Origin of the sequence: uncultured Erythrobacter sp. (assembly GCF_947499705.1) — a bacterium.
Lineage (GTDB): Bacteria > Pseudomonadota > Alphaproteobacteria > Sphingomonadales > Sphingomonadaceae > Erythrobacter.
In genome coordinates, this window is sequence record NZ_CANMPJ010000001.1 from 2092682 (window position 1) to 2150352 (window position 57671).

53 protein-coding genes (1 of these 53 cut by a window edge) are annotated in these 57671 nt (G+C 60.6%); 36 read left to right on the forward strand and 17 right to left on the reverse strand.

Annotated elements, in window-relative coordinates:
- Positions 1–48: 48 nt before the first annotated feature.
- The 4 genes from bchI to Q0837_RS10060 are packed head-to-tail and all read left to right on the forward strand — an operon-like array spanning position 49 to position 3825.
- The gene (bchI, locus tag Q0837_RS10045) at positions 49–1050 is read left to right on the forward strand and encodes a magnesium chelatase ATPase subunit I (RefSeq protein ID WP_298468352.1); all 1002 of its coding nucleotides are present in this window, start codon (positions 49–51) and stop codon (positions 1048–1050) included.
- Entirely contained in the window at positions 1047–2735 is a 1689-nt protein-coding gene (locus tag Q0837_RS10050; protein ID WP_298468355.1) for a magnesium chelatase subunit D, read from the forward strand. The genes bchI and Q0837_RS10050 overlap by 4 nt, the downstream gene beginning before the upstream one ends.
- A complete protein-coding gene (gene bchO / locus Q0837_RS10055) occupies positions 2732–3616 on the forward strand; it encodes an alpha/beta fold hydrolase BchO (protein ID WP_298468358.1) in 885 nt (294 codons plus the stop codon). The genes Q0837_RS10050 and bchO overlap by 4 nt, the downstream gene beginning before the upstream one ends.
- An 11-nt stretch (positions 3617–3627) precedes the next feature.
- Positions 3628–3825 carry a hypothetical protein gene (locus Q0837_RS10060; protein ID WP_298468361.1) on the forward strand — a complete coding sequence of 66 codons (198 nt, stop codon included), beginning with the start codon at positions 3628–3630 and terminating at the stop codon, positions 3823–3825.
- Here the strand turns inward: Q0837_RS10060 and Q0837_RS10065 are convergent.
- The gene (locus Q0837_RS10065; protein ID WP_298468364.1) at positions 3776–4603 is read right to left on the reverse strand and encodes a hydroxyneurosporene dehydrogenase; all 828 of its coding nucleotides are present in this window, start codon (positions 4601–4603) and stop codon (positions 3776–3778) included. The two genes, Q0837_RS10060 and Q0837_RS10065, sit on opposite strands and share 50 nt — an antisense overlap.
- Before the next feature lie 23 nt (positions 4604–4626).
- Positions 4627–6198 carry a 1-hydroxycarotenoid 3,4-desaturase CrtD gene (gene crtD / locus Q0837_RS10070; protein WP_298468367.1) on the reverse strand — a complete coding sequence of 524 codons (1572 nt, stop codon included), beginning with the start codon at positions 6196–6198 and terminating at the stop codon, positions 4627–4629.
- Between the two features lie 102 nt (positions 6199–6300).
- On the opposite strand from crtD, the gene Q0837_RS10075 reads away from it, so the two are divergent.
- The 9 genes from Q0837_RS10075 (at position 6301) to pufM (ending at position 14866) form a co-directional block, all read left to right on the forward strand.
- Entirely contained in the window at positions 6301–7422 is a 1122-nt protein-coding gene (locus tag Q0837_RS10075) for a methyltransferase (RefSeq protein ID WP_298468370.1), read from the forward strand.
- Between the two features lie 133 nt (positions 7423–7555).
- Positions 7556–8491, forward strand: coding sequence for a chlorophyll synthesis pathway protein BchC (bchC, locus tag Q0837_RS10080; protein WP_298468373.1), 936 nt, complete (start codon positions 7556–7558; stop codon positions 8489–8491).
- Positions 8488–9477, forward strand: coding sequence for a chlorophyllide a reductase iron protein subunit X (locus Q0837_RS10085; protein ID WP_298468376.1), 990 nt, complete (start codon positions 8488–8490; stop codon positions 9475–9477). The genes bchC and Q0837_RS10085 overlap by 4 nt, the downstream gene beginning before the upstream one ends.
- On the forward strand, positions 9477–11015 hold the full coding sequence (bchY, locus tag Q0837_RS10090) for a chlorophyllide a reductase subunit Y (RefSeq protein ID WP_298468379.1): 1539 nt from the start codon (positions 9477–9479) through the stop codon (positions 11013–11015). The genes Q0837_RS10085 and bchY overlap by 1 nt, the downstream gene beginning before the upstream one ends.
- Positions 11012–12457 carry a chlorophyllide a reductase subunit Z gene (bchZ, locus tag Q0837_RS10095; RefSeq protein WP_298468382.1) on the forward strand — a complete coding sequence of 482 codons (1446 nt, stop codon included), beginning with the start codon at positions 11012–11014 and terminating at the stop codon, positions 12455–12457. The genes bchY and bchZ overlap by 4 nt, the downstream gene beginning before the upstream one ends.
- A gap of 162 nt (positions 12458–12619) precedes the next feature.
- A complete protein-coding gene (pufB, locus tag Q0837_RS10100; RefSeq protein WP_298468385.1) occupies positions 12620–12775 on the forward strand; it encodes a light-harvesting antenna LH1, beta subunit in 156 nt (51 codons plus the stop codon).
- A gap of 79 nt (positions 12776–12854) precedes the next feature.
- Positions 12855–13001, forward strand: coding sequence for a light-harvesting antenna LH1, alpha subunit (gene pufA / locus Q0837_RS10105; protein WP_298468388.1), 147 nt, complete (start codon positions 12855–12857; stop codon positions 12999–13001).
- A gap of 99 nt (positions 13002–13100) precedes the next feature.
- Positions 13101–13925: a photosynthetic reaction center subunit L gene (pufL, locus tag Q0837_RS10110; protein WP_298468390.1), complete on the forward strand. Its 825-nt coding sequence runs from the start codon at positions 13101–13103 to the stop codon at positions 13923–13925.
- Positions 13926–13939: 14 nt separating this feature from the next.
- Positions 13940–14866, forward strand: coding sequence for a photosynthetic reaction center subunit M (gene pufM, locus Q0837_RS10115; protein ID WP_298468393.1), 927 nt, complete (start codon positions 13940–13942; stop codon positions 14864–14866).
- Positions 14867–15117: 251 nt separating this feature from the next.
- Here pufM and Q0837_RS10120 read toward each other — a convergent pair whose 3' ends face one another.
- Positions 15118–16155 carry a LacI family DNA-binding transcriptional regulator gene (locus Q0837_RS10120; protein ID WP_298468396.1) on the reverse strand — a complete coding sequence of 346 codons (1038 nt, stop codon included), beginning with the start codon at positions 16153–16155 and terminating at the stop codon, positions 15118–15120.
- A 9-nt stretch (positions 16156–16164) separates the two neighbouring features.
- On the reverse strand, positions 16165–17499 hold the full coding sequence (locus Q0837_RS10125) for an MFS transporter (protein ID WP_298468399.1): 1335 nt from the start codon (positions 17497–17499) through the stop codon (positions 16165–16167).
- 170 nt (positions 17500–17669) lie between these two features.
- Between Q0837_RS10125 and Q0837_RS10130 the strand changes: the two genes are divergently transcribed.
- From Q0837_RS10130 to Q0837_RS10140, 3 genes are all read left to right on the forward strand, one after another.
- Positions 17670–20123: a TonB-dependent receptor gene (locus Q0837_RS10130; RefSeq protein ID WP_298468401.1), complete on the forward strand. Its 2454-nt coding sequence runs from the start codon at positions 17670–17672 to the stop codon at positions 20121–20123.
- Between the two features lie 83 nt (positions 20124–20206).
- Complete coding sequence (locus tag Q0837_RS10135) at positions 20207–21322, forward strand: glycoside hydrolase family 68 protein (protein WP_298468403.1); 1116 nt, start codon at positions 20207–20209, stop codon at positions 21320–21322.
- Complete coding sequence (locus Q0837_RS10140) at positions 21319–22206, forward strand: ROK family protein (RefSeq protein WP_298468406.1); 888 nt, start codon at positions 21319–21321, stop codon at positions 22204–22206. Before Q0837_RS10135 ends, Q0837_RS10140 begins: the two co-directional genes overlap by 4 nt.
- 64 nt (positions 22207–22270) lie before the next feature.
- Here Q0837_RS10140 and Q0837_RS10145 read toward each other — a convergent pair whose 3' ends face one another.
- The 7 genes from Q0837_RS10145 to Q0837_RS10175 form a co-directional block, all read right to left on the reverse strand.
- Positions 22271–22528: a hypothetical protein gene (locus tag Q0837_RS10145; RefSeq protein ID WP_298468408.1), complete on the reverse strand. Its 258-nt coding sequence runs from the start codon at positions 22526–22528 to the stop codon at positions 22271–22273.
- Between the two features lie 33 nt (positions 22529–22561).
- Positions 22562–23044 carry a TspO/MBR family protein gene (locus Q0837_RS10150; protein WP_298468411.1) on the reverse strand — a complete coding sequence of 161 codons (483 nt, stop codon included), beginning with the start codon at positions 23042–23044 and terminating at the stop codon, positions 22562–22564.
- A 10-nt stretch (positions 23045–23054) separates the two neighbouring features.
- Positions 23055–24251: a geranylgeranyl diphosphate reductase gene (locus Q0837_RS10155; protein ID WP_298468414.1), complete on the reverse strand. Its 1197-nt coding sequence runs from the start codon at positions 24249–24251 to the stop codon at positions 23055–23057.
- The gene (locus Q0837_RS10160; RefSeq protein ID WP_298468417.1) at positions 24248–25585 is read right to left on the reverse strand and encodes a BCD family MFS transporter; all 1338 of its coding nucleotides are present in this window, start codon (positions 25583–25585) and stop codon (positions 24248–24250) included. The genes Q0837_RS10155 and Q0837_RS10160 overlap by 4 nt, the downstream gene beginning before the upstream one ends.
- Positions 25585–26487: a chlorophyll synthase ChlG gene (gene chlG / locus Q0837_RS10165; RefSeq protein WP_298468420.1), complete on the reverse strand. Its 903-nt coding sequence runs from the start codon at positions 26485–26487 to the stop codon at positions 25585–25587. The genes Q0837_RS10160 and chlG overlap by 1 nt, the downstream gene beginning before the upstream one ends.
- A 134-nt stretch (positions 26488–26621) precedes the next feature.
- A complete protein-coding gene (gene ppsR, locus Q0837_RS10170) occupies positions 26622–28043 on the reverse strand; it encodes a transcriptional regulator PpsR (RefSeq protein ID WP_298468423.1) in 1422 nt (473 codons plus the stop codon).
- 12 nt (positions 28044–28055) lie between these two features.
- A complete protein-coding gene (locus tag Q0837_RS10175) occupies positions 28056–28967 on the reverse strand; it encodes a B12-binding domain-containing protein (RefSeq protein WP_298468426.1) in 912 nt (303 codons plus the stop codon).
- A 284-nt stretch (positions 28968–29251) separates the two neighbouring features.
- On the opposite strand from Q0837_RS10175, the gene bchF reads away from it, so the two are divergent.
- Genes bchF through hemA form a run of 14 tightly spaced genes read left to right on the forward strand, consistent with a single transcriptional unit; the run spans position 29252 to position 44856 of the window.
- Positions 29252–29767: a 2-vinyl bacteriochlorophyllide hydratase gene (gene bchF / locus Q0837_RS10180; RefSeq protein ID WP_298468429.1), complete on the forward strand. Its 516-nt coding sequence runs from the start codon at positions 29252–29254 to the stop codon at positions 29765–29767.
- Complete coding sequence (locus tag Q0837_RS10185) at positions 29764–31059, forward strand: ferredoxin:protochlorophyllide reductase (ATP-dependent) subunit N (protein WP_298468432.1); 1296 nt, start codon at positions 29764–29766, stop codon at positions 31057–31059. Before bchF ends, Q0837_RS10185 begins: the two co-directional genes overlap by 4 nt.
- Before the next feature lie 3 nt (positions 31060–31062).
- Positions 31063–32619: a ferredoxin:protochlorophyllide reductase (ATP-dependent) subunit B gene (bchB, locus tag Q0837_RS10190; RefSeq protein ID WP_298468435.1), complete on the forward strand. Its 1557-nt coding sequence runs from the start codon at positions 31063–31065 to the stop codon at positions 32617–32619.
- Positions 32594–36190: a magnesium chelatase subunit H gene (locus Q0837_RS10195; protein WP_298468437.1), complete on the forward strand. Its 3597-nt coding sequence runs from the start codon at positions 32594–32596 to the stop codon at positions 36188–36190. The genes bchB and Q0837_RS10195 overlap by 26 nt, the downstream gene beginning before the upstream one ends.
- 23 nt (positions 36191–36213) lie before the next feature.
- A complete protein-coding gene (gene bchL / locus Q0837_RS10200; protein WP_298468440.1) occupies positions 36214–37110 on the forward strand; it encodes a ferredoxin:protochlorophyllide reductase (ATP-dependent) iron-sulfur ATP-binding protein in 897 nt (298 codons plus the stop codon).
- A complete protein-coding gene (bchM, locus tag Q0837_RS10205) occupies positions 37110–37814 on the forward strand; it encodes a magnesium protoporphyrin IX methyltransferase (protein WP_298469882.1) in 705 nt (234 codons plus the stop codon). Before bchL ends, bchM begins: the two co-directional genes overlap by 1 nt.
- Positions 37811–39247, forward strand: coding sequence for a BCD family MFS transporter (locus tag Q0837_RS10210; RefSeq protein WP_298468443.1), 1437 nt, complete (start codon positions 37811–37813; stop codon positions 39245–39247). The genes bchM and Q0837_RS10210 overlap by 4 nt, the downstream gene beginning before the upstream one ends.
- Before the next feature lie 59 nt (positions 39248–39306).
- On the forward strand, positions 39307–40137 hold the full coding sequence (puhA, locus tag Q0837_RS10215) for a photosynthetic reaction center subunit H (protein WP_298468446.1): 831 nt from the start codon (positions 39307–39309) through the stop codon (positions 40135–40137).
- Entirely contained in the window at positions 40128–40868 is a 741-nt protein-coding gene (gene puhB, locus Q0837_RS10220; RefSeq protein ID WP_298468449.1) for a photosynthetic complex putative assembly protein PuhB, read from the forward strand. The genes puhA and puhB overlap by 10 nt, the downstream gene beginning before the upstream one ends.
- A complete protein-coding gene (puhC, locus tag Q0837_RS10225) occupies positions 40865–41359 on the forward strand; it encodes a photosynthetic complex assembly protein PuhC (RefSeq protein WP_298468451.1) in 495 nt (164 codons plus the stop codon). Before puhB ends, puhC begins: the two co-directional genes overlap by 4 nt.
- Positions 41359–41685 carry a hypothetical protein gene (locus Q0837_RS10230; RefSeq protein WP_298468455.1) on the forward strand — a complete coding sequence of 109 codons (327 nt, stop codon included), beginning with the start codon at positions 41359–41361 and terminating at the stop codon, positions 41683–41685. Before puhC ends, Q0837_RS10230 begins: the two co-directional genes overlap by 1 nt.
- On the forward strand, positions 41682–42800 hold the full coding sequence (gene acsF / locus Q0837_RS10235) for a magnesium-protoporphyrin IX monomethyl ester (oxidative) cyclase (protein ID WP_298468457.1): 1119 nt from the start codon (positions 41682–41684) through the stop codon (positions 42798–42800). Before Q0837_RS10230 ends, acsF begins: the two co-directional genes overlap by 4 nt.
- Positions 42794–43594 carry a putative photosynthetic complex assembly protein PuhE gene (gene puhE, locus Q0837_RS10240; protein ID WP_298468459.1) on the forward strand — a complete coding sequence of 267 codons (801 nt, stop codon included), beginning with the start codon at positions 42794–42796 and terminating at the stop codon, positions 43592–43594. The genes acsF and puhE overlap by 7 nt, the downstream gene beginning before the upstream one ends.
- A 41-nt stretch (positions 43595–43635) precedes the next feature.
- Positions 43636–44856: a 5-aminolevulinate synthase gene (gene hemA / locus Q0837_RS10245; RefSeq protein ID WP_298468462.1), complete on the forward strand. Its 1221-nt coding sequence runs from the start codon at positions 43636–43638 to the stop codon at positions 44854–44856.
- 136 nt (positions 44857–44992) lie between these two features.
- Here the strand turns inward: hemA and Q0837_RS10250 are convergent, their stop codons facing one another.
- The gene (locus Q0837_RS10250; protein WP_298468465.1) at positions 44993–45589 is read right to left on the reverse strand and encodes a plastocyanin/azurin family copper-binding protein; all 597 of its coding nucleotides are present in this window, start codon (positions 45587–45589) and stop codon (positions 44993–44995) included.
- 245 nt (positions 45590–45834) lie between these two features.
- Here Q0837_RS10250 and Q0837_RS10255 point away from each other — a divergent pair, with 245 nt between their 5' ends.
- Positions 45835–46638, forward strand: coding sequence for a DUF1499 domain-containing protein (locus tag Q0837_RS10255; protein ID WP_298468468.1), 804 nt, complete (start codon positions 45835–45837; stop codon positions 46636–46638).
- 7 nt (positions 46639–46645) lie between these two features.
- On the opposite strand, the gene Q0837_RS10260 is transcribed toward Q0837_RS10255, so the two are convergent.
- The 5 genes from Q0837_RS10260 to Q0837_RS10280 are packed head-to-tail and all read right to left on the reverse strand — an operon-like array spanning position 46646 to position 52515.
- Positions 46646–47251: a CDP-alcohol phosphatidyltransferase family protein gene (locus Q0837_RS10260; RefSeq protein ID WP_298468471.1), complete on the reverse strand. Its 606-nt coding sequence runs from the start codon at positions 47249–47251 to the stop codon at positions 46646–46648.
- Positions 47252–47266: 15 nt separating this feature from the next.
- Entirely contained in the window at positions 47267–48541 is a 1275-nt protein-coding gene (locus Q0837_RS10265) for a nucleoside transporter C-terminal domain-containing protein (protein ID WP_298468474.1), read from the reverse strand.
- A gap of 8 nt (positions 48542–48549) precedes the next feature.
- Positions 48550–50700 carry an FAD-dependent oxidoreductase gene (locus tag Q0837_RS10270; RefSeq protein ID WP_298468477.1) on the reverse strand — a complete coding sequence of 717 codons (2151 nt, stop codon included), beginning with the start codon at positions 50698–50700 and terminating at the stop codon, positions 48550–48552.
- Between the two features lie 58 nt (positions 50701–50758).
- Positions 50759–51874, reverse strand: a complete 1116-nt coding sequence (locus Q0837_RS10275) for an FAD-dependent oxidoreductase (protein ID WP_298468480.1) — start codon at positions 51872–51874, stop codon at positions 50759–50761.
- A 2-nt stretch (positions 51875–51876) separates the two neighbouring features.
- A complete protein-coding gene (locus Q0837_RS10280; RefSeq protein WP_298468482.1) occupies positions 51877–52515 on the reverse strand; it encodes a bifunctional 4-hydroxy-2-oxoglutarate aldolase/2-dehydro-3-deoxy-phosphogluconate aldolase in 639 nt (212 codons plus the stop codon).
- 267 nt (positions 52516–52782) lie between these two features.
- Here Q0837_RS10280 and Q0837_RS10285 point away from each other — a divergent pair, with 267 nt between their 5' ends.
- From Q0837_RS10285 to Q0837_RS10305, 5 genes are all read left to right on the forward strand, one after another.
- Positions 52783–54552, forward strand: coding sequence for an ABC transporter ATP-binding protein (locus Q0837_RS10285; protein WP_298468485.1), 1770 nt, complete (start codon positions 52783–52785; stop codon positions 54550–54552).
- Between the two features lie 2 nt (positions 54553–54554).
- A complete protein-coding gene (locus Q0837_RS10290; RefSeq protein WP_298468488.1) occupies positions 54555–55595 on the forward strand; it encodes an HlyD family efflux transporter periplasmic adaptor subunit in 1041 nt (346 codons plus the stop codon).
- Positions 55592–57073, forward strand: coding sequence for a TolC family protein (locus tag Q0837_RS10295; RefSeq protein ID WP_298468494.1), 1482 nt, complete (start codon positions 55592–55594; stop codon positions 57071–57073). Before Q0837_RS10290 ends, Q0837_RS10295 begins: the two co-directional genes overlap by 4 nt.
- Before the next feature lie 75 nt (positions 57074–57148).
- On the forward strand, positions 57149–57427 hold the full coding sequence (locus Q0837_RS10300; protein WP_298468497.1) for a DUF4212 domain-containing protein: 279 nt from the start codon (positions 57149–57151) through the stop codon (positions 57425–57427).
- Between the two features lie 12 nt (positions 57428–57439).
- Positions 57440–57671, forward strand: partial view of a sodium:solute symporter family protein gene (locus Q0837_RS10305; RefSeq protein ID WP_298468500.1) — the beginning only. Its footprint extends 1544 nt past the window's final position; only the first 232 of its 1776 coding nucleotides appear in the window; the start codon lies at positions 57440–57442; its stop codon lies beyond the right edge, outside the window.

Here is a 57671-nt window from a genome sequence, read left to right on the forward strand (position 1 = left end):
CTGCACAGCACAATCAAGGTATCGCTGCCTGCGCTGGACAGGCTCTGAATGGCACGTTTTCCTTTTTCCGCCATCGTCGGTCAGGACGAGATGAAGCAGGCGCTGCTGATCGCCGCCGTCGATCCGAGCGTTGGCGGGGTCATGGTGTTCGGCGATCGCGGCACTGGCAAATCGACCGCAGCGCGCGCGCTGGCCGGACTGCTTCCGCCGATTTCGGCGATCAAGGACTGCCCCTATGGATGCTCGAAAGAGGATCAGGCGCGCTATCCTGACGTGTGTGGCAGTGGTCCGGTCCGAAAACGCCCGGTGCCCTTCATCGATCTGCCTTTAGGCGCAACCGAAGACCGCGTGGTGGGTTCGCTGGATCTGGAACGCGCTTTGCGCGCCGGAGAGAAAGCCTTCGAACCCGGCCTGCTCGCCAAAGCCAATCGAGGGTTTCTTTATATCGACGAAATCAACCTGCTTGAGGATCACCTGGTCGACCTGCTGCTCGATGTCGCAGCCTCGGGCGAAAATGTGGTCGAGCGTGAGGGTCTTTCGGTACGCCACCCGGCGCGGTTCGTCCTGATTGGCAGCGGCAATCCCGAAGAAGGTGAATTGCGCCCGCAATTGCTCGACCGCTTCGGCCTGTCGGTCGAAGTCCGCACGCCGACCGAAATCGAAACCCGCGTTGAGATCATGCGCTTGGTCGCTTCGAACGAGCGCGATCCTGAGGCATTCGCTGCTGAGTGGGCTGCCGAGGACGAGAGAATCCATAAACAGATCGCGCGCGGCAAGAACCGTTTGGCGAAGCTGGAAACCGGCGATGACATCCTCACCGACGCCGCCGAACTGTGCCTGGCTGTGGGCGCGGATGGGTTACGAGGCGAACTCACACTAATGCGCGCGGCGCGGGCTTTGGCGGCGCTCAAGGGAGCACGCTCGGTCAAGCGCGAACACCTTATGGCGGTGGCACCGTCGGCCCTGCGGCACCGGCTGCGGCGCGATGTGCTCGACGAAACCGGATCGACCGTGCGGATCACCCGCGCGTTGGATGAATTGTTCGGATGAGCGCTGAGGCGCCAGACCCAATCGACGACGCGCTGCTCGCGGCCCGGCTGCTCACCCTCTCACCCTCGACATTCGGCGGCATGGTCCTGCGCGGATCAAGCCCTGCGCGCGAGGCGCTAGTCCACGCCATCGACAAGGTCATCCCGACGCGAAAGCTCCCCGGTCATGTCGATGACGAGCGGCTACTCGGCGGTGTGGATATCGCGGCTAGCCTCGCTGCCGGACGTCCGGTGGAACAGACCGGATTGCTGACCGAAGCGGAAGGCAGCGCATTGCTAGTGCCAATGGCAGAACGGTTGGGCGAAGCGACCGCAGGGCGTTTGGCGCAGGCATTGGACGAGGCAAAGCTCGCGCTGGTGTTGCTTGATGACGGCGTTGAGGTCGAAGATGCACCGCCGCCTGCACTTACTCAACGCTGCGCCTTCCTGTGCGACCTGACCCATTCGCGTGAGTGGAAAAGAATCGAATTGCCACCCGCTGGCTCGGCAACGCTCACCGATGTTGCGCCGCTTGCCGACGAGGCGCTGACGGCACTGGCCGGGACCGCCGCCGCTCTCGGTGTGCATTCGCTGCGCCCGCTGCTGTTCGCCGGAGAGACCGCGCGTGCGCATGCGGCGCTCCATGGGCGAAAGGAAGCGATTGAGGCAGACCTGGCCGTAGCGGTGCGGTTGGTCATTGCCCCGCGTGCCACGCAATTACCTCCCCAAGAGGAAGAGCCGCCACAAGAGCAACCGCCCGACCCGCCGCCTGAAAGTGATGGCGAGAATTTGGAAAAGGACAGCGATCGCTCGGATCAAAAGCTCGACGATCTGCTAGTCGAAGCCGCTGCTGCCGCAATCCCGGCCGACTTGCTCGCGCAACTGGCCAAAGGCAAAGCGCCGCGCCACGCCGGTGGCAGCGGATCGGGTCAGAAGAAGAAGGCGGGCCTGCGCGGCAAGCCGCTCGGCGCTCGTCCCGGAATGCCGCGCGGCGGTGCTCGGCTGGCGCTGATCGACACCCTCCGTGCGGCCGTACCGTGGCAGACTGTACGCCGCCGTGAGCAACCTGATGCCTCACCCGGCACAATCCTGATGCGGAAAGACGACCTCCGCGTCCGCCGTTTTGAAGAGAAAGCCGCACGAGTCACTATCTTCGCGGTCGATGCTTCTGGCTCCGCCGCAGCCGCACGCCTTGCAGAAGCCAAGGGCGTGGTCGAGCTGATGCTGGCGCAGGCCTATGTCACCCGCAGCGAAGTCGCATTGATCGCGTTTCGGGGCGAAAGCGCCGAGGTGCTGCTACCGCCAACTCGCTCCCTCACCCGCGCCCGCCGCGCTCTGGCCGAGCTTCCCGGCGGAGGCGGTACGCCGCTCGCGCTCGGGCTTAATGCCGCGCGCGACTTAGCCGACGCAGTCACTGCCAAAGGACGCACGCCGAGCCTCGTGATCCTGACCGATGGACGCGGCAATATCGCCGCCGACGGTTCGCCCGGTCGCAAGCAAGCTGGTGAAGACGCAGAAGTCGCTGCCAAGGCGATTTACGCCAGCGGGATCGATGCGCTGGTGGTCGATATCTCCGCACGTCCGGGCCGCGATGCCCCCGAATTGGCGGATAAAATGGGCGCGCGTTTCCTCGCCCTGCCCCGCGCCGATGCGAAGGTGCTGCATGACGCAATCTCGGCGGTCCAGCCCAGCGCAGTGGCCGCATGAGCCGGGCGCTCGACTGGAACCGCGAAGGGCTGATCTGGCCGCATCGCGAAGCGAGTGAGTTTATCGATGTGGGCCGCACCACCTGGCACGTGCAGCGGATGGGTTCCGGCCGTCCGCTCCTGCTGCTTCATGGAACGGGAGCCTCGGTTCACTCTTGGCGCGGCCTGATGCCAATCCTTGCGCAAGACTTCGAAGTGATCGCGCCCGATCTGCCGCGTCACGCTTTCACCAAAGGCCACCTGCCGACCGACATGGCACTACCAACAATGGCGCGCGCCGTTGATGAATTGATCAAGGCGCTCGGGATCAGGCCGGCCATGGTGGTCGGCCATTCCGCCGGTGCGGCGCTGGCGCTGCAATTGGCACTCGATCATGGCTATTCCGGCCCGATTGTCGGCCTGAACTCCGCGCTGCGCCCTTTCCCCGGCCCGGCGGCGCAAGTCTTCCCGGCAGTTGCCAAACTGCTGTTCGTCAACCCGCTCGTGCCGCGCATATTCTCGGCCGCAGCGGGCTTTGGCAAAGAGGCTGAGCGCTTCATCTACCGCTCGACCCATTCGAAAATCGATGCCGAGGGACTGGCCTGCTACTCCGAGCTGCTCCGCAATCCGCGCCATACCAAGGGCGCGCTGGCGATGATGGCGAACTGGGACCTGCCGACCCTGCGCGACCGGATGGCCGAGATCGCCAACCCGGCGCTGCTGGTCCATTCGGACAAGGACAACGCCATCCCGCTCGAATGGGCGCGCGAAGCGCATGGCTGGCTGCCCAATGCGAGGCTCGAAGTGCTTGAGGGCCTAGGCCACCTGGCCCACGAAGAAGCGCCAGAACGCGCCGCGAAACTGGTTTTCGAGTTCGGAACAACGGGAAAAGAACGGGTCTGAGGAGCAACCAGATGGAGAACTATGCCGGCCTGATTGAGATGCTTTTCTTCTACGGCATCGCGATTTCGTTTGGCGTATGGCAATGGTGGAAGATGCGCCGCGAAGTGCGGGAAATGCGCGCCGAGCGCGAAGCCAGGGAACGAGCCGAAGCCGAAGCGGCTACGCCTTCCGACGCCCCTTCTCCCGCGGCATCCGATACGGCAGCATAAACTGCACCACGGGCGAGGCAAACCGCCGCATGTCGAGGCTCTCCTGCACCGCGCAAACATCCTCGCCATAGAGCTGCGATGACAGTTCGGAGCGCGCGTAGAACGGCGTATCCTCCCACGTCCTGCGAACCTCGGCTACACCGATCTGCGAACGCGTGCGGCGTTCAATCCGCCAGCCACTGCGCGGCAATTGCGCAATCGGCGGCAGGCTGACTTCGTCGGGAATTCCATCCGCCCCAAACCGGATCGCGCTGGCGAATAGCGAGCCGTCCCCCCGTTCCCCTTCATAACAAACAACCGCGCCGCGTTTCATGTGCGCGCGCGACCAGTGCCAAATCTTGAAGCCATCTTCGAGCGGTTCGGAGCCGCGATTGTGGTCGAAATACCCGCTGCCGCTCCACGATACGGCCGGATCATCCATCTCGACCTCGACACGGGCGCGCGGCGCCATGCAGTGCCAGATATGGTTTTCAGCTGGATCGAGCGCGAATGACGCGGGGTTGAGCGCCTCGGGGATCACACGGACCTTACCGCTCACGCGGCGGCGGAACGGGTTGAACAGCCGCTTGTCACGCTCCTCAATGGTGATCTCCAGCGCGTTCCCATTCCATTCGACATGGCTCGGCCCGATCCGGAGGTTGCTCTTGTCGCGCTCCACATCGCCGCTTGGCCGCTCGGTCATAACCCAGCGACCATTGGGACCATACATCGCCACGTTCAGGCACGAATGGTCCAGCGGATCGCCCCGCCCGCTGCGCTTGTAATAGGGTGAGAACACGCTCCCCAGAAAAGCGATGATGGTCAGCCCGTGCTGCCCGTCCTCGCTGATCGCATCGATATACCACCAGGTGTAGCCACCGGCAGGAACCTCTTCGTTGAAGCGAGGTCCTTTTCGATCGTCCGCACCGCCAGCAGCCCGGACAAGGCGGCCATCGGGACCCCGGCTGAGGGATGGGTGCTCCCCCCGGCGCAATAGAGTCGCGGGATTCGCGTTCGCGGCCCCTGCCGCAGGAAAGAGGCCGCCGAGCCGTGCGATGCCCTGCCGTAAAGGGCTCCACCGGTTGCCGGGAACAGTCCCTCCCACTCCTGCGGAGTTGCCAGTTGGTGCGGCATCTCCTCTTCGAGCGTCAGTCCGCAGCGTTCGAGCGTGTTCCTCATGGCCCGTGTGCATTGGTCTCTCTCCTCGGTGGAATAGGAATAGGTGTCGCCGTTCGCGGGTGCGTTGACGATGATCTGAATGCGCTCGCGCTGGCCTTCAGCGATCGAGGTCGCGTGCGCGGCGCTGGCGCTGCGGTCTTGAGCGCACAAATAGACCGAAGGATCGGACGGCGAGCGGCCACCAGCAATCTCATCGAATTCCCGCCGATAGTCGGGGGAAAAGAAAACGTTGTGATGCTGCAGGTCAAAGCCAGAAGACTTGGCATGGGCGAACCAGACGAGCGCAGAGAATGACCGCTTCTTCGGATCAAGCCGCTTGACCGAGCGTGCGCCCTGCTCACCCAGCTTGCCCTCGGCCAGAGCGGAGGGGTCAGCATTGCAGATAACCGCATCGGCTGAAATCTGATCGCCATTGGCCAGCCGAATACCGGTCGCCCCGCTTTTGTCGGCAAGTACCTGTGCCACCGCGACGCCAGTGCGGAACTTTACACCTTTGCTCTCAGCAAGTTTGCGCAGTCCTTCGGCCAGCGCGCTGATACCGCCATCGATCAGCCACACACCCTTTGCCTCGACATGCGCGATCAGCATCAATGTTGCAGGGGCAAGGAACGGCGATGATCCGCAATAGGTTGAATAGCGCCCAAACAATTGCTGAAGGCGCGGGTCGGCGAAATAGGTTCCTAATGCTTTCCACATGGATTGGTGCGGGCGCATTGTGGCGAAGGCATCAAAGCGGTGCAGCCCAATCCGCCACAGCAGCGGAAGTGGCGATGAAACGTTGTCGCCGCGCAGCATCGGTTTATCGAGCATGTCGAACATCTTGCGCGTGTCTTCTCGAAACGCACGGTAGCCCTTGGCCGCGTCAGCTCCGGCAAAGTCCCCCACCGCTTCTTCGCTGCGGACGGGATCAGCGAACAGATCGAGGTGTTCCTGATCGTCCCACGCGTGGCGCGCAATCACTTCCGCCCGGCGGACATTGACGAAATCGTCAAGCCGCGCGCCGCAAGTCTGGAAGACTTGATCGAACACATCGCGCATCGTGAATACGGTTGGCCCGGCTTCGATAGCCTTGCCGTCGACCGGGACGGTGCGTGCCTTGCCGCCGACCCAGTGCTCTTTTTCAACCACAGTGACGTCATAACCACGCGCGGCGAGCATGGCGGCACTGGCCAGCCCGCCCATTCCTGCGCCGATAATCGCGATTGTGCCGCTCACGATCCTCCCCTTGAGACTCGCTTGTTATGACAACATCATTGACCTTACTGTAACATCTGTCCAATCTTTTGGACATATGGTGTGTAAGGGAGCGGTAATCTGATGGCATCGCAGCCGCTCAAAGTCCGTTGGAAGGCCCGGCGCAACCGGATGTTCGCGAGCCGCGCCTTCCAGTATTGGACCGCACGCCTGCCCTTCAGCAGGCCGATCTCCCGCAATCGCGCGGGTACAATGTTCGATCACATTGTCGGCTTCAGCTATTCGCGGGTGCTGCTCGCGGTGGTCGAAAGCGACCTCCTCCAACTGCTCAAGGACGGGCCGATCAGCGCCGCTTTTGTCGCGGCGAGGACCGACCTCAGCGAAGATGCCGCTCTGTGCCTGCTCCGCGCAGCGCGCGCGCTCGACGTGGCTGAGGAAGTGCTTCCCGACCAATGGATGCTCGGTCAGCAGGGCGCAGTGCTGGCCGCCAATGCAGGGGCGCAGGCGATGATCCGCCACCACCGACTGTTATACCGCGACCTCGCTGAACCGCTCGAATTGCTGCGCAAGGACCGCAAGGAAGCGACCGAGTTGTCGACCTATTGGTCCTATGCAGGCGCACTCCAAGGCACGGCGGAGCGAGGGCAGGAAACGACCGAGTATTCAGAGTTGATGGCCGCGTCGCAGCACTTCGTTGCCGATGAAGTGCTGGCGTCTTTCAGCTTCCCGAAACGCGGATCGTTGCTTGATGTCGGCGGCGGTCACGGTGCCTTCTTGAAGCGGGTTGCCGAGGCCTACCCGGACCTGCGGCTTGGCCTGTTCGACCTGCCGGAAGTGGTTGAAACCGGGAAAACCAGCCTCGCAAGCGCCGTCGGCGAGGAGCGCCTCGGCTGCCATCCGGGCAACTTCTTCGAAGACTCAATCCCGACCGGCTACGATCTCGTCTCACTGGTGCGCATCCTGCACGATCACGACGATGGCCCTGCACAGCAACTGCTTACAAACATCCGCGCCAGCCTGACGCCGGACAGCCGGTTGATGATTGCAGAACCCATGGCGCAGGTCCCCGGTGCAGAGGCGATGGGAGAGGCCTTTTTCGGCCTCTATCTCTGGGCCATGGGCTCTGGCCGCGCGCGCAGCCCCAAGGAAATCCAGTTGATGTTGAAAACAGCCGGTTTTTCCAGCTCCCGGCTGGTCGCGACCCCACAACCTGTCGTCGCTAGCATCATCGTCGCGCAAGCCTGACGGCAAAACTGTCCAATTGAATTGACAGTATTCCTCGTAAGGCGTAGCCAACAATCAGCAGAAGAAGCTTTTGCTCGGTATCGAGTCGCAGTGTTGCACTCGAAAATGGGCATAATCGGGGGAAGAACGCGCAATGGATGCATTGGCGGTGATACTTGAGGGACCAGAGCGCTTGGCGCTTCGGACTCTTGAGCTGAACCCGCCTCAGTCCAGCGACGTCGTCGTCGAGATAGCGTGGAGCGGCATCAGCTCCGGTACCGAAAAGCTGCTGTTTACCGGGTGCATGCCTGAATTTCCAGGCATGGGTTATCCGCTGGTTCCAGGTTACGAATCCGTCGGGCGGATTGTCGATGCGGGCTCCGAAGCGCGCGGGCGAATTGGCGACTGGGTCTTCGTGCCTGGTGCGAATTGCTACAGCGAAGCACGCGGACTGTTTGGCGGCACAGCCAGCCAGGTCGTGGTGCCATCGGCCCGCGCCCTGCCCGTTCCAGAAAGACTAGGCGATTCAGGCGTGCTCTGCGCCCTCGCCGCCACTGCACTTCACGCAATCAATGGCGGAACCGCGCCAGACCTGATTATCGGCCACGGCGTTCTCGGGCGTTTGCTCGCCCGCCTGACCGTAGCCCTTGGCGCACCCGCCCCTACCGTTTGGGAGACCAATGACGAGCGCCGCGACGGCGCAGCCGGTTACAAGGCTGTCGCGCCAGATGCGGATGATCGCACCGATTATCACTCGATCTACGACGCCAGCGGCGATGCCGCGATTGTCGACGTCGCTGTTCGCAGCCTCGCCAAAGGCGGCGAAATCACCCTTGCAGGGTTCTATTCCGACCGCGTCAATTTCGCTTTCCCAGCCGCATTCATGAAGGAAGCCCGCCTGCGCATTGCCGCAGAGTGGCAGCCGGAAGATCTCGCCCAGACACGTGATCTGATCGAAAGCGGAAAGCTAAATCTCGCAGGTTTGGTGACCAACCGCAGGCCCGCCAGCGAAGCGCTCGACGCCTATCCGCAGGCCTTCAGCGATCCGACTTGTCTCAAAATGGTTCTCGATTGGAGCGACGCTGCATGACTATGCTCGACACACAAGCAGAGATGCTGCGCGACGAGGCCTCGCAAGAGCCCGATCCGGTTCACACCGGCGAGGTAACGAGCGAAACTCAGGTAATCGCAATCTATGGCAAGGGCGGCTCGGGCAAGAGCTTTGCCCTGTCCAATCTCAGCTACATGATGGCGCAGCAAGGTAAGCGCGTGCTGCTGATCGGCTGCGACCCTAAGTCCGACACGACCAGCCTGCTGTTCGGCGGCAAGTCCTGCCCGACGATCATCGAAACCTCGTCCAAGAAGAAACTCGCAGGCGAAGACGTCTCGATCGAAGACGTGTGCTTCCAGCGTGACGGCGTGTTTGCGATGGAACTCGGCGGCCCTGAAGTCGGTCGCGGCTGCGGCGGACGCGGGATCATCCACGGCTTCGAATTGCTCGAAAAGCTGGGCTTCCACGAATGGGGCTTCGACTACGTCCTGCTTGATTTCCTGGGCGACGTTGTCTGCGGCGGGTTCGGCCTGCCGATTGCGCGTGACATGTGCCAAAAAGTGATCGTGGTCGGATCGAACGACCTGCAATCGCTCTATGTCGCCAACAATGTCTGCCACGCAGTCGAATATTTCCGCAAAATGGGCGGCAATGTCGGCGTCGCCGGCATGATCGTGAACAAGGATGATGGTACCGGCGAAGCGCATGCCTTTGCCGAAGCCGTCGGCATTCCGGTTCTCACAGCGATCCCGGCGGACGAAGACATCCGACGCAAAAGCGCCAATTACCAGATCATCGGTAAGCCCGGCGGCGAATGGGCCAGCCTGTTCGAAACGCTGGCCAGCAATGTCGCAAGCGCGCCGCCCTTGCAGCCAACTCCAGTGGATCAGGACGGCCTGCTCAACCTGTTCAGCCCCGAAGAAACCGGCGGCGACATCCAGCTCGTTCCCGCAACGCAGGCCGACATGCGCGGCGGCGTCTTCGAAGAAAAACCCAGCCTTGAGGTGGTCTACGACGAGATCTGATGACCGACGCATTTGCCCCAAAAGCGGAACGCACTCCTGATACGCTCAATCTGAGCGAGTCAAAGGACGTGGTTGAGGGTGGCTGCTCCAGCACCGACACCATGAAAGAAGCGGCGCGTGAAGCGGGCAAGAGCGACATTCTCGATCAGTATGAGGCTGACTATCCGGTCGGCCCGCACGATCAGCCGCAATCGATGTGCCCCGCATTCGGTTCGCTCAGGGTCGGCCTGCGGATGAAGCGCACTGCGACCGTGCTCTCCGGCTCGGCCTGCTGCGTGTACGGCCTGACCTTCACCTCGCATTTCTACGGCGCGCGGCGGACTGTTGGCTACGTACCATTCAGCAGCGAAACACTCGTCACCGGCAAGTTGTTTGAAGACATCAAGGAAGCGGTCGAAGACCTCGCAGATCCTGAAAACTACGACGCCATAGTCGTCACCAATCTGTGTGTTCCGACCGCAAGCGGTGTGCCGCTGCGGCTGCTCAAGAAACAGATCAACGGTGTGCGCATCATCGGCATCGACGTGCCAGGTTTTGGCATTCCGACCCATGCCGAGGCGAAGGACGTCCTGGCCGGTGCGATGCTGCAATATGCGCGCGAAGAAGTTCAGGCAGGTCCGGTTGCCGCCCCGAAAGAGCGCTCGGACAAGCCAACTGTTGCTCTGCTGGGCGAAATGTTCCCGGCTGATCCGGTCGTCATCGGGCAGATGCTTGAACCACTTGGTCTTGCCGCAGGGCCGGTCGTGCCAACGCGCGAATGGCGTGAGCTTTATTCCGCTCTCGATTGCTCAGTCGCGGCGGCAATCCACCCGTTCTACACCGCGAGCATTCGCGAGTTCGAGACCGCTGGTCGTCCGGTGATCGGCTCTGCCCCGGTCGGCGCTGACGGCACGGCCGCCTGGCTGCAATCGCTCGGCGACACGCTCGGCCTTCCGCAGGACCAGGTCGACGGTGTCAAGAACGCCATGATCGGCGCAATCAAGGGCGCTCTCTCCGCGCAACCGATCAAAGGCCGTATCACCGTTTCGGGCTACGAAGGCTCCGAATTGCTCGTCGCGCGCTTGCTGATCGAAAGCGGCGCAGAAGTGCCCTATGTCGGCAGCGCTTGCCCCAAGACAAAGTGGTCCGACGCCGACCGCGAATGGCTCGAGGCGAAAGGCGTGCGGGTCAATTTCCGCGCCAGCCTTGAAGACGATATTGCAGCAGTCGAGGAATTCCGACCCGACCTCGCCGTTGGCACCACACCTGTGGTCCAGCACGCGAAGGCCAAGGCGATCCCTTCGCTCTACTTCACCAATCTCATCTCTGCCCGCCCCCTGATGGGGCCAGCTGGCGCAGGGAGCCTCGCGCAGGTCGTGAACGCGGCCATGTCGAATAAGGATCGGTTCGACAAAATGCGCGATTTCTTCGAAGGCGTGGGCACACAGCACGCCGCCGGTGTCTGGGAAGAAACCCCAGTCGACCGTCCGAAATTCCGCAAGAAATATGCGGCCCTGAACGAGGCGGCGCGAAAGGCGTCCGAGGCGGTGGGCACATGACCCTAGTCCTCGATCATGATCGGGCCGGAGGCTATTGGGGCGCGACCTACGTCTTCACCGCGGTGAAGGGCCTGCAGGTCATCATCGATGGTCCGGTAGGGTGCGAAAACCTGCCAGTGACATCGGTGCTGCATTACACCGACGCGCTGCCCCCACATGAACTGCCGATTGTGGTAACGGGTCTGGGCGAAGAAGAGCTCGGCAAGACCGGGACCGAAGGCGCCATGAAGCGCGCTTGGGAAACGCTCGACCCGGAACTGCCCGCAGTGGTGGTGACAGGCTCGATTGCCGAGATGATCGGTGGCGGCGTTACGCCCGAAGGCACCAATATCAAACGCTTCCTTCCCCGCACGATCGACGAAGATCAGTGGGAAAGCGCCGACCGCGCGCTGACATGGCTGTGGACCGAATTCGGACCGAAAAAGGCCCCCAAACTCAAAGAGCGCAAGGAAGGCGAAAAGCCCAAGGTCAACATCATCGGCCCGAGCTATGGCATGTTCAATATGCCCAGCGATCTGGCTGAGATTCGTCGCTTGGTCGAAGGGATCGGCGCGGAGATCGGCGTTGTCTTCCCGCTCGGCTGCCACCTCGCCGATATCCGCCAGCTCGGCACCGCCGATGCGAATGTCTGCATGTATCGCGAGTTCGGACGCAATCTGTGCGAGACGCTGGAACGGCCATACTTCCAGGCACCCGTCGGGCTGAGCTCGACCACGAAATTCCTGCGCGCCTTGGGCGAAGAGCTGGGTCTCGACCCGGAACCCTTCATCGAGCGCGAAAAGCACACCACCATAAAGCCGCTATGGGATCTGTGGCGCTCGGTCACACAGGATTTCTTTGGCACGGCAAGTTTCGGCATCGTCGCCAACGACACCTATGCACGCGGCATCCGGCACTTCCTCGAAGAGGATATGGGCTTGCCCTGCGCGATGAGCTTCAGCCGCTGCGCCGGGGTCAAACCCAAGAACGAAGACGTGCGCGAAGCGATTTACGCCAATCCGCCGCTGGTGATGTTCGGAAGCTACAATGAACGGATGTACATGGCCGAATGCGGTGCGCGCGGCATGTTTATCCCGGCAAGCTTCCCGGGCGCCGCGATTCGTCGCCACACCGGCACGCCCTTCATGGGATATTCGGGCGCGACCTATCTTGTGCAGGAAGTGTGCAATGCGCTGTTCGATGCGCTGTTCCACATCCTGCCGCTCGGCACCGACATGGACAAGGCCGATCCAACGCCGGCGAAGAACGAAGCCGAATTGACGTGGGACGCCGACGCCAAGGCACGGCTCGATGTGCTGGTTGAAGAACAGCCGGTGCTGATCCGGATTTCAGCGGCGAAACGCCTGCGCGATGCCGCCGAGCGCACTGCGCGCAGCCGCGGCGAAACACGAGTTTCCGAAGATTGCCTCGCTGAGGCTCTTCTCGAAGGAGAGCGCGCATGATGATGCACAAAGCTCTCAAAACCCAAAGTGCGGGGGGAATCTTGCCCGCCATAGTCACGAATTTGCCTGGGGATCGGGCACATCCAATCCACGTGGGGGATCACGCGGGGATGTCACCGGGAGCTTTGCTCCCACTCCAACTGCAAAATACGGAGACTATCAATGAACGATCCTGATCGCCCAAGCGTGGGGACGTACCTGACTGACGAAGAAGCAAAGGAAATCCATGGCGCGTTCATGGGAACCTTCGCTCTCTACGTCACGATTGCGCTCGTCGCGCATGCGCTGATGTACTGGTGGAAACCCTGGTTCGTCTGATTTTCCGACCTGACTGCTTGCCCTTGCCCGCTTCGGCGATCGCAATGGCATTCCATCAGAATGGTATAAGGAATTGAAAATGTACAAGATTTGGCACCACTTCGATGTACGCCGGACCCTGGTCGCACTGCATGTCGGCCTGGCTGTTCTGGCCTTCACGATCCACTTCATCCTGCTCAGCACGGAGAAGTACAACTGGCTCGGCGGCGTCACACCCGCTGGTTAATCCAGTTTTGAAATCTGAGGGGGCAGGTTCGCCTGCCTGCCTCCTACAGTTTTGATCGTACACGATAAGACCCGCCCTTGAGGTGGGAAGGATGGACCTATGGCGCTCCTTAGTTTCGAGCGGAAATACCGCGTGCGCGGTGGCACATTAATCGGCGGCGACCTATTCGACTTCTGGGTCGGGCCGTTTTATGTCGGATTCTTCGGGGTAATGGTGGCAATCAGCGCGGCCCTTGGCACGATGCTGATCTTTGCTGCTGCTGCTGCAGGACCGACACTCAACCCCTGGCTGATCGACATTCAACCGCCTGCGATCGAGGCCGGGCTTTCGCTGATGCCCCTCAACCAAGGGGGCTATCACCAAATCATAACTCTATGCGCAGTGATTGCATTCTGTTCGTGGGTGGGCCGACAGGCCGAAATCTCCCGCAAGCTAGGCATGGGCTATCACGTCCCGATCGCTTTCAGCGTCGCGGTGTTCGCCTTTGTCACTCTGAATGTGATCCGGCCGTTCTGGATGGGTGCCTGGGGGCATGCCTTCCCATACGGCATCTGGTCGCACCTCGATTGGGTGTCCAACGTGGGCTACCAATTCGTGAACTTCCACTACAACCCCGTGCACATGCTCGCGATCACGTTCTTCTTCACGAACTGCCTCGCGCTCGCGCTCCACGGCGGTCTGGTGCTTTCGGCGGTCAACCCGTCGGACGGAACCGACGTCAAGACGCCCGAATATGAAGACACCTATTTCCGGGACTTCATCGGTTATTCGGTCGGGACGCTCGGCATTCACCGTGTGGGCCTGTTCCTCGCGCTCAATGCAGCGTTCTGGAGCGCCATCTGCATCGTGATTTCAGGAACCCTTTATGTCGGCAGCTGGCCGGAGTTCTGGGACTTCTGGAAGAAGATCCCGATTTGGGCTTGAGGAGGACCTGAACCATGGCAACATATCAAAACATCTTCACCCAGATCCAACTGAAGGCCGCTCCGGAGGCAGGAGTTCCGCTTCCGGGTGATAGTGATGCCCGCATCCCAAGCACCGGTTACAGCTACTGGATGGGCAAGTTCGGTCAGGCCCAAATTGGTCCGGTCTATCTTGGCTGGCTGGGAATGCTCTCTCTGGCATTCGGTACGGCAGCCTTCATGATCATCGGCCTCAACTTCTGGGCTGAGGCCGGGTGGAGCCCGCAGACGTTCATGCGTGAGCTGTTCTGGCTTTCGCTTAACCCTCCGGGTCCGGAATATGGGTTCAGCTTCTTCGTTCCCTTGAATGAAGGCGGCTGGTTCATCCTGACGGGCGCGTTCCTTACCATCGCAGTCCTGTGCTGGTGGGCGCGGACCTATCGCCGGGCAAAGGCGCTCGGCATGGGGATGCATATCCCTTGGGCCTTTGCGAGCGCGATCTGGCTGTTCCTGGTGCTCGGCTTCATCCGTCCGATGTTACTGGGTAGCTGGGCCGAAGCGGTGCCTTACGGGATATTCTCGCACCTTGATTGGACGAACAACTTCTCGCTCATCCACGGGAACCTGTTCTACAATCCGTTCCACGCTCTTTCGATCGCATTCCTGTATGGCTCAGCCGTGTTGTTCGCGATGCACGGTGCCACCATCCTGGCCGTTGGCCGCTATGGCGGTGAGCGTGAGATCGAACAGATCACCGACCGCGGAACCGCATCGGAGCGAGCCGGCCTGTTCTGGCGCTGGACCATGGGCTTTAATGCCACCATGGAATCGATCCACCGTTGGGCCTGGTGGTTCGCAGTGCTGACCACGCTAACCGGCGGGATCGGTATCCTGCTGACCGGCACTGTGGTCGATAACTGGTATGTCTGGGCACAGGAGCACTATTACGCTCCGACGAACTGATCTGCTTGGTTGGAGAGGCCGCTTCCAACGGTCTCGCCGCCCAGCCAAGAAACCCGGCCCCACGAAAGTGCGGCCGGGTTTTTTGATTGTTCAGGCGGCAGCTTGGTCGGGTGAGTCACGGCTTGCCTTACGGCTATCCATGGGGGTGGAAGCGACCCAACGGCGATTCGATGAGCTCTTGCATATTGGGCAGCTGACAATCGTGTCGTTTGGGACGACCGGCAGAGTTTTCTTTGTCTCGGTTGTGATGCTCAAGCGGTTTCGCGGATCACCAGATGAGGAGGCAGAACCAAACTTTCCGTATCTTCTCCGGCCAGGCGTCTCAGCAACAGGTCCACAAGTCCCTTTGCGCCAGCAGCGATGTCTTGCCTTACTGTCGTGAGAGGTGGCGCCGTCTGACTTGAAATCGGGAGATCGTCGAAGCCGACTATCTTTAGCTGGCGTGGCACTTCGATGCCGCGTTCCCGAATCTCCTTGAGGCAGGCGACCGCGATTGTGTCGGTTGCCGCAAAGATGCCATCAACCTCACCTTCGATCTCCTGCAAATGCTCAGCGATTTCCTCGCCAGTCCGCTCGGGCGACAGGTGTGTTGGCAGGGCCCTGATGGATATGCCCAGCTTGTTGGCGACTTCTCTTGCACCAGCGTAGCGGGCGGCAAACTCTATAGGTTGGGTGTCACCCAGGAATGCCAGGCTCTTGGCTCCCGACGCGATGAGCCTCTCGGCGGCGAGCTTTCCGCCTAAACGGTTATCGGACCCGACAACGCAGTGTCGCTGACCTTCCTGATGGTTCCCCCAGACAACCATCGGTAGATAGCCATCTGCCACATCCTCGATCCGTTCGAACTGGTCGGACTGGCCAATCACGAAAACGCCGTCGACCATGCCTGAGCCGATAAACCGGTCGAGCCAATCCTCGTCCTGAGCGGGAATGACACGCCTCAGCATGAGGTCATATCCCTTCTCGGTCAGTTCGTCTGCCAGATAGCCGAGCAGGGTCATGAAGAAAGTGTCCGAGATCTGTTGTCTCACGTCATGGCCAAGCGGGATCGCGACGCCGATAACCCCTGTTTTCTGCCTGCGGAGCTTGCTCGCCATCTGGTTCGGGCGAAAACCGTGTTCGCGTGCGATGGCTTCGATCTTCTCACGTGTTTTCGTATTGACGAGACTGTTGCCAGCAAGCGCCCGCGAAACAGTCCCCGGGGAGACACCTGCAATCTTGGCGAGGTCTGCAAGAGTGCGAACCTTGACCGCGCGTTCTCCGTGATTTTGAGTGTCTGTGTCAGCCATCAATACCCCTTAGCTCGCTAGCGCCTTTTGTTCACGCGGAACTCTGTGGCCCGCGTCAACAAAGAGGGTCGCAATCGCTCCGACGATCATAAGCGCTCCGCCCAGCATCAAGACATTACGCGGGTCACCGCCTAGCACCGGATTATAGATCAGTGGCATTGTCAGCGTCTGAAACAGCATGGGAATGACGATGAACATGTTGAAGATGCCCATATAGATACCGTTGCGTTCCGCCGGAATTGAGTCGGCCAGCATCACATAAGTATTCCCCATCATCCCGGCCCAGCCAATGCCGATGCCAAGCATCAGCGTGAAGAGGGCCGGTGCCGTCTCCACCCCCGGAATAAGCAGCATGGCTATACCCGATGCCGTGAGGCAGATTGCATGCACAAATCGTGCGCCAAGCTTTGCCACGATCGGGATCAGCAACAATGCCCCCACAAACGCAATGAAGTTATAGAGAGCGCCCGCCTGCTGAGTGGTGAGCGTGGCTTCGCGGAATGCCGCGCTGGAGGGATCCGACGTGTCGTAGATCGAGCGTCCCACGGCGAACGTGATGTACTGCCAATAGGCGAACATCGCATACCATTGGCACAGCATGGCGAGTGCAAGCTGACGCATCGGTTTTGGCATGTCGCGGATTGCATCTACAATTTCCGCGAACGTGTCTTTCACGGTCAGTGGTTTCTGTTCCAGCACGGCCTTTTCATCTTCGGTCATCGGCAGTTCGGGAACGCGCCAGACGGACCAGACAATGGTCGAGATCGACAAGATTGCGCCGATGATGAAGGCAATGCGCACAATGACTGGAATGCCGTTATCGTCCAGCACGTCCTGCGCGACGAAAGCCGTCAGCAAGGTCGGGGCGAGATAAGACAGCGTTTGAGCAAGGCCCGTGAAAGCACTTTGTGTAAGAAAGCCGACCGACCGCTGGTTCGGTACAAGTCGGTCAGCGACATAGGCGCGATAGGGTTCCATCGTGATGTTGTTGCCCGCATCCAGGATCCAAAGCAGCGAAGCAGCCATCCAGAGCGTGGACGAATAAGGCATCAGGAACAGGCTGATTGTGCAGATGATTGCACCGATCAGGAAGTAAGGGGTGCGCCGTCCGAAACGCGTATTGGTGCGATCGCTCATGGCCCCGACAATCGGCTGGATAATGAGACCGGTCATGGGGCCTGCAAGCCATAGAAGTGGCATTGTCGCTTCGTCGGCACCAAGGAAGCCGTAGATCGGTCCCATATTGGCTTGCTGCAGGCCGAAACTGAATTGCAGGCCGAAGAAGCCGATATTCATTTCGATGATTCGCAGCAGCGAAAGCCGTTGTTTTACGGCGGTTTGCATGTTCAGAATCCTCTCACTCGCCGATATGTTGCCGGCGTTGTGGTATTTTCGTGACATAGATTGCGCGTGATTGCAATCGTTTGCAATTTTGCTGTTGCAATCGATTGCAATGAGATTATTCCTTACTGCGAATCGCGCAGAATGGTGCGAGCAAACAGGAGAGTTTTGCTATGAAATTCCGTCACGCTTTGGCCTTTGGCACCGCGCTGAGTGCCTTTTCGACCCCCGTTTTCGCGCAGGACCAGGAAGCTGGTTCTGAGGCTGTTGCCGAAGATGGGAACGAGATCATCGTTACCGCCGTTGCACGCGGCCGGAACCGGCTCGAGAGTTCGGTTTCAATCAGTGCGGTTGGTGCAGAGCAGATTGCCGATCTTGCTCCGCCATCATCGGCTGACCTTATCCGCCAGATCCCGGGCATTCGCGCGGAGGCATCCGGGGGCGAAGGCAACGCCAATATCGCGGTGCGCGGTATCCCGGTATCGACCGGCGGTGCGCGCTATATTCAGCTCCAGGAAGACGGTCTGCCCGTCCTTGAATTCGGAGACATCATCTTCGGCAATGCCGACAATTTCCTGCGCGCCGACCGCAACGTCGCCCGCGTTGAAGCCGTGCGCGGTGGCTCCGCTTCGACCTTCGCATCGAACTCGCCCGGCGGCGTAATCAACTTCATCTCGAAAACCGGCCAGCGCGAAGGCGGTGCGATCCAGGGCACGATCGGCGTCGATTTTGAAACATACCGCGTCGACTTCGACTATGGCGCTCCGCTCGCAGACGACCTCTATTTCCATGTCGGCGGGTTCTATCGCACAGGTGAAGGCCCGCGTGACATTGGCTATAACGGCTATGACGGCGGTCAGATCAAGGCCAATATCACCAAGGAATTCGATGGCGGTTATGTCCGTTTCCACGCCAAGTTCCTTGACGACAGCACACCGACAATCCTGCCACAGCCGGTCTTCGTCGGCGGCACTGATAGCGATCCCGATTACAATGCCATTCCCGGCTTCGATCCGCGCAGGGATTCACTCTACAGCCCGCTCATCACGACTGCATTGACGCTGGATGGTGGCAACAATCCAACCACCTTCAACTTTCAGGACGGCCTTTCAGTTGAATCGCAGGCGTTCGGCGTCGAAGCCGAAATTGATGTTGGCTCTGGTTGGACGCTGACCAACCGCTTCCGCTATGCCAACAACTCGGGCAGCTTCGTCTCGCCATTCCCTGCCAGTGCAGGTGCGGCGCAAGACATCGCCGATGGTATCGGAGGCGCTGGTTCAAGCATCGTCTTCGCAACTGGCCCGAATGCCGGGGCAACTGCGGACGCCGCCAGCATTGGCGGCAATGGCTTGCTGACAAACGTTGTTCTCTTCAATACGCGGCTGAACAGCCTCGATAATGTCACCAACGATTTCCGTATTACCAAGGATTTCGATTTCGGTGCTGGTTCGGCGACTTTCACCACGGGCTTTTATTTCTCACGTCAGGACGTCGATACCGACTGGCTATGGACCTCTTTCGTCCAGACCGTCGAAGGGGATGGCAATGCTGTCCTAGTCGACATTGTCGATGCTGGCGGTGATACGGTCACACAGAACGGTGTGGTCGGTTTCGGCGCGAGCTTCTTTGGAAATTGCTGCCGTCGAAACTACGATGTCCGCTACAGCACCTATGCTCCGTTCGCATCGCTTGGGCTCGAGTTTGACCGGCTCACGCTCGATGCCAGCATCCGCTTTGACTATGGCGATGCGAATGGCACGATCACTGGCGACGGTCCGACAACCAACTTTGACTTCGACAATGATGGCAACATCAGCCCGGCCGAAGCGCAGACAAGTGTGCTGCCCCTCGGCAGCCCAAGTCCGGTCAATTACGACTTCGACTATTTCTCATGGTCAATCGGCGCGAACTACCTGCTGACTGACGATCTCGGTATCTTTGCACGGTATAGCCAAGGCGGACGCCACACCGCTGATCGTAGCCTGTTCTCCCCAGCGGTCAGCACCGTTGATGGAGGGCTGCCTGGCGGCGATGATGGCGTTATCGCAGATGTGAACCAGTTGGAGCTGGGCCTGAAATATCAAGGCAGCGGCTTTTCAGCCTATGCCACCGGCTTCTTCGCCGAAACTAGCGAGACCAATGTCGAGATTGCCCCACTGCTTCTGACCGACACAGATTACGAAGCCTACGGCATCGAAGTCGAAGGTTCGTATTCGACCGGACCGTTTACCTTGAGCGCAGGCGCGACCTGGACTGATAGCGAAATCGTGGACTCGCTAAATGCCGCGATCATCGGCAACACGCCGCGCCGTCAGGCCGACTTTGTCTATCAGGCGACGGCGCAGTATGATGACGGCTTCTTCAAAGCGGGTGCCAATTTCATCGGCACCACGGACAGTTTCACGCAGGACAACAACCAGCTTGAACTTCCGGCTTACACTCAGGTCAACGCCTTCCTTGCGGTGCGCCCTGTCGAACGGGTCGAAGTCGCTCTGAATGCAACGAATCTGTTCAACAGCGAAGGCTATACCGAGGCAGAAGAAGGATCGATCCCGGCCAACGGTATCGTCCGGGCACGCTCTATCGCGGGCAGAACGATCGCCGCCTCGGTGCGTTTCGACTTCTAAATCGACGATCTTGGGCCGACTGCCGATCTCCTCCCCGGCAGTCGGCCCTTATTCTTTTGATATCCTTTGCCTAGAGTGTCGTCATGACCACTGCCTGGACTGCAAACAGCATCCACGAGATCGAGAACTCGAAAGTCTTGCGCGTGCCGCTGATTGATCGGGCTGATCGCAGTATGCTCGATGCCGATCGCATCTACTGGGATATGTGGCCGATCCAGAATCGAGACGGGTTCGTTGCGTCCATTCAGGGGCGTGAATTGTGGATGGCCTTGTCTGCACCGGACCGCGGCGACCCAAGCCTGCGCCATTTCGAGGCCAAAATCCGCCTGATCGAGCGCAAGTCGGGAAAATGGTTCGATCTTGGCAACGTGCTACCTGATTTCGCGGTGGATTATGAGCGTGAGTGGGCCGGTTCTGCTGTCACAGATGGTGAAGGCATCACTCTGTTCTTCACAGCGGCCGGGACCGATCAGCGCCCAGGCGGCTATCAGCAGCGACTTGTAGAATCCCATGCCATCATCGGCCCCGAAGGACTTCCGAGCGCCTGGACAGCGCCTCACCTGTCGATCCAGAAACCCTCCCCCGGCTACATGCTCGCGAATGCACATGAAGGGGAAGCAGGCAAGATCAAGGCGTTCCGCGATCCGGCCTATTTCCGCGATCCTGCCGATGGCCGGGAATATCTGGTTTTCACCGCGTCGCTCGCCGATACTCGGGGCGATTACAATGGGGCAGTCGGCATCGCCCGACGCGACGGCGATGAGTGGGAGTTGTTGCCGCCGCTGATCCATGCCGATGGTGTCAACAACGAGTTGGAACGAGCGCATGTCGTGCACCACGAAGGTCGCTATTACGCGTTTTGGGCGACCCAGCGTTCGACCTTTGCACCTGGCCTGAACCATGCGCCGAATGGCCTGTATGGCATGGTCTCCGACAGCTTGTTCGGTGAGTATCGCCCACTCAACGGATCGGGCCTGGTGCTTGCCAACCCGGACGAGGAACCTCTCCAAAGCTATAGCTGGTTTGTTTCGCGTGAGCTTCTTGTTTCGAGCTTCGTCGATTTTCATGGCCTGAAGGGTCAGCCTCTTCCTGCGGACCCTGGCGAAGCAAACAAGCTGTTCGGCGGCGTACCTGCTCCCCTTTTGAAACTGGCGATTGATGGTGACTGCTGCGAACTGGCGGAGTCAGCGTTCGCATGAATTCGGCAGGCAGGCCGCTATTGGGAGGTATCGAGGCTGGCGGAACCAAGTTCGTGCTTGCGGTCGGACACTCGCCAACTGAGATCATCGCGCGGCATGAAATTCCCACGCGTGACCCTGCGACAACGCTAGAACATGTCTGCGATTGGATTGAGGGTCAGGGTACAATCAACGCACTCGGGATTGCCAGCTTTGGCCCGGTTGAACTCGACCGCTCATCGACTCTCTGGGGCCACATCACCAACACTCCAAAGCCGGCTTGGACGAATTGCGACTTGGTTGGGCACTTTGCCGAACGATTTGGAGTGCCTATCGGCTTCGACACCGACGTGAATGGAGCCGCGCTTGCCGAATACGAGCATGGTGCGGGCAAGGCAGCCGGATCATTGGCTTACATTACCGTGGGCACCGGTATCGGCGGTGGTTTGGTGTTTCACGGAAAGGCAATTCACGGAGCCGCGCATCCTGAGATGGGTCACATCTTCCCGCGCCGCCATGCGGATGATGATCAGTTCGAGGGGATATGCCCTCACCACGGCGACTGCCTAGAAGGATTGGCGAGCGGTCCTGCAATCAAGGCACGTTGGGGAGCGTCGCTTTCCGAGTTACCTTCGGATCACATCGCGCATGCAATAATCGCCGACTATCTGGCTCAGCTAGCGCACTCGATTGTCGCTATGACGGCCGTTGAAATAATCGTTTTGGGCGGGGGTGTAATGAGGACGCATGGCTTGCTTGAGCGTGTGAACCAGAGTGCAACGGAACTCGGCGCCGCGTATTTTCCGGGCGGGTCAAAGCACAAGATCGTTTCACCAGGCCTTGGCCACAATGCCGGCCTCGCTGGAGCATTAATGCTCGCCAATGCCGTCCAGCCAGACCACTGATGCACTAAAGCCCGCTTGTGGGTCGCAAGCTGACTGTCAGGTTTCCTGTCACCGCGGCCTCAATTCAGGCATCCCGGCCAAGCCTTCCGCGCAGATCGAGCAGGTGAAGTGGCAACGACAGCGCCAACAGGATCGCGACCCACCACCAGCCCGCTCCGACCAGCGCGGCGCGTAGGGCGAGAACGATAAACACTGCCGGACCTATCAATCCGACAATCCTTTCAAAGCTCCAACCGCGCATACGTAGCCACACCGCCTCGATCGCCAGCACCACCAGCACCAAGTCGGCCGCGTGGCCGCTGGCGAAGAAATCCTCGATCATAGCCACTCCCGTAAGGTTGTCAGTGGCGCGTTCTCAGCCAAATGGGCCGTTCAAATCGACGACCGCCCAATTGAGCGCTCCGGCAAATGTCACCCAGATTAGGTAGGGCATAAACGCCAGAGCCGAAGTCTTTGAATAGCGCCCGCAATAGACCACCAGCGCCAGGATCGAGAGCCACAGCAGCAGCACCTCGACAAACGCCCAATCGGGCCGCTGGATGCGGAAGAAGATCATGCTCCAAGTGATGTTGAGGAACGCGTTGAGCGCAAACAACCCGATGATCGTGTCTGAGACCTTTGGCGTGGGCGCGGCCCGCCACGCGGCGACAACCGCATAAGTGTTGAAGGCGTAGATCGCCGTCCAGCCAATCGGGAACAGCGCGTCAGGCGGATGCCAGCTCGGTTTTTCAAGGCTTTGGTACCACGGGCCGAGATCGGTGATCGTTGCCCCGAGGATGGCGACAATAGCAGCTGCGATCGCCGCAAGGATCGCAGGCAGTATCCAGGTCTTGCTCATAGAGATGAGGCTAGCGCGTTGCCGCCCTCAGGCCAAGCAGGTGAGCCGTATCCTTCAAGAAGATCTTCACATGCGCCATCGGCTTTTTGCGCACCAGCTTCTTGTTCATATAGGCCTGCCAGGTGAGCTGCTGCACGTCTTTGTCGTCGCACATCGTCACGAAACGCTCGCGGCGCTTGTCGCTGGAATACCAGAAATACTGCATCATCCCGAGGATCCAGAACACGCGGCCATGCTCTTTCATAAAGCGACTGCGCGCGCGTTTGAGCTGCTTCGCTTCGCCGGTCACAAGGTACTGGCTCGCGGCCTCGGCGCTGAACCGCCCGCCTACCATGGCATAGTAGATGCCCTCGCCCGATGCGGGTGCGACAATGCCAGCAGCATCGCCCGCGACGATGACATCGGCTCCATTGTCCCATCGCTTTAGCGGTTTGAGCGGGATTGGAGCGCCTTCGCGCCGGATCGTTTCGCAGCGCGTCAGATCGAGATCGGAGCGCATGTCGGAAACCGCGCCGCGCAGGGAGAAGCCCTTGTTCGCGCTGCCCACGCCAATGCTGGCCGTGTCACCATGCGGGAAAACCCAGGCGTAGAAATCGGGCGACAGACGGCCCTGATAAAACACGTCGCAGCGCGACCCGTCGTAGGCCTCGCTGTCGCGCTCCGGCGCCTTGATAATCTCGTGATAGGCGAAGACGCATTTGACCCGCTCCGCATTTGGCAGGCACTGTTTCGCGACGGCAGAGCGCGCACCGTCGGCACCGACCACCACGCGCGCCCGCACACGCTCGATCGGTCCGCCGCGTTCGCGCCGGAAGGTCACAAGCGGATGCGCCTCGTCGTCCCGCTCGATCTTTTCGAAAGTGCCCGTCAACCGCTCGGCCCCGGACATCCGCGCCCGCTCGCGCAGCCATTCGTCGAATTCCTCGCGGTCGACCATGCCGACATAACCGATCTCGCCGACCGGCATATCCACCGCGCGCCCCGACGGCGCGATCATCCGTGCCGAGCGCGATCGCGCCACCAACAGGCTTTGCGGGATATCGAAATCCTCGAGCATTCGCGGGGGCACGGCGCCGCCGCATGGCTTGATCCGCCCGCCTCGTTCCATCAGCAAAACCGAATGGCCGGCCAGCGCCAAGTCAGTCGCGGCAGTAGCACCGGCCGGCCCGCCGCCTACTACGACGGCATCATAAATTGTCTCGGTCATGCGAACACCTCTGTGTCTTGATGGGTTTGCGGGCGGGTTTGTGTGCGCGTGTTCGTCACGCGAGTGGCAAGCGCGGCAGCGATGACGAACAGCGCAGCCTCGATTGCGAAGATGAGTTGAAAGGCGATGCCGTCACTGGTCTGGACCCGGCGTGCAATGTCGACGCCGAGCGCGCCAATGAGTCCGCCAAGGCCGAATGCGATGGCTTGGCTTGCGCCCCAGACGCCCATGCGCACGCCCTCGCGCGTTTTCTCTCCGGCTCCGGCAAGCCCCATCATCGCGCCGATAGCGGCGACGGCGAACACACCATTGCCGAGGCCAAGGATGAAAGCGTTGATCCCGAGCGGCCAACCCGGTCCGTGGATCGCAGCGGCCGCGAAGCCCGCGAGCGCCGCTGCCGAAGCGAGGCAGCCCGACACTATCCAGATACGTAGGTCGCTTGGCAAGCGCCCGGAGAACGCGCTGCCTCCTACGCCAGCGACGATCATGCCGAGCAATATGCCACCCTGGTGCATGCCGCCCAGCTGCGTAGAATCGCCCGGCGACATGCCGAACACCAGTCCGGCAAACGGCTCGAGGATCAGGTCCTGCATGCTGAAGGCGATCATCGAAACGAAGATGAAGATGGTAAAGCGCCGCGCGGCTTTCTCGTGCCATATCTCTTGCAGGGCAGCCCGGAAATCCGGCGGTGGTTCGCTCTTGGCGGTTTCGGCGAAGGTGGCCGCGCCGCGCTCCAGCCGGAACGTCGCCAGTGCGGTGATGCAAATGACCGTCACGGCGAGGCCCGCAGCAACCATCAGCAATCTCTCAGGCGAATAGGGTTTGAGGAACTGGCCAACTGTGATGGCCGAGACCACGATACCGGCGACCATCATTATCCATGTGAGTGCGGCAGCCGCAGCCCGGCGCTTCGGCGCGACCGTGGACGCAAGCAGCGCCAGAGCCGAAGTGCCGCCGGCGCCAACGCCCACACCGATCAAGGAGTAGGCCAAAATCGCTAGCGCAAAACCAAGCGTGGGCTGCGACTGCATCATCAGCGTCGCTTGCGTTGCGAGAAGCGCTGCCATGGCAAGGACCGCGATCCCGCCAAGAATCCACGGCGTGCGTTTGCGTCCTTGGTCGGAACCGTGACCCCATAGTGGCCGCGAAAGCTGCACCGCGTAGTGCCAGGCGACCAGCCCGGCAGGAATTGCAGCCGCCATTGTCAGCTCGACCACCATGATCCGGTTGAGCACCGTAGTCGCCAACATGACGACCGCACCGAGCGAGGCTTGCACCAAGCCGATGCGCGCGATGCCGAACCAGCTCATGCCGATGCTATCGCCGGTCGTCATCAGATGTAACCCCCAAGCCCGAGCGCCGCGGCAAGCATGCCGAAGACATAGAGAGTTACGCCCACACCGTTGTACCACGGCGCGTATTTCTTGGGATCGGACATGAGCCGCGGCATCGCGGCAAATTGCGCGACCAGCACAACGGTCACGAGCGCTGCCGAGAGAGTGTATCCCCAGAAAGCCAACAGAGCGATGACGGTGATTTGCGCGAGCGCCATAACCGCGCAGGCGAACCGCGCAGCACCGGCAACGCCCATCGTCACCGGCAAAGATTTGAGGCCCGTTTCACGGTCGCCTTCGACCGCTTTGAAATCGTTGAGCGTCATGATCCCGTGCGCGCCGATCGAATAGAGGACGAGGACGATCAGCACATCGGTTGCAGGCAATGCGCCGAGCATCACGGTCGCACCGGTGAACCAGCTTAGCCCTTCGTAGGTGAAGCCCACCACCGCAGGGCCGGTCCAGCCGCTCGTCTTGAACCGGAATGGCGGAGCGCTGTAGGCCCAGGCCAGCGCCAGGCCGACAAGTCCGGCAGTGAACACAAGCGGGCCGAGTGCCCATGCGACCAACGCCGAAACCGCTGTCGCGATCAGCGCGATATAGAGTCCCCAACGTCCGGCAATCCGGCCCGAAGGGATTGGGCGATCCGGCTCATTGATGGCATCGACGTGCCGGTCGAACCAATCGTTCACCGCCTGGCTGGTCCCGCAAACCAATGGCCCCGCGAGCATCACCCCGCCAAGCACGAACAACCAGCGTCCATCGAGGCCCACACCAGACGACACTGCGCCGCACATGAAGGCCCACATCGGGGGAAACCAGGTTATCGGTTTGAGAAGGGTGACAACGTCCCGAAGCGCCGGAATCGGCGCTGGTCGAGTCGAGACCGCTGAACGTTCCATGGAGTGAGGCTATGCCTGACACAGATAGGCGTCAAATAAAATTGACACTTATGGTTCCAAGAACAGCGATTTTCGCGGTTTTAGCCGCGATTGGTCCGAAAATGGGTCAAACTGATAGTGTCAAGCGAGCTTGATCAATCGGGATCGGTAGGCAGATTCCCGAGTCCATAGCGGTGAAGCTTGGAGTAAAGGCTCTGGCGCGACAGGCCGAGTATTTCAGCAGCTGATGCGCGATTGTCCGACGTGTAGGACAAGGCCGCTTCGATGCAGAGGCGCTCGATCAGGTCGGTGCTCTCACGCACAATGTCTTTGAGCGACATGCGGCCGACGAGATCGGTGAGCTGTTCAACCGAGCGAGGCAGATCTTGCGTGCCCGGTGGAAGGTCGCGCAGCCGCCTGCCGATCGGGCGGATGACAAAGGCCAGAAGGGGGTCCTCGCCGCCGCTGCGCACTGCCGAAATCTCAACCGGCTCGCCTTCGAGATCACGGCCGGTGCGCACAACGGTGCTGACATTGCGGGCGGAACCGTGCTGGTCGATTTGACCTTCGATCAGGTCGAGGTCAATCCCGGGTCTGCCAATAATCTCGGACAGATGGCGCCCGCGCAATTGATCCATGCTCGCAGCCTGGACCATCTCGACAAAGGCATTGTTCGCACTGACAATATCGAGGTTGCTATCAGCAACGACGAACGCATCGGGCATCTGCTCGACAAGATCGGGCACCGGCGATGCGGCAAATCCCGCTCCATCTCCTATTGGAAGCAATCGAATAAGCAGGAATTGACCGCGATCCTGCGTGAAGCCGGTTACGGCCGCGCGAACCTCGGTTGAATTCCTGATCATTTTGATGTCGACCGGCGACACGGAATCCGAAGCCTGAGCAGCTCCGACCAATGCCTGAACCGCATCGCGAGAACCCTTGTCGATCAATCCAAGCAGTTTCTTGCTCGGCAAACTTCCCGGTCTCGCGCCGACCAGCGCATGCGCTGCGGGATTGGCTTCCCTGATACGCAGGGTCCCAGCTTCAACAACGATCACCGGTTCGGCAGAATTGTCGAACAACATGCGATAGCGCGCTTCAAGCTGGCGCATCCGCAGGTAGTCTCGCTCAAGCGATTGCTGCACTTGCAGAAGGCGCTGCTGGAGCTTCCCTGCCTCGCGCAGATCGCGGCCAAAGGCGATCCGATGTTCACCGCCATTCACGCTGAGCACGACATAGCGAACCGGCACAACCCCGTCGCGCGAAGGATGATTGACTTGCCGCCAGTGCTGGACCTCTCCGCGCCGCGCGGCAGCCAGCATTTCCATAACTTTGGGACGGCTTTCGACGGTGACGGTTTCGATCCAGTTCGTGCCAACCCAGTCTTCGAATTCGGGGAAGTCGTTGGGATCAAATGCGGAATCCAGGATGGTCCCGGCATCGTCAAGCACCAACGTCACATCGCCGGCGACCATGGCGAGTTTCATCGCCGCATCGGCATCCAGCGAGTCAAACAGGTCGCCGACCTGGCCGAAGGAATGCTTACCTTCAATACTGTGTTTGCGGGTTAGCATTCCTGTCTGAGCCTATTGCGATGAACTGGCGTAAACGGGGACGTTTTCGACGAGTCGTTCCGCCACTTCGAGCGCGGCACGTGCATCTGCCCCTGTTCCATCTGCTCCAACTTCGGCAACGATTGCAGGATTTTGGTTCACCATTCTGCCGCCAATCAGGATAGAAATATTGGGGTTCGCGGACACGCTTCGAATGGCCTTCACCAGTTTAGATAGCGGCGCGCTAGGACAATCGCGGGAGAGCGTCAATCCGAGCACGTCGAAGGATTTGTGTGATAGCGCGTCGAGTAATTCCCGGCGTTCCGGCCGAGGGATCACTTCGCTTTGCCATCCGGCACGGGCAAACACATCTTCGATCATGATCGCGCCAAAGCTGTGCTGGTCCCCCGGCATCGGAGCAAACAGCGCGCTGCGCGGCGTCGTCAAAGCGCCGGCCACCTTCGGCGATCGCCGGGCGACTTCGCGCATGACTTCCTGAAGGCGCCATAGCCCCATCGTCACGTCGACAAAGTCGCACTCGTCCTCTTCCCACATTTCACCCAAGCGGCGCGCCGCCGGAGCAAGCAGGTCCAGATAGATCGCGTCGACACTGACGCCGCGATCGAGAAATGTATCGACTTCCTCCAACAAAGTGGCCGCTTCGTGAGTGAGCGGCAACGCCGCAAACCTCAGCGCGTCGGAAGGCGCGATCTCGGAATTGTTCGAAGTCTCTGGCAAAGTCCCCCCAGACGAATGCGCCATCAAAAGCCGCGGAATGATGTCGCCCTCGATTATTGCGTTGATCGAATCGCCGGACAAATGCCCGTTCTCATCAGGTATATGCTCTTCCCCCGGACGCTTACGCCGCTTGAGCGGGTTGACCATCACTTTGCGCAAAGCCGCAGAGCTCGCACCGATTACGCTAGTTTTCTCTACCGGAGCCATAAGAGCCCCTCCCATCCTGCCGGACTGTTACCAGGCCGGATGCGGCGCGGATCGCGTCGATGTCAGCACAATATCAGGCGATTTCGACTCAGCCCAAACTGACAAGCAAGTCATACGCTTTCTTCGTTGAATGCGCAATCAAGCTGGTGATGCGCTGGTAAAGTGTCAAGTTTGTTGACCGTCCATTTTGGTTGACACATTAGTTTGCGTGGTCCTAGAGTCCGAGTCTGACAGGAAAGGCCAATCGCTTGGCAATGGCACCGAAGGATCTTGCATCCCCGGTCGTGTCTGCGGCTCACACGGCGCAGGCGAACGATATTCAGGGGATCAGAAAGGCGCTCTACTCTACGGAGCAGCGCCGCCGGAGGGACGAGTCGGTCTGGACAGTAATTCAAGGTGTCCTCGCCCCGGTCCAATTCCTCGTATTTCTTATCAGTTTAGGCTTGGTGATCCGCACGCTTGCGACCGCTGAAGGCGCGTTAGCGGCGGACGTCTCAATCGTGATCAAGACGCTGGTTCTTTACACGATCATGGTCACGGGCTCGATCTGGGAGAAGGTCGTGTTCGGCAAATGGCTGTTTGCCGAGTCGTTCTTCTGGGAAGACGTCTTCTCGATGCTCGTCCTCGCACTGCACACGCTCTATCTCGTGATGCTGTTTGGCGGGATTGGCACGACGGATCAGCGGCTGCTGGTCGCACTCGCCGCTTATGCTGCTTATATTGTGAATGCCGGTCAGTTCCTCTGGAAACTGCGCATGGCGCGACTCGATGCAGCGCAACCTCGGGCGGTGGCAGCATGAACGTCGCCACCACCATTCCGGGCTGCGCCGAACCTCAATCCGCAGAGACAGCACGCCCGATCCTGCGTGAGCGCGGGCAGCGCGAAGTGTTCTGCGGGCTCACCGGTATCGTCTGGCTGCACCGCAAGATGCAGGACGCGTTCTTCCTCGTAGTCGGATCGCGCACCTGCGCCCACCTGCTGCAATCGGCAGCGGGCGTTATGATCTTTGCCGAACCGCGCTTTGCCACGGCGATCATGGAAGAACGCGATCTCGCCGGCATGGTGGACGCGCAAGACGAGCTAGACCGCGTGGTCGATCGCCTGCTGGCGCGTCGTCCCGACATCAAGTCGCTGTTTCTTGTCGGCTCCTGCCCGTCGGAAGTCATCAAGCTTGATCTTGCGAAGGCCGCCGAGCGGCTCGGCGCACGTCACATGCCCGAAGTGCGCATTCTGAATTATTCGGGCAGCGGGATCGAAACGACCTTCACCCAAGGCGAAGATGCCTGCCTTGCAGCACTGGTCCCGGAAATGCCCGCCAGTGCCGCTGATGCGCCGCAAGAGCTCCTGATCGTCGGCGCATTGCCGGATATCGTCGAAGACCAGTTTCTCCGTCTGTTCGACCAACTCAGCATCCAGAACGTTGGCGTGCTGCCTGCACGCAATGCCCGCGACCTGCCGCCGGTTGGCCCCAACACGCGTTACCTCCTCGCTCAGCCTTTCCTGTCAGATACGGCAATGGCGTTGGAGGGACGCGGCGCTCAGCGGCTCGATGCCCTGTTCCCGTTCGGCGCCGAAGGCACTACTGGTTGGCTCAAGGCCGCTGCCGATGCGTTCGGTATCGATGAAGCGCATTTCGACAAAGTGGTCGCTCCGGGCCGCGAACGCGCCAAGCGGGCGATTGAGCATTCACGCGGCGCATTGGCGGGCAAGCGCATCTCCTTCCTGCCGGACTCGCAGCTTGAAGTGCCGCTCGCGCGGTTCCTCGCGACCGAGCTTGATATGGTGCCTGTCGAAGTCGGCACGCCCTATCTCCACCGCGCCCACTGCGCACAGGAACTTGACCTGATCCCGCCAAGCGCGCGGATCAGCGAAGGCCAGCATGTCGACAATCAGCTCGACCGCGTGCGCGCCGACAAGCCTGATCTGACCGTCTGTGGCCTCGGGCTAGCCAACCCGCTCGAGTCCGAGGGCTTCAGCACCAAATGGGCGATCGAACTCGTCTTCTCACCGATCCACGGCTTCGACCAGGCCGGTGATCTCGCCGAACTCTTTGCCCGGCCGCTGCGGCGCCGCGACGTGCTGGAGGTATAGGCGATGCAACTCTCCGTCTGGACCTATGAAGGACCACCCCATGTCGGCGCGATGCGTATCGCGACCGCGATGGAAAAGCTGCACTATGTGCTGCACGCTCCGCAGGGCGACACTTATGCCGACCTGCTGTTCACGATGATCGAGCGGCGCGGCAAGCGCCCGCCGGTCACTTACACCACGTTTGAAGCCCGCGACCTGGGCAAGGACACCGCGCAGCTGTTTCAGGACGCCGCAATGGAAGCCGCCGAGCGGTTCCAGCCGCAGGCGATGATTGTCGGCGCATCCTGCACGGCGGAACTGATTCAAGACGATCCCGGCGGCCTGACCGAAGCGATGGACCTGCCCTGCCCGGCGATCCCGCTGGAGCTGCCAAGCTATCAGCGCAAGGAAAACTGGGGCGCGTCCGAGACATTTTACCAGATTGTGCGTCATCTTGCCGACAAAGACTTCGTTCGGACCCCGCGTGAAGGTCGTAAGGCGCGCGCGAACATACTCGGCCCGACCGCGCTGGGCTTTCGTCACCGCGATGACCTCGTTGAGATCAAGAAGATCCTCGATGCGCTGGGTGTCGAGATCAATCTTGTTGCGCCATTGGGTGCGACTCCATCGGACATCACGCGCATTGGCGCGGCCGATTTCAACATCGTTTTATATCCCGAGATTGCGGATGAAGCGGCACGCTGGCTTGAGCGCACGTTCAAGCAGCCGACCATTCGCACAATCCCTATCGGTGTGGGGGCTACGCGCTCTTTCATTACCGACGTCGCCGAGCTGGCAGGTGCAGATCCCACGCCTGCCCTCGGCGACAACCATTCCAGAATGCCCTGGTGGAGCCGGTCGGTCGATTCGACCTATCTGACCGGCAAACGGGTGTTCATCTTTGGCGACGCGACCCACGCCGTCGCCGCCGCGCGGATCGCCAAGGAAGAGCTTGGCTTCGAAGTCTGCGGCCTCGGCTGTTACAACCGCGAATTCGCCCGCGAAATCCGCGAGGCTGCCAAGCTCTACGGCGTCGAGCCGCTGATCACCGATGATCACCTCGCGGTCGAAGAAGCCATCGCCGCAGCCTCGCCAGAGTTGGTGCTGGGCACGCAAATGGAACGGCATATTGCCAAGCGCCTTGGCCTGGCCTGCGCTGTCATTTCATCGCCGGTGCATGTGCAGGATTTCCCCGCGCGTCACAGCCCGCAAATGGGGTTCGAAGGCGCGAATGTGATCTTCGATACTTGGGTGCACCCGCTGGTGATGGGACTGGAAGAACACCTGCTCACCATGTTCCGCGAGGACTTCGAGTTTTCCGACGAAGCGGGGCCTTCACACCATGCCGCACATGCACCGAAGAAAGCTGCAGTGTCGCAGCCCGAGCCTGAGGAGCAGTTGGTCGTCACGGCTCATGACGGTGCAATGTGGACGGCAGAGGCCGAGCGGGAGCTGAAGAAAATCCCGTTCTTCGTGCGCGGAAAGGCACGCCGCAACACAGAAGCCTATGCCGAGGATCAGGGCCGAGCGCAGATCGACCTCGACACGCTCTACGATGCGAAAGCGCATTATGCACGGTAGCGTCGCTGCCCCTCAGGCCCCGGTGCGGGTCGCGATTGTCACACTCGACAATCACCTCAAAGGGGCGGTTGAACGTGCGGATGAAGTTCTGGCGCAGGACAATATTTCGCTGACGCTCCACGCGGCATCCGATTGGGATCGCGACGAACAAACGCTCGACCGGACCAAAGACGCAATCGCCGAAGCCGACATCGTCATCGCGACGATGCTGTTCCTAGACGATCACGTCCGCGCGATCATGCCTTCGATCGAAGCGCGCCGCGAAGAATGCGACGCGATGGTCTGCCTGATGAGCGCCGGCGAAGTCGTGAAGCTGACCCGGATGGGCGGCTACCGGATGGACGCCCCGGCCAAGGGCCCGCTGGCACTGCTCAAGAAACTGCGCGGATCGAAGAAGCAGGGCGCCAGTTCAGGCGCAGGCCAGATGAAGATGCTGCGCCGCCTGCCCAAGATCCTCAAGTTCATTCCCGGCACCGCACAGGATGTGCGCGCTTACTTCCTGACGCTGCAATACTGGCTGTCCGGTTCGGACGAGAATGTCGTCGCGATGGTCCGCGCGCTGATTGACCGTTACGCGGCGGGCGAGCGCGAAGAACGGCGCGGCGAAACGCAGGCTGAAGCTCCCGTCGAATACCCGGAAACCGGCGTCTATCATCCCGGCGCGAAGCAACGCATTTCTGAAACGGCGCGGCTGCTGCCCAAGGCTTCGAAGAGAGATGGCGGCGGCAAAAACGGCACCGTCGGGCTGATCCTGCTGCGTTCATATTTGCTGGGGCGCGACGCGGGCCATTATGATGGCGCGATTGCAGCGTTCGAAGCGGCAGGCATGAAGGTCATTCCGGTGTTCGCCAGCGGCCTCGATGCGCGCCCGGCAATCGAAAAGTTCTTCCTCGAGCGCGGCGAGCCGACGGTCGATGCCATCGTCAACCTGACCGGCTTCTCGCTCGTCGGCGGCCCTGCCTACAATGACAGCGAAGCCGCCCGCGAAGTCCTTGGCGATCTCGACGTGCCTTACCTCGCGGCGCACGCGATCGAGTTCCAGACGATCGAAGAATGGCGCGACCGCCCGCAGGGCCTGCTGCCGCTCGAAGCGACAATGATGGTCGCGCTGCCAGAACTGGACGGCTCCATTGCTCCCAGCGTGTTTGGCGGACGAACATCCAGCATCCCCGGCGTGGTCAACAAGATGGCTTGTGATCCGGAACGCGCCGATGCGCTGGCCGCGCGGGTCCGCAAGATGATCGCACTGCGCCGCGCCGAACGCGCGGAACGCAGACTGGCAGTGGTGCTGTTCAACTTCCCACCCAACGCCGGGGCAACCGGAACGGCCGCGTTCCTTGCGGTGTATGAATCGCTGCACGCGACGCTTCAGCGGCTGGCCGACGAAGGTTATTCGGTCGAAGTCCCCGAAAGCGTCGATGCCCTGCGCGATGCAATCCTGAGCGGCAATTCGGAGCGCTTCGGCAGCGATGCCAATGTTGCCGCGCGCATCCCCGCCGACGAACATGTCCGCCGCGAACCTCATCTTGCTGAAATCGAAGCGCAATGGGGCCCCGCCCCGGGCAAGGCGCAGAGCGACGGTGGCAATATTCAGGTACTCGGCGCGCATTTCGGCAATGTGTTTGTCGGTATCCAGCCCGCCTTTGGCTACGAGGGCGATCCGATGCGGTTGCTGTTTGAAGGCAACTTTGCGCCGACCCATGCCTTCAGCGCTTTCTACCGCTGGATCCGCGAAGATTTCGGCGCACATTCGGTGCTGCATTTCGGCACGCATGGTGCGCTCGAATTCATGCCGGGCAAACAGGCTGGCATGTCAGGCGATTGCTGGCCCGAACGCTTGATTGGCGATCTGCCCAACTACTACCTCTACGCCGCCAACAACCCTTCCGAGGGGATGCTGGCCAAGCGCCGCTCCGCCGCGACACTGGTGAGCTACATGACGCCGCCGCTGGCGCAGGCGGGCCTCTACAAAGACCTCGCCGAATTGAAAGCAAGCGTCGAGCGCTGGCGGATGACCGCCGAGGACGCCGATGGCAAAGCCGAGCGCGCAGACCTCGCCGAACTGATTGCCGACCAATGCGATGCTCTGGATATCGAATGCGGCGATATCGGTGAGCTTGCCGGACGCCTCTACGAACTCGAAGCAACGCTGATCCCGCATGGTCTGCACGTGCTAGGCCGCAATCCGGCAGGCGAGCAGCGCGAAGACATGCTCGACGCGATGGTCGAGGCTGGCGGCGAAGATGCGCCGGATCGCGACACGTTTGGCGAGAAACTCGATGCCAGCGATGAACTCGGCTCGCTGATCCACGCGCTTGATGGCGGCTATGTCCAGCCCGCACCTGGCGGCGATATCGTTGCCAACCCCGATGTGCTGCCAACGGGCCGCAACATTCACGGGTTCGACCCATTCCGCATCCCCAGCGCCTATGCCTGCATGCAAGGACGCGATCAGGCGGAGCGGCTGATTGCGCGGCATGTGGAGAGCGGGGAGCCCTTCCCTGAAAGCATCGCAATGGTGCTGTGGGGCACAGACAACATGAAGACCGAAGGCGTTCAGATCGCACAGGCGATGACGCTGCTCGGCGCACGGCCACGCCGCGATTCCTATGGCCGCCTGTGCGGTGCGGAACTGATCCCGCTGGAAGAGCTAGGCCGCCCGCGCATCGACGTCGTCATGACGCTGTCGGGCATTTTCCGCGATCTGCTGCCGCTGCAAACCCGGATGCTGGCCGAAGCCGCACTGCTCGCCAGCCAGGCGGACGAAACGCCGGAAGCCAATTTCGTGCGCAAGCACAGCCTCGCGCATCAACAAAAGCATGGCTGCGAGATGGAAACCGCCGCATTGCGGGTCTTCTCCAATGCCGAGGGCGCATATGGCGCGAACGTCAATCAGATGATCGACGGCGGCGTGTGGGCTGATCCCGATGAGCTCGCCAATGCTTTCGAGATCAACAAGGGCTTTGCCTACGGCGTCAATGGTACGCCGGTTCAACACCGCGAACTCCTGCAAAGCGCGCTTGGCGGAGTGGATTTCACCTACCAGAACCTCGAAAGCGTCGAGCTCGGCATCAACGATGTCGATCAATATGTCGACGGACTTGGCGGCGTCAGCCGCTCCGTGGCGAAGGCGAAGGGTGCAGAGGCACCCGTTTACATCCTCGATGCGACACGCGGCAAAACCAAGGTTCGCACCCTGTCCGAACAGATTGATCTCGAGGCGCGTACCCGCACGCTTAACCCGAAATGGTTCGAGGGCATGCTCGATCACGGCTTCGAAGGTGTGCGCGCGATCGAAGGGCACGTGACGAGCACGCTGGGATGGTCGGCCACGACCGGCCAGGTCGCTCCATGGGTCTACCAGAAGATTTCCGAGACCTTCGTGCTCGACGACGCGATGCGCGAACGTCTCGCGCAGCTCAATCCGAAAAGTTCCGCCCGTGTGGCTGGCCGCTTGCTCGAAGCCTGCGACCGCGAGCTTTGGGCGCCGGACGAAGAAACACTCGCCGCACTGCGTGAAGCAAATGATGAGCTCGAAGATCGCCTCGAGGGCGTCTTCGTGGCCGAATGAGATAGACAGAGGGATCGTCTGATATGAACCTGCAAACACCGAAGTCCAGCTTCACAAAGCCTGATGGCGAAGGCTCCGTCCAGGTCCAGCTCGATCCGAATGACAAGATCAAGGGCGCAAAGGTTTTCGCGGTCTATGGCAAGGGCGGCATCGGAAAATCAACAACGTCTTCAAACCTTTCCGCTGCGTTCTCAAAGCTTGGTCACAGGGTTCTGCAGATCGGCTGCGATCCCAAGCATGACAGCACCTTCACGCTGACCAAGAAGCTGATGCCGACTGTCATTGATGTGCTTGAAACGGTTGAATTTCATAGCGAAGAGCTGCGGCCCGACGATTACATGTTCGAAGGCTATAACGGCGTAATGTGTGTCGAGGCTGGCGGACCTCCAGCTGGCACCGGCTGCGGCGGCTACGTTGTCGGACAGACGGTCAAGCTGCTCAAACAGCACCACCTGCTCGAAGATACCGACGTCGTCATTTTTGACGTGCTGGGCGATGTTGTGTGCGGCGGCTTTGCTGCCCCGCTGCAACATGCCGAGCGCGCGCTGGTTGTTGCTGCCAACGATTTTGACAGCATCTTCGCGATGAACCGGATCGTCGCCGCTATCGCTGCGAAATCGAAGAATTACGATGTGCGCCTTGCTGGCGTGGTCGCCAACCGCAGCCGCGAAACCGACGAGATCGATCGCTTCTGCGACAAGATCGGTATGCAGCGCCTCGCACATTTCCGCGATGTCGATGCAATCCGCCGCTCGCGCCTGAAGAAATGCACGCTCTTCGAAATGGGCGACGATCCCGAAGTGGTCGCCGCACAGGACGAATATCTCCGCCTCGCCGCGATGCTGTGGGCCGGGGTCGATCCTTCGACTGCCGTCCCGATGAAGGATCGCGACATCTTCGATTTCCTGGGGTTTGAATGATGGCTACACGCTCGCACACTCCGTATGACGACCGCCGCGAGGCACTGGCGACCTATTTCGACAGCACCGCGCGGCAGGCCTGGATCGATCTGACATCCGACACGAAAGTCAGCGGTATTCGAGCAACCGTGCGCGCGGGCCGCGACGAAATGCGCAAGACGCTGCTCAGCTGGTTGCCAACCGATTTGCGCCGCACGCAGGTGCTCGATGCTGGCTGCGGGACTGGCGCACTGGCAATCGGAGCCGCCTGCCGCGGTGCCGAAGTGACCGGCGTCGATGTTGCGGGCGGGCTGGTCGAAGTGGCGCGTCAACGCACGCCTTCGTTCATCGGGCACGGACGCATTCGCTGGGCGTCGGGCGATATGCTCGACCCAGCATTCGGCACTTTCGCGCATATCGTCGCTATGGACTCGCTGATCCATTATTCGCCCGAAGATCTGGTCACTGCACTGGCTGAACTCAGCGAGCGCACCACAGGTTCGATCCTGTTCACCTTTGCCCCGCACACGAAGATGCTCGGCGCGATGCACAAGGTCGGTAAGTTCTTTCCCAAGAGCGACCGTTCGCCCGCCATCGTTCCGGTCGAAGAAGCCGAATTGCGAGCCAAACTAACCCGGCTTGAAGGCTGGATGATCGGCCGCACGCAGCGTGTCTCAAGCGGGTTCTACACCTCGCAAGCTCTCGAACTGGTGAAGCGCGGATGAGCAAAGCCGCCCGCCCTGCTCCAAAGATCAGCCAGGCGATGATCGCCTGGTTGCCCTTTGCGGATGCGGCGAGCACTGAGCTGCCGCTCAAGCAATTGCTGCGCCTGTCGCTATTCCAGTTCAGCGTCGGCATGGCGGCGGTGCTGCTCAACGGCACGCTCAACCGGGTGATGATCGTCGAACTGAGCGTTCCGGCGTGGATCGTCGCGTTGCTGATCGCCGTTCCACTGCTCGTCGCACCTTTCCGCGCGCTGATCGGGCACAAATCGGATACGCATAAATCGGCGCTCGGCTGGCGGCGCGTGCCATACATCTGGTTCGGATCGCTGCTGCAGTTTGGCGGTCTGGCGATCATGCCTTTCGCCTTGCTGTTGCTAAGCCGCCCGGACACTTATCCAGTGAGCATTATCGCCGCTGCAGGAGCATTTCTGCTGACAGGCGCGGGTTTCCACATCACGCAGACGGCGGGCCTTGCGCTCGCGACCGACCTTGCCCCCGAAGACAAGCGCCCGCGCGCTGTGGCGCTGCTCTACGTCATGCTGCTTGTCGGCATGATGTTCTCCGCCTTTGTCATTGGCGGCCTGCTGATCGAGTTTTCGACCACGCGGTTGGTGCAGGTCATTCAGGGCGCGGCTGTCCTGACGATGATCCTGAACCTTACGGCTCTGTGGAAGCAGGAAGCCCGCGCTCCCGAGCGGACCAAGGCCAACCCCGATGCACCGACATTCCGCGAGCTTTGGAACGCCTTCGTGCGCGATGGTCGCAATGCCCGGCTGCTGACAGCCATCGGTATCGGCGCTGCTGGTTTCGCGATGCAGGACGCGCTGCTCGAACCCTATGGCGGCGAAGTGCTCGGCCTGTCGGTTGGCGCGACCACGGCACTCACCGGAGCATGGGCTTTCGGCGCGCTGCTCGGTTTCATGCTCTCGGGCCGCGCGCTGGCACGCGGTGGAGACCCGCTGCGGATTGCAGGCACCGGCCTTGTCACCGGGATCGCTGCATTCCTGCTCGTGCTTTTTGCCGCACCTTTCGGATCACCTCTGATGCTCTTCGGAGGCGCAACCGCCATCGGGCTTGGCCTGGGCCTCTTCTCGGTCGGGACGCTGATCGAAGCGATGAACCTCGCCAAAAGCGAAACCGCTGGCCTTGCGCTCGGTGCATGGGGCGCCGTGCAAGCGACCTGCGCAGGCGTGGGCATCGCATTGGGTGGAGCGATCCGCGACACTGTTTCCTGGCTCGCTGCCGACGGCAGCCTGTCCGCCGTCCTCGCCACCCGCGCGACCGGATATGGCACAGTCTACTTTCTCGAAATCCTGCTGCTTATCGCAGGTCTCGCCGCGATCGGACCGTTGGTCGGCCACGCTCGCAGAACCACCAACGATTCCCGGGACAGCGCCGGTCAGCCGTTCGGCCTGCGCGAATTCCCGACATGAAGGGGTCTGTCCCCGGCGGCTGCCGCCTCAGCCGCTCTTTCGAATGAGAGGAAAGTACAATGCAAAGTGAAGGTGTGACATACATTGTCGGGACATTCGATGTCGCTGAACTGACATTCCTGGCCTTCTTCGTGTTCTTCATCGGGCTGGTCTTGTACCTGAACCGCGAAAGCCGCCGCGAAGGCTACCCGCTGGAGCATGAGCAAAGCGGTGTCGTGGAATCGAAAGAATCGATCTTCGACGGCGAAAAGAAGACCTTCAAGCTCCCGCATGATCGCGGAACCTATGTGCCCGAAGATGTGGCGCGAGACGAGCTCTCCAAAGTCGGAAACATCCCTGCCAAACAGGCATTCGGCGCCGGTGGTGCTCCATGGGTCCCTACGGGTGACGCCATGAAAGACGGTATGGGTCCGGCTGCGTTTGCGCAGCGCGAAGACTATCCCGACCTAACTTATGATGGCCGCCCGCGCATCGTTCCGATCGGAGACAGCCACGAGATCGAAATCGCTCCGAACGACCGGGATCCGGTCGGCCTGCCGGTTTATGACGCGAACAAGAAGCTCGCTGGCACCGTCAGCGATGTCTGGGTCGATCAGGCCGAACACATCATCCGTTACCTCGAAGTGACGACCAATTCTGGCAAGAAAGTCCTCGCGCCAATGATGGTTGCTGCGCTTCAGGGCAAAGGCTTCCTCGGCGGCATCACTCCGCTGGTGGATGACCAGACGGAGCTGATCGATATCGACGCGATCACCGCCGAGCAGTTCGAGGATGTGCCTGCGCTGGCAACACCCGGCCAGATCACGCGCCTCGAAGAGGATAAGATCCAGGCCTATTACGGCGGCGGTTACATGTATGCGACCGCAGAGAGGGGCGAGCCGTGGCTCTGAGCACACCCGCTCCCGCACATTCCTCGCCTTTCGACGAGGAAATGGGGCCAACGGCGCATGGCGATCCAATGGGAACGCCTGCGCAGGATGAGCGCATCTTGTGGAAGGGTCAGCCAAGCCTGCCAATCCTTGCCCGCAGCGCGTTTCACACTCGGAAGGTAGGGCTGTACTTTGTCGGCCTGATCGCGGTCTCGCTGTTCTTCGGCAACGTGAACAGCGCGATTGTCTGCGCGGTGCTCGGCGTGGCCGGTGTTGCCGTGTTGCAGGGCCTAGCCTGGCTCAGCGCGCGCAGCACGGTCTACATCCTCACCGACACCCGACTGATCATGCGCATCGGCATGGCGATCGAGACGCGCATCAATGTGCCGCTGAAGCATATCGGCGCGGCGCATCTGAAGGACCGCGGTAACGGGCACGGCGACATTGCGATGGAGCTGAACGGCGAACGGATGCTCGGTTACCTGCTGCTGTGGCCGCATGCTCGCCCGTTCCAGTTCGGCCGTCCGCAGCCCATGCTGCGCGCCGTGCCGGAAGCGGCGAAGGTCGCGGAAATCCTCGCGGAAGCCTGCGCGAAATTCGAAGCGATTGAGCGGAATTTGACCGAGATCAAAGAAGCGGATGCGCCAGGCGGTAAGCAGGTGAACGGCCCTACTGCGCACGCGCAGCGGGGCTCGCGTTCGAAAGCTCCCCATGGGCTGTCGGATACTGATCTGGAGGGAGCGCCAGCATGATCGTCGCAGCCATCGTTCGGACGTATGAAGAGGACGAGATTACCGTCCACAAAGTGCCGATCGCCATGATGGGCGGGATCGTGGCACTCTCAGTCGCGCTGACCGCGTCGGTCACGTTCGGCTTCTTCGACCGCGAGGCTGTACCAAGCGAAGTCCGCGCTGCTGCGGGCACAACAACAATTGCGACCCGGTCGCTGCAATTCTTCGACGAGCCGGACGGCACTGTGCGCGTTGAAGATGGCATCAGTGGCGCAGAGATCGCGAGTTTTGGACCAGGTACAGGCGGCTTCGTGCGCTCCACAGCGCGCAGCCTGGTTCACAAACGGCGCATTCGCGGCATCGGCGCGGCAACACCATTCGAACTGATCGAATGGGACGACGGCGCTCTGACCCTGCGCGATACCACCACCGGCGGCACGGTCGAACTTGCTTCATTCGGCAAGGACAACCGCAAGATTTTCGCCGACATGCTTGAAAAAGGAACACGCTAATGACGACGATGGCCCAGGGATCGGCCAGTATGTCGGCCAACAGTGCGAGGCAGTTTGAAACGCCTTGTACGATATCGGTCGAGCAAAGCTCCGATCATTTTCATGCGCATGTCGACCTGTCCGACGATGTCGAGATCGAACCGGGCGACAAGGTTCGGGTCCACGGCGACCCCATCTCCATTCCGTTTGGCAGCAAAGCGGTGTTCGAACGAACCGCCACGGTAACCCGTGCAGGACCGGTGAAGCGTGCCCTGACGCGCCTCGCCGCCTATTTCGATTTGGCCGAACTTTACGAAGTCAGCTTCAACGCCGGGAGGATCAAATGAACGCGCATGCCTCTATCAAAGGGGCCTCAATCGCTGCCGCGCCCGCCGAGGCACCTGTCGACAAGGGCCCGATCACCAAAGAAGACGCGATGGCCATCGCCACGCAGAACACGATGCTGGCTCCGCGCTTCTACACCACCGATTTCGACGCTCTCGATGCGATCGATGTCTCGCTCGTTCGCGAAGAATGGGATGATCTGATCGAGGAAATGATCGGTGACCCGAACAAGAAGCACTTCCGCCACAATGAAAAGTTCCACGGCGTGATCGAAGGTCTTGAGCCTGAGCTGCGCGCCGAGTTCACCGATTTCCTCGTGAGCTCGCTAACGTCGGAATTCTCCGGCTGCGTACTTTATGCTGAAATCGCCAAGCGGACCAAGAACCCTGATGTGAAGCAGCTGTTCAAACTGCTCGCCCGCGATGAAAGCCGCCATGCCGGTTTCATCAATGAATCGCTGAAAGATGCGGGGATCGGTGTCGATCTTGGTTTCCTGACCCGCACCAAGAAATACACGTTCTTCAAGCCGAAATTCATTTTCTACGCGGTCTATCTGTCGGAGAAGATCGGCTACGCGCGGTACATTGCGATCTACCGCCATCTCGCCGCGAACCCGCAGAACAAGTTCCACCCGATCTTCGACTGGTTCGAGGAATGGTGCAATGACGAGTTCCGCCACGGTGAAGCCTTCGCGATGCTGCTGCGGGCCGATCCCAAGCTGCTGGAAGGCGCGAACAAGTTGTGGGTGCGGTTCTTCCTGCTGTCGGTCTACGCGACGATGTATGTGCGCGATCACAACCGTCCGGTGTTCCACGCGGCGCTCGGCGTCGATCCGACCGAGTACGATTACAAGGTATTCGGCATCACCAACGAAATCAGTCGTCAGGTCTTCCCGGTCGAGCTCGACATCGATGACCCGGCTTTCCGCCGCCGGATGGAGAACCTGCGCAAGGCCTCCAACCGCATCGACGCAGGCAAGGAGCGCGGCGGTGTCGTCGGCATGGCACAGCGCGTCGGCGGCATGGCGAGCGCGGGGTATAACTTCGCGCGGATGTATTTCCACCGGACCAAACCAAACACTCTGCCGCAATCGATCCGGCTCCAGCCTGCATGGTAAGTTGGAGCGGCCATATTGTACCGTTCATGGTGACGGTGGCGATCTGGTTTATCGCGACCGGGCTGATTGCCTGGGCGGATAATCGTGAGCGCGGAACGTTTTTGAAGAGCCTGATTATCGGCGGCATCGGCGGCGTTGCCGGATTGATCGCCATTTGGGTCGCATCCTACTCTGTGTCGGTCGGAGCGGTCTACATCGCCTTCATCGGCGCATTGCTGGTTTGGGCGTGGCACGAGATTGGCTTCCTGACCGGAGCCGCCGCAGGGCCGCGCCGCACCCCCTGCCCGCCCGAAGCCAAGGGCCTCGATCGCTTTACGCAGGCCAGCGCCACCGTAATGAATCACGAGATCGCGCTGGCGCTCACCGCGCTCATGCTGATCTCGCTTTCATGGAATGCACCCAATCAGATCGGCGCAACGGTGTTCGTCCTGATGTTCGGCTTGCGGTTGCTGTCGAAGATCAACCTGTTTGTCGGCGTGCCCAACTCGACCACCGAGATGCTGCCGCCGCATCTCGATTATCTGAAGACCTATTTCGGCCCCAACCGCATGACCGCATTGCTGGCCATGTCGATCATCGCAATCCTTGGCGTTGCCGCGTGGTTTGCAAGCCTGGCGATGGCCGCGCCGATGGGCAGCGCCGAGATGGTCGGTGCGACACTGCTTTTCGCGCTGACACTGCTCGGCGCGCTCGAACACATCTTTCTCGCACTGCCGTTTCGCGACGGATTGCTGTGGGGCTGGGCGCTTCCAAAACGCTCTGGCGCCAAAATACAATCGAATACGAGCATTTGAGCCTAGATATGAAAACGACTTGGGAAACAGAGGGAAAGCCCATGGATTACGAACAATTCTTCGCCAGCGAGCTGGACGGCGTTCGCGAAGAGGGGCGTTACCGCGTCTTCACCGATATCAAGCGGCATCGCGGGAAGTTCCCACATGCAACGCGCTTTATCGAGGATGAGACGCAGGCTGTCACCGTGTGGTGTTCGAACGACTACCTCGGCATGGGCCAGCACCCCAAAGTGCTCGAAGCGATGCACGACACGCTGGATGAATGCGGAGCAGGTGCTGGCGGCACGCGCAATATCTCCGGCACCAATCACTATCATGTGGAGCTGGAGCGCGAACTGGCCGACCTTCACGGCAAGGAAAGCGCGCTGCTGTTCACATCGGGCTATGTTTCGAACTGGGCCGGGCTTGGCACCCTTGCGGGCAAAATTCCTGGATGCGTCGTCTTCTCGGACGCCCTGAACCACGCCTCCATGATCGAAGGCATCCGCCACAGCCGCGCCCCCTACAAGATCTGGGCGCACAATGATCCGGAAGACCTGGACCGGATGCTGTCGGAATATGGTCCGGACGTTCCCAAACTGGTCGCGTTCGAAAGCGTCTATTCGATGGACGGCGACATCGCACCCATCGCGGAGATCCTCGACGTCTGCGAAAAACACGGCGCGATGAGCTACATCGACGAGGTTCACGCGGTTGGCCTCTACGGTCCGCGCGGCGGCGGCATTGCCGAACGTGAAGGCCTGATGGACCGGATCACCGTGATTGAAGGCACATTGGGCAAAGCATACGGCGTCATGGGCGGCTATATTGCTGCCTCGGCCAATCTGGTCGATTTCGTGCGCAGCTTTGCCAGCGGCTTTATCTTCTCAACCGCCCTGCCTCCGGCAGTTGCTGCGGGCGCTGCGGCGAGCATTCGCCATCTCAAGCAAAGCGATGAAGAGCGCGAGATGCAGCGCGACCGGGTGAAAACCGTCCGGCGCAAGCTCGACATCATGGGCATCCCGCATCTCGACAATCCGAGCCACATCATCCCGGTGATGGTGGGCGACGCGCACAAGTGCAAACGGATCAGCGACTGGCTGATGGACAATCACGGCATCTATGTGCAGCCGATCAATTATCCGACGGTTCCGGTCGGCACCGAGCGCCTACGGCTGACGCCTTCACCGGTGCACAGCGACGGCGATATCGATGCGCTGATCAACGCGCTGAGCGAGATCTGGTCGCAATGTGAGCTCGCCCGGATGGCCACCGCCGCATGAGGTACAAGTCCCCGCGCAGCTGAGAGCGAAGCGTCGTGAGCGACGCCTTCCTGTCACCAAGTCTCAGCAGCGCAAACGAAAAGGGCGGCGTGGTTTCCCACGCCGCCCTTTTTGATTTGGCTTTTGCGCCGGATGCTTAGTTGAGCATGCCGTCGGCTTCGGCCTGTTCGAAAATCTCGGTGAACTCACGACCGGCAAGACCCGGATGGCTCACGCCTTTCGCAGCTTCGAGGTTGGCGGTCATGCCTTCACCCTCGACGATGATCAGGCCGATCATGCCAGCGGCGTAGTGCGGAACGCACTGGTAACCGTAGATACCTGGCAGTGGCAGAACGTAAGACACTTCCTGGTTGATCTCGCCTTCCCAGCCACGTGCGCCTTCTGGCAGCATGTCGGCGATCGACGACGACTGGTGGGTCGGATCGGTCGGCACGAAACGTACGGTGTCGCCAACCTTCGCCTTGATCAGGCGCGGCTTGAACACCTGAAGGCCACTCGGCTCATCGGGATCGCGGGTGTACATGTTGATGTCGATGACAGTGCCGTTGGCTTCGACTTCGGGAGCCTCAGGAGCAGCAGCTTCGGTCGAAGCAGCTTCTTCCGTTTCAGTTGCTTCGGTGGCCGCAGCTTCGGTCGCTTCCTCGGTCGGCTCTTGATACGGGCTCTCGCCGCAGGCCGAAAGAGTGGCCATGCTGGCAACGGCGACCGCTGCCAAAAGTGTATTACGCTTCATATTCAGTCTTCCCTCTGATGACTCAACTTCTCCCGCGACACCGCAGGCCATAAGCCCATTTTTCACGCATTGAAAGCGGGGCTTAGTACTCCGCACGGCATGACGTGATACCCACTTATGCGACCCTACAACGCACGAGCTGCGATGAGTTTCCCAGATAATCCTGACCGCTCAGCCATATCCCTTTGCGGGATGATGAGGCACCGCTGCTTGCCATGCGAAACCGCGACGCTAAACAACTCGGCATGGAACCCAAGAAAACGCCCTGGCACGCCCGCTTCGCAGTCACACTCGCTCTGCTGCTCCCTGTTTATTTCGCTGTAGCAGCGCTCGGCACCAAGATCGGGCTTTGGAGCTGGCAGGTTGGGCTTGGCTCACTCGTCATCGGTGCGGGTCCGATGCTGCTAGGGATTGTTGCAGCGGTTGCAGCCGTCTCGCTCATTCTCATCATGCGCAAGGCGCCGCGCAAAGGCTGGGCCTTGCCGCTGATTGCATTGGTGATCCCGGTTGGCGTTTTCGGCTTTCTCGGCACCGTGGGCACAACCGCGAGCGCGAACCCAATCCACGATGTTTCAACCGACACCGCCAATCCGCCGACTTTCTCTGAAGCCACCATGGCAGCGCGTGCGGAAATCGATGCAAACCCGGTCAGCGACTACGCAACTCCGCTCGGCGAGATCGACTGGTGGGCCGACAAGGCAAGCGATGAATTAAAAGCGAAGTCGCATGCGCAGATCGTTGAAGAACTCTATCCCGACCTTCGGTCTATCGGCTATCGTGCAGGCAGCGAGGTTTCCGTGCTCGAAGATGTTGCCGCAGCGATGCGAGACATTGGGTTGAGCGAGGTCACCAAGAAGCCGGTTGAGGGCCGAGTTGAAGGTGTGGCCGAAACGTTCTGGTTCGGGTTCAAGGACGATGTTGTCGTTCGTGTTGCCGATGAAGGGATCGATATTCGCTCAGTCAGCCGCGTCGGGGTAAGCGACCTTGGCGCGAACGCCGCAAGAGTGGAAGAACTCGTCGCCGCCATAAAGGCGCGCGGCAACGAATAAGTGAGCGCTATTTGTTGAAGAGCGCCGCCGCCATGGCGCTGCGCTGAAACACCGTCAGCACGCATAGCCCCGCGTAAGCGTAGGCGATCATGCTGAACCATGCTGGAAACAGGCACATCGCGATGAACACCGCGATGGTCTCTCCGCCTTCGGCCAGACCCGTGGAGTAGAAGAAGCTCTTCTTCCCATGCTCTTCGGTTACTTTCCCGCGCTCGGCAGCGATGACAGCGAAGGCAAGAAAGCTGACGCCAGTCAGCACGAAGCTCGCGACAAGCACCAGAGCTGGCAGGGTATTCTCAGCCGCCATGATGCCGAAACCGAGCGGGATCGAAACATAGAAGGCGAAGTCGGCGACAATGTCGAAATAGCCGCCCAAAGCTGTCGGCCCGCGAACACGCGCGACCGCACCATCCAGTCCATCAAGCAGCCGGTTGGTTATGATCAGCGCGAGCCCCAGCCACACTTGCCCGAACGCAATCGCAACCGCCCCGACCAGTCCCAACGCCAGGCCGCTGAAGGTGAGCATGTTTGCGCTGATGCCCATGCCCGCCAACATGCTGCCGATGCGGTTGAGCGGCGGATCAATCAGCGGGCGCACCTTCGCGTCAAACATCTGTGCGGCCCAACCTCACCACGTCACCAAACCGATCCACGCGCCGGTCATCGCAGTCGCGATATTGCCTGCGATCCAGCTCTTGATCCCCAACCCAGCCGCCTCCGCCCGCCTTTCAGGGCAAAGCGTACCAATGGTCGAGACCAGCAGGCCAATGCTCGCCAGATTGGCGAAGCCGCACAAAGCGTAGGTCACGATCAGAAGCCCGCGCGGGCTGAAGGTGTCTGGTGGCAGGCCCGAGAGTTCGAGATAAGCAACATATTCATTGAGGATCGCCTTGGTCCCCATCAGACCGCCCGCCGCTTGCGCTTCGCTCCACGGTACGCCGATCAGCCACATCAACGGGGCAAAGACCCAGCCGAACACGCGCTTCAAGGTTATCGGTTCGTCGCCAACCAGCGGAAGCAGCGCCAGCGCCATGTCGACCAGTGACACCAACGCGAACACCACGATGATCACTGCAATCACCGCCAGGAACAGCTGCATCCCGTCCATCGTGCCCTTGACGATGGCATCGATGCTGCTTTCAAACTTGAGGCCGGGTTCGTCCTTGTCGACATCGGTCACGACCGCATCGGCGCTTGCGTCCGGCACCATCAGCTTCGCGATGAGCAGCGCAGCAGGCAGGGAGATCAGCGAGGCTGAAATCATATGACCGACCGCATCAGGTACGGTCTTTGAAAGCGTCGTCGCATAGAGCACGAGAACCGCTCCGCTGATCGAGGCCATAGCGAGCACCATCACCTGAAACAGTTCGGCCCGGCTCATTTTGGCGAAATAGGCACGCACCACCAGCGGGCTCTCGACCACGCCGAGAAACATGTTTGCCCCGCCCGAGAGTCCGACGACGCCGCTGACACCTAAAGTCCGCCGCAGCAGGAATGACAGGCCATTCACAAGCCAGCGCAGCACGCCCCAATGCCACAGCACGGCAGCAAGCGCGGAGAACACGATAACCAGTGGCAGGATCTGAAACGCAATGATTACAGGAGGGTCAACGCCGTCTTTCAACTCGAATGGCAATGGCGCCCCACCGAGATAGCCGAACATGTAGGAGGCACCGTCTGCCGTTGCGCGCTCAATCGCGGCGACACCGGCATTGGCGTATTGCATCAGCGACCAGACGAACGGGACGCGCACGATCAGCAATGCCAAGGCGCCTTGCAGCGCAAGCGCGCCGAAGATCCAACGCCACCCCGGACGGTCGGCGCGGCTTTCGCTCAGTCCCCACGCGAGCAGCAACAGCACCGCAATGCCGATGATCCCGCGCAGTTGGTCAAACAGTTCCAAAGCGCGTCCTAACCGCGCATCCAGTTGTGGTATTTCTCAACATAGGTGAGCAGCTTTTCAGGCTTGTTCGCCTTCTTCCAATTTCCGGCTGCAAACTTGTTGGCCTCTGCCATCGTCGGGTAGGAATGGATCGTTCCGAGGATCTTGTTGAGCCCGATCTTGTACTTCATCGCCAGCACATATTCGGCCAGCAGCTCACCCGCATGGCTGCCGACGATGGTCGCGCCAAGCACATTGTCCTTACCAGGCGGGGTCAGTACTTTGACGAACCCCTTGGTCTCGCTTTCGGTGATCGCGCGGTCGAGATCATCGAGACCGTAAGTAGTGACTTCGTAGTCGACACCCTGCTCTGTCGCTTCGGTTTCGTTGAGGCCGACGCGGGCGACTTCGGGGTCGAGGAAGGTCACCGCCGGGATGACGCTGTAATCTGCCTTGAACTTCTTGAACTGGCCGAACAGCGCGTTGACGCTGGCGAACCATGCCTGATGGCTGGCGGTGTGGGTGAATTGGTAGGGACCGGCGACGTCACCCGCCGCGAAGATGTTCGGGAATTTTGTGGCGAGGAATTCATCGGTGACCACTGTCTTGGCAGTGTCCACGCCGAGTTCCTCTAGGCCATAACCCGAGAGCCGCGCCGCACGTCCAACGGCGATGATCAACGCGTCATAGGGGACTTGCTTCTCTGCCCCATCATGCTCGACGACGAGGGCGCCATCGGCGACGCGCAGTGCCTTGTGATCGGTCAGCACGGTCACACCGGACTCTTCGAGTGACGACTTGGCAAGCGCGGACACGTCCTCGTCTTCACGGCCCAGCACGCGCGGTGCCATCTCGACCTGAGTCACATTCGAGCCGAGTCGGGCAAGTGCCTGTGAAAGCTCGCAACCGATGGGGCCGCCGCCCAGCACCGCCACGCGCTTCGGCGCTTCGTCCATCTCGGCGAAGGCTTCCCACATCGTGTCACTGGTGAGGTAACCGCTGTCCTCCAGCCCTTCGAGCGGCGGCACGAATGGTTCCGCCCCGGCGGCGATGACGATACTGCGGGTCGTGAGACGCTGCGGAGTCCCATCCCCTTGGCCATCATTGCGCGCGATCTCGACCGTCCATGGGTCGATCACCTTAGCGTAGCCTTCAACCACATCGACGCCGAGATCGGTGTAGCGCTCAACGCTGTCATGCGGCTCGATAGTCTTGATGATGTCCATCACCCGGGCGATGGTTTCGCGAAACGGCACTTCGGGTTCGATGGGCTTCAAACCATACTTGTCGGCATGGCGCATCTGAGATGCGACCTTGGCGCTCTTGATCAGTGCTTTGGACGGGACACAGCCGGTATTGAGGCAGTCGCCGCCCATCTTGTTGGCTTCGACCAGCGTCACCTTCGCCTTGACGGTAGCGGCAATCAGCGAGCTGACGAGCCCAGCGGAGCCCGCGCCGATGACTACAAGGTTACGGTCGAAACTCTTGGGCTTGGTGAAGCCCTTATAGACCTTGCGGCGCTTGATGATGCCGATGATCCCCTTGGCGACCCATGGAACAATGCCGAGGAACACGAAGGAACCAATGAGGACAGGCGACAGCAGCCCTGAGGTGGTCTCAATCTGTGCCAGCTGCGTGCCCGCATTCACGAACGCAATGGTTCCAAGGAACATTCCGATCTGGCTGACCCATGCGAAGGTCCATGTTTTGATCCGGGTCAGGCCGAAGACAAGATTGATCACGAAAAACGGTACAGCAGGGATCATGCGAAGCGTGAAGAGGTAGAAAGCACCATCGCGCTCCAGCCCTTCGTTGATGCTCTTCAGCCGGTCACCAAAGCGCGCTTCGATGCTGTCGCGCAGCACGAACCGCGAGGCGAGGAAAGCAAGCGTGGCGCCGAGTGTCGAGGCGAACGATACCAGGATAGTCCCGGTCACCAGACCGAACAGCGCCCCTGCTGCCAGCGTCATGATCGCCGCTCCGGGCAGGGAAGCAGCAGTGACCGCAACGTAAATCAGGAAAAACACGCCCAGAACCAGCGTGGGATTGTCGCGGTAGAACCCCTGCGCGTCATCGACGGCCTGCTTGATCCCTTCAAGCGACAGATAAGTGCCGAGATCGAAGTAGAAATAGGCCGCGACGATGGCGGCGAGCGCAGCGATGATGAGAATTTTCTTCATGAATGTCCCTTCGTGCGCTTGGGTTCGGCGTCGGCGCGCGGTTGGTTAAGTAATCCGGCTACTGCCCGGACGCCAAACGCGCGTAGGTGCCTATCCAGCGTTTGTCGATCCAGCGTTTGAGCTTGGCAGCCCAGCGTCCCTGTGCAGCGAAGGCGCCGTAGCTCGCAATTGCCGATCCGTTCCCGGTCGAGAGCAGATACAGGCTCGCCGGTCTTGGCTGGTAGGATTGGCTTGGCGTTTCGCCAGATAGGGCAGCTCTGAGGTTCCTTGCCAGAACTGGTCCTGTGTGGACGGCGTGCACACCGGAATGCGGCACGTCTCGATCCTGCCGCGCAGCAACGTCGCCCGCGGCGAAGATATTGCGGTGAGAGATAGAGCGCTGATGCCGGTCGACCGCAATAAAGCCGTCCAAGTCGCAATCCACGCCAATGGCGGCGCGGTTAACCGGTGCAGCGCTGCCCAAGGCAGCGACGATCAGGTCGACCGGTTCGAGCGAATGGTCGCCTGCCTGCAAGTGACCATCCAGCAGCTGCGCATCAGATTCAATCAGGTGGATAGTCTGCGCCGCGAGTTCGGCCCTCACGCGGGTCCGGACACCGCCTGTGAAGCCGGGTAGCAACCCTTCACTGCCCGCGACCAAGGTCACTCCAGGGCAAACGTCCGAGCTTCCGCTGTTCCGCAAACCAAAAGCCAGCTCGACCCCGCCAGCCCCGCCGCCAATAACTGCGATCCGCTTCTCGCGAACCTCGTTGGTCGCCATCCAATCATCCAGATGCGCCACGAAAGCGTTGATCGGGCGGATATCCAGCAGGCGCGGATCCTGGCCGAGGATAGCCCCCGCTCGGCCAACCCCGCCCGTATCAAGCGACGCAATATCGAAATCCAAGGGGCCACTGGTTTCAGTTTCGATCCGCCGCGCGTCACCGTCGATGCCGATGCACCGGTCCAGCACCAGTTCGACGCCTGCTCTCTGCGCCAGCCCGGCCAGATCGACCAAGCCCTCATCGCGGGCATACTCGCCTGCGATCCAGCCCGGCACCATGCCGGAATAGCGCAATCTCGGTGAAGGCGTGATCAGCGTGGTTCGGGCGGGCGCACCATGCTTGATCCAATCGGCCAGCACCGCGACGTGTGCGTGCCCTCCCCCGATAAGCAGCAGGTGCTTTTCGCTCACGCTCAGCCGCGCGCAGCCTTGGCGATTGCGACGGCTTCTTCAGCGAGCTTTGTGACTGCGCCTAGGTCTCCGGCAGCCACAGCGTCTTTCGGCGTCAGCCAACTGCCGCCGCATGCAAGCACGTGATCCAGCGCGAGGAAGTCGGGAAGGTTCGCCGCCGACACACCGCCGGTTGGCATAAAGCGCATTTCGCGGAACACCGAACCCAAGGCCTTCAGCATCGGCACACCGCCTGCAAGGCTGGCCGGGAAGAACTTCACTTCGCGCAATCCCAGAGCGTAAGCGCGCTGCACTTCGCCGGCGGTCATCGTGCCGGGGAAGAACGGGATGCCTTCAGCCACGCAATATTCGGCGATTTCGTCGACCAGGCCGGGTGAAACGATAAATTCCGCACCCGCGTCGCGGACCTGCTTTGCCTGATCCAGCGTCAGGACCGTGCCCGCGCCAACGATCATCCGCTCTCCGCGAGCGACCATGGCTTTCATGCCTTCGAGCGCGCCTTCGCTGCGCAGCACAACCTCGATCACGCCAAGCCCGCCCGCTTCCAACGCCTGCGCGGTTGCTAATGCACGCTCAGGGTCGCTGTCATTGACCAGCGGCACCACCGGCGCTGCGTTCAAGTGATCGGATAGGCTGGACATGACGTTTCCCTCTGAAAGCTTGTTTGCTCGCGCTTTGTGATGCGCCTCAAACCTCCCATGCAATCATGCGCTGCGATTCTCCAGCCATATTTCAACCGCGCGCACAGGTGAGCCACTGGAACCTCTAGAGCGGGTGCGCGTTCGGATAGCGTTGTGATGAGAATTACTCATCCCGCATCCGGAACGGGATACCGGCGTGCGCATTACGACAGTTTTGCAAGATTGACGCTCACTCTGACGGCAAGTGGGATTTGACGGAAACCCGGCATGGCCATTGATAATCCAAGCTACGGCAGCCGCCTTTCCCTGGTGCGGTTTTTCCGCCGATTCTTCGAAATCATGAAGCCAGAAGGCAACTTCTACTGGTTGGCGATCATCTATGGCGTCGGGATCAGCCTGCTTTCACTGGCCACGCCGATTTCGGTGCAGATGCTGATCAACACGGTCGCGAACACGGCTCTGACCGCTCCTTTGGTGGTCCTCGCGCTAACTCTGTTCGGGCTGCTGCTGCTGTTCGGGCTGCTCTATGCGCTGCGGATTCACCTGATGGAGATTTTCGCGCGGCGTTTTTACGCGCGCATGGTGGCCGAGATTTCGCTGATTTCGGTCTATGCGCAGAACCCGTTCTTTGGCGACACGAAGAGCAGTGCGCTCTTCAATCGCTATTTCGACGTAATCAACGTCCAGAAGGCCATCCCGATCCTGTTCATCAGCGGCTTTACCGTGCTGCTTCAGGTGTTTGTCGGGTTCGTGCTCGTGTCGCTTTACCATCCGTTGTTTCTGGTCTTCACACTGGTCCTGACCGCGCTGATCTGGATTATCTGGCTCGCCTGGGGCAGCCGCGCGATCCGTACCGGGATCGACATGTCACATGCCAAGCACAACACCGCTGCATGGCTGGAGACAATCGGCGGGTCGAACGGCTTCTTCAAATCGCAGCGGCGGATCGACTACGCGCTCGACAAAACGGACGAATATACAAAGGACTACATTAGCGAGCGCAAACGTCACTTTAAGCAGCACTTCGCGCAGTCATTGGCGTTTCTGTTCATGTATGCCGGAGCAAGTGCGGTTCTGCTCGGGCTTGGCGGTTGGCTGGTCATCCAGAGCGAATTGACCCTCGGTCAGTTGGTCGCAGCCGAACTGGTGCTTTCGGTGGCATTCTTTGGTGTCGCGCAGCTCGGCACCTATCTCACTTATTTCTATGACCTGTGCGCCGCCGTCGAAGAGCTCTCGCTGTTCTACGATGTCGAACAGGAAGACGTGAGCGGCGACGACCCTGTCACGGGCGCAGATCACACGCTGAAGTTTACCGCCGTGCGCGGCACCGCGCGCCACGAAGACGCGCAATTCGATTTCGAGATTCCCAGCGGTTCAATCGTAATGGCAGCGGCAAGCCATCACGGCGTGCAGCGCCTCTTCACCAACATCATCAAGATGCACGAACTGCCCAAAAGTGGCTTTGCAACCATGGGCGGTATCGATTTCCAGAACATTGAATCGCACAATCTGCGCAACAACATCCACGTGCTGGAGCGTCCATCCTTCGTTGGGATGACGATCCGCGAATATCTTGGCCTCTCTTGCCCCGAAACTGCGCCGCGCCGGATGGTGGGTGCGCTGGAAACCGTGGGCCTCACGGAAACGATATCTACGTTCGAAAAGGGATTGGACACGCCTGTCGCCTCCACTGGCTGGCCGTTCTCTTCCGTTGAATTGCAGCAATTGAAACTGACCAACGCGCTACTCGAACAGCCGCGCATCCTGGTGCTCAGTCGCTTGTTCGATCTGCTCGATGAGGAGAACCTGGCTGCCGCGATCAGCGAACTGCGGGAACAGGCTTACTCGACGGTGATCTACTTTTCGAACCGCCGGATCGACCTCGGGTTCGACAGCTTCCTCCATCTCGAAGCTCAGCAGCAGCGCTTCTTCGACAATTTCGACGATTTCTGCATGGCAGTGAATGGCAAGCCACCGCGCAAGCCCGGCGGCCCGCGCCTGCTCACGCCCGAAAACGCAAATCTGGTTGGGGAGTAAAGATGGCTGCTCTCGAACAGGATATGGCGCATTTCACAGCGCTCGCCGACCTAAAGGTCCCGCGCATATTCCGCGCTGTATTCATCATGCTTATGGTCGGGATCATCGCGGCGGTAGGCTTCCTCATCTACGTCCCTTGGGTGCAGACGACCGGCGGACAGGGCGTTGTCACCACTCTCAACCCTAATGAACGCCAGCAGGAAATCAACGCGCTGGTCTCGGGCCGGATCGAGGAATGGTTCGTGCGCGATGGCAGCGCAGTGCTTGAAGGCGATCCGATTGTTCGCATTGCCGATATCGACCCGCAATTGGTTGAGCGGCTTGAGGCGGAGCGCCAGCAGATTCAGATCCAACTGCAGTCCGCGCAGAACGCGCTCGCGACCGCCGAAATCGATCAGCGCCGGATGAGCGAGCTGTTCGAAGCTGGGCTGGCCGCGCGGCGCGACTACGAACAGGCCCAGATCCGCATTCAGGAAATGCGCGGCCGCGTCGCCGAAGCGCAGGCCAATCTGACCCGCGCCGATACCCGGCTTTCGCGGCAATCCGAGCAACTACTCACCGCCCCGCGCGATGGCTTTATCCAAAGCGTGAATGCCGGCGATGCGGCGACCTACATAAATGCCGGCGATGTGCTGGCGACGTTTGTGCCCGAGACATCCGAGCGGGTGATCGAGATTTTCGTCGATGGCCGCGATGTGGCGCTCGTCCAATACGGTGCCAAAGCGCGCATCCAGTTCGAAGGTTGGCCCGCTGTGCAATTCAGCGGTTGGCCGTCTGTTGCGATCGGCACGTTCGAAGGCGTGGTGACCGCCGTCGACCAATCCGCACAGGCCGATGGACGTTTTCGCGTTCTGATCGCCGAAGACCCCGAAGCGGAGCACCCTTGGCCCGAAGAACGCTACGCTCGCTTCGGTGCCGCAGTGCAGTCGTGGGTGCTGCTGGAAACAGTCCCAGTCGGCTACGAGATCTGGCGCCAACTCAACAACTTCCCGCCGCAAGTTCCCAATACCGGTCAACCTGGCGGGCAAAGCGCGTCGCAATGATCAAGCGCACCTTATGGGGCGTTGCACTTGGCCTGACCGCCCTGATCATGCCCACAGTCAATACGTCCGCGTCGGCGCAAGATATCGAAGCCGTCGGCGCGCCTCTCGAAGACGCCTTGAGCAGCGGACCATTGCTGCCCGAAGCGGTGCTGCGCAGCTCCGCGCTGCGCTTCCCCAGCATCCTCGAAAGTTTCGAACGCGAAGCAGCAGCCCGCAGCGACCAACTCGCGGCCGATGGCGCTTTCGATCTGATGCTGGAGGCGGAATATTACGACCGCTTCACCGGCACCTTCTCCGGCGGTTATGCGGAGGTCAAAGCAACCCAGCCGATTGCACCTTACGGAGCGAAAGTGTTCGGCAGCTATCGCCTGTCTGACGGACGCTTTCCGATTTACGAGAACATCTACAACACTAATCAGGTCGGCGAATTCAAAGTCGGTGCGCTGTTCTCGCTGCTTCGCGACAGCCGGATCGACAAGCGCCGCTTTGCGATCGAGGACACCAGACTGGCCGCCAGCCAGGCCGGGCTGGATGTACTGCTGGTGCAGCTCAATGTGCAGCATGAGGCGCTCAAATCATATTGGCTCTGGACAGCGGCAGGCAATGAGATCGAGGTTTACGAAGAGCTGCTCGAAATTGCGCAGGCCCGCGCAGTGGGATTGGGCCGCCAGTTCCGCGCCGGGGCGATTCCCAGGATCGCCCTGACCGAGAACGAACAGAACATCATTCGCCGCAAAACCCTGCTCGAAGAAGCCAAGCGCAATTTCGCCACTGCTTCCAACAGCCTGTCCTACTATCTGCGCGACACCGCTGGCCGGTTGATCGCCCCAACGCGCGATCAACTGCCGAGCTCTGAGCAGCTTGAGACCTTGCCCGACATGCAGGAGTTGCTGGCAATGCGGCGCACCGACATCCTCGACCGGCGACCGGAACTGCAAAACTTCAAGATCGCGCTCGAACGCGCCGCCAACAAAGTCGAGCTGCGCGAAAACGATCTCCAACCCCGGCTTGATGCATCGGTCGAATTGTCGCGCGATTTCGGATCGATCGGCGACGGCGGTCCGACCTTCGATTCCACCGACACGTTGGTTGGTGTCACTCTGACCGTTCCGCTACAGCGCCGCGAAGCGCGTGGACGTTTGCAGCGCGCCGAGGCGGAACTGCGCGAGCTTGAACTGCGCGAACGTCGGATCGCCGATCAAATTCAAGTGCAGCTCGACAATATCCTCACCAATCTAAACGCAGCGCTTCGTCTGGCCGATCTCGCCGATGACGAAGTGCAGCAGGCAAGCGCGATGGTCGCCGCCGAACGCAAGCGGTTCTCGCTTGGTGCAGGCGACTTTTTCCTCGTAAACCTGCGCGAGGAAAGCGCTGCCGATGCGCAAATCCGCGCCATCCGCGCCGACCTTACCGGCAGGCTTGCCGAAGCCAGCTTCAATGCCGCGACTATGAACATGGAACAGCTGGGGCTGGAATAGCCGGGTAAGGCGCGCTTCCACGGTTGGACAAACCGCAGCGGCTCCGCAATTGTCGCCTCCTCACGAGGGGACGACATGGACGACGAAGCGCCTGACACCGAAACTGACGCAAACGAAGGCGCATATTGGCGCGAGAATTTACGCTTGCTCTTCTCCCTGATGGCGATCTGGTTCGTCTGTTCGTTCGGATGCGGGATCCTGCTGCGCGATTTCCTCGATCAGTTCAGCATTGGCGGTTATCCGCTCGGCTTCTGGTTCGCCCAGCAGGGTTCGATCTACATCTTCATCGCGCTGATCTTCATCTACGTTGTCCGGATGAGGCAGATCGAGCGCAAACACGATCTCGACGACTGAGCGGGGCGGCGCATGGAAACGCAGAGCCTGATTTACCTGTTCGTCGGCCTCACATTCGCGCTTTATATCGGCATCGCGATCTGGAGCCGCGCGGGTTCGACAAAGGAGTTCTATGTCGCAGGAGGCGGGGTCAATCCGGTCGTCAATGGCATGGCCACCGCCGCTGACTGGATGAGCGCGGCGAGCTTCATCTCGATGGCAGGCATCCTCGCTTTCGCGGGCTATGACGGATCGGTTTACCTGA

What these genes read in the sequence shown, in the direction of transcription:
- bchI (WP_298468352.1), top strand. Translation starts at nt 49, where the DNA reads ATGGCACGTTTTCCTTTTTCCGCCATCGTCGGTCAGGACGAGATGAAG.
- Q0837_RS10050 (WP_298468355.1), top strand. Translation starts at nt 1,047, where the DNA reads ATGAGCGCTGAGGCGCCAGACCCAATCGACGACGCGCTGCTCGCGGCC.
- bchO (WP_298468358.1), top strand. Translation starts at nt 2,732, where the DNA reads ATGAGCCGGGCGCTCGACTGGAACCGCGAAGGGCTGATCTGGCCGCAT.
- Q0837_RS10060 (WP_298468361.1), top strand. Translation starts at nt 3,628, where the DNA reads ATGGAGAACTATGCCGGCCTGATTGAGATGCTTTTCTTCTACGGCATC.
- Q0837_RS10075 (WP_298468370.1), top strand. Translation starts at nt 6,301, where the DNA reads ATGGCATCGCAGCCGCTCAAAGTCCGTTGGAAGGCCCGGCGCAACCGG.
- bchC (WP_298468373.1), top strand. Translation starts at nt 7,556, where the DNA reads ATGGATGCATTGGCGGTGATACTTGAGGGACCAGAGCGCTTGGCGCTT.
- Q0837_RS10085 (WP_298468376.1), top strand. Translation starts at nt 8,488, where the DNA reads ATGACTATGCTCGACACACAAGCAGAGATGCTGCGCGACGAGGCCTCG.
- bchY (WP_298468379.1), top strand. Translation starts at nt 9,477, where the DNA reads ATGACCGACGCATTTGCCCCAAAAGCGGAACGCACTCCTGATACGCTC.
- bchZ (WP_298468382.1), top strand. Translation starts at nt 11,012, where the DNA reads ATGACCCTAGTCCTCGATCATGATCGGGCCGGAGGCTATTGGGGCGCG.
- pufB (WP_298468385.1), top strand. Translation starts at nt 12,620, where the DNA reads ATGAACGATCCTGATCGCCCAAGCGTGGGGACGTACCTGACTGACGAA.
- pufA (WP_298468388.1), top strand. Translation starts at nt 12,855, where the DNA reads ATGTACAAGATTTGGCACCACTTCGATGTACGCCGGACCCTGGTCGCA.
- pufL (WP_298468390.1), top strand. Translation starts at nt 13,101, where the DNA reads ATGGCGCTCCTTAGTTTCGAGCGGAAATACCGCGTGCGCGGTGGCACA.
- pufM (WP_298468393.1), top strand. Translation starts at nt 13,940, where the DNA reads ATGGCAACATATCAAAACATCTTCACCCAGATCCAACTGAAGGCCGCT.
- Q0837_RS10120 (WP_298468396.1), bottom strand. Translation starts at nt 16,155, where the DNA reads ATGGCTGACACAGACACTCAAAATCACGGAGAACGCGCGGTCAAGGTT.
- Q0837_RS10125 (WP_298468399.1), bottom strand. Translation starts at nt 17,499, where the DNA reads ATGCAAACCGCCGTAAAACAACGGCTTTCGCTGCTGCGAATCATCGAA.
- Q0837_RS10130 (WP_298468401.1), top strand. Translation starts at nt 17,670, where the DNA reads ATGAAATTCCGTCACGCTTTGGCCTTTGGCACCGCGCTGAGTGCCTTT.
- Q0837_RS10135 (WP_298468403.1), top strand. Translation starts at nt 20,207, where the DNA reads ATGACCACTGCCTGGACTGCAAACAGCATCCACGAGATCGAGAACTCG.
- Q0837_RS10140 (WP_298468406.1), top strand. Translation starts at nt 21,319, where the DNA reads ATGAATTCGGCAGGCAGGCCGCTATTGGGAGGTATCGAGGCTGGCGGA.
- Q0837_RS10145 (WP_298468408.1), bottom strand. Translation starts at nt 22,528, where the DNA reads ATGATCGAGGATTTCTTCGCCAGCGGCCACGCGGCCGACTTGGTGCTG.
- Q0837_RS10150 (WP_298468411.1), bottom strand. Translation starts at nt 23,044, where the DNA reads ATGAGCAAGACCTGGATACTGCCTGCGATCCTTGCGGCGATCGCAGCT.
- Q0837_RS10155 (WP_298468414.1), bottom strand. Translation starts at nt 24,251, where the DNA reads ATGACCGAGACAATTTATGATGCCGTCGTAGTAGGCGGCGGGCCGGCC.
- Q0837_RS10160 (WP_298468417.1), bottom strand. Translation starts at nt 25,585, where the DNA reads ATGACGACCGGCGATAGCATCGGCATGAGCTGGTTCGGCATCGCGCGC.
- chlG (WP_298468420.1), bottom strand. Translation starts at nt 26,487, where the DNA reads ATGGAACGTTCAGCGGTCTCGACTCGACCAGCGCCGATTCCGGCGCTT.
- ppsR (WP_298468423.1), bottom strand. Translation starts at nt 28,043, where the DNA reads ATGCTAACCCGCAAACACAGTATTGAAGGTAAGCATTCCTTCGGCCAG.
- Q0837_RS10175 (WP_298468426.1), bottom strand. Translation starts at nt 28,967, where the DNA reads ATGGCTCCGGTAGAGAAAACTAGCGTAATCGGTGCGAGCTCTGCGGCT.
- Q0837_RS10185 (WP_298468432.1), top strand. Translation starts at nt 29,764, where the DNA reads ATGAACGTCGCCACCACCATTCCGGGCTGCGCCGAACCTCAATCCGCA.
- bchB (WP_298468435.1), top strand. Translation starts at nt 31,063, where the DNA reads ATGCAACTCTCCGTCTGGACCTATGAAGGACCACCCCATGTCGGCGCG.
- Q0837_RS10195 (WP_298468437.1), top strand. Translation starts at nt 32,594, where the DNA reads ATGCGAAAGCGCATTATGCACGGTAGCGTCGCTGCCCCTCAGGCCCCG.
- bchL (WP_298468440.1), top strand. Translation starts at nt 36,214, where the DNA reads ATGAACCTGCAAACACCGAAGTCCAGCTTCACAAAGCCTGATGGCGAA.
- bchM (WP_298469882.1), top strand. Translation starts at nt 37,110, where the DNA reads ATGGCTACACGCTCGCACACTCCGTATGACGACCGCCGCGAGGCACTG.
- Q0837_RS10210 (WP_298468443.1), top strand. Translation starts at nt 37,811, where the DNA reads ATGAGCAAAGCCGCCCGCCCTGCTCCAAAGATCAGCCAGGCGATGATC.
- puhA (WP_298468446.1), top strand. Translation starts at nt 39,307, where the DNA reads ATGCAAAGTGAAGGTGTGACATACATTGTCGGGACATTCGATGTCGCT.
- puhC (WP_298468451.1), top strand. Translation starts at nt 40,865, where the DNA reads ATGATCGTCGCAGCCATCGTTCGGACGTATGAAGAGGACGAGATTACC.
- Q0837_RS10230 (WP_298468455.1), top strand. Translation starts at nt 41,359, where the DNA reads ATGACGACGATGGCCCAGGGATCGGCCAGTATGTCGGCCAACAGTGCG.
- acsF (WP_298468457.1), top strand. Translation starts at nt 41,682, where the DNA reads ATGAACGCGCATGCCTCTATCAAAGGGGCCTCAATCGCTGCCGCGCCC.
- puhE (WP_298468459.1), top strand. Translation starts at nt 42,794, where the DNA reads ATGGTAAGTTGGAGCGGCCATATTGTACCGTTCATGGTGACGGTGGCG.
- hemA (WP_298468462.1), top strand. Translation starts at nt 43,636, where the DNA reads ATGGATTACGAACAATTCTTCGCCAGCGAGCTGGACGGCGTTCGCGAA.
- Q0837_RS10250 (WP_298468465.1), bottom strand. Translation starts at nt 45,589, where the DNA reads ATGAAGCGTAATACACTTTTGGCAGCGGTCGCCGTTGCCAGCATGGCC.
- Q0837_RS10255 (WP_298468468.1), top strand. Translation starts at nt 45,835, where the DNA reads ATGGAACCCAAGAAAACGCCCTGGCACGCCCGCTTCGCAGTCACACTC.
- Q0837_RS10260 (WP_298468471.1), bottom strand. Translation starts at nt 47,251, where the DNA reads ATGTTTGACGCGAAGGTGCGCCCGCTGATTGATCCGCCGCTCAACCGC.
- Q0837_RS10270 (WP_298468477.1), bottom strand. Translation starts at nt 50,700, where the DNA reads ATGAAGAAAATTCTCATCATCGCTGCGCTCGCCGCCATCGTCGCGGCC.
- Q0837_RS10280 (WP_298468482.1), bottom strand. Translation starts at nt 52,515, where the DNA reads ATGTCCAGCCTATCCGATCACTTGAACGCAGCGCCGGTGGTGCCGCTG.
- Q0837_RS10285 (WP_298468485.1), top strand. Translation starts at nt 52,783, where the DNA reads ATGGCCATTGATAATCCAAGCTACGGCAGCCGCCTTTCCCTGGTGCGG.
- Q0837_RS10290 (WP_298468488.1), top strand. Translation starts at nt 54,555, where the DNA reads ATGGCTGCTCTCGAACAGGATATGGCGCATTTCACAGCGCTCGCCGAC.
- Q0837_RS10295 (WP_298468494.1), top strand. Translation starts at nt 55,592, where the DNA reads ATGATCAAGCGCACCTTATGGGGCGTTGCACTTGGCCTGACCGCCCTG.
- Q0837_RS10300 (WP_298468497.1), top strand. Translation starts at nt 57,149, where the DNA reads ATGGACGACGAAGCGCCTGACACCGAAACTGACGCAAACGAAGGCGCA.